Here is a 40,852-nt window from a genome sequence, read left to right on the forward strand (position 1 = left end):
TGCAATCTCTCGGATGCCTGGCGACCCGGTGCGCCTGAAGTGTTGGCATTCTACATAATATTTCCCAAAGTCAACATAGCGGTTTAGGTAAGTGTTGTTTTAGATCAAGTTTCTTCAGAGTAGTTCCGGCGGCAAGGTGATGTCCGCCAGTGTCCAGTCCCAGATGCCGTGGCGGCGCAGCAGGAACTGGCTGGCGGCCGGGCCGGCGCCCTTGCGCCGCAGCACCACTTCGTTCCACGAGCGGTAGGCCATGCCGAAGTCGTGGCGCTTGCCGTCGCTGCCCTGCTTGCCGTGCAGGATCAGCACCGTGAGGCCGGGCGGCGAGACGATGGTGTCGAGCATTTCCTTGAGTTCCTCCGCATCGGCCGCCTCGCCGCCCGCCTGCAGCTGGCGCGCCACGCTGGCGCGGATGGCGGGCAGGTCGGCGTGCTGGGCCAGGGTTTCCAGGCGCACGGATTTGGCCGCGATGCTGATGCGGTACATGGCGATGTAGGGGCTGACCCAGGTAAAGCCGATGGCGGCGACGGCAAAAATGATCGCTGTGGCGTACTTTCTTTTCATGGTCTGTATCCTGGGTTGAGCTGTGCCGCCGTGATTTTACCCGGCCAGGGGCGGCGGATGGTGTAGCATTCGTGCCGGCGCGGACCATCGCGCCGCCAGCTGTATTATTGAGGACAACCATGAATATCACTATCAATCAGGTGCTGCAGTCGTATATCGACCCGCTCACCGCCAGCGAGTACGCGGCGCTCGAGCGCAGCCTGCTGGCCGAAGGCTGCCGCGACGCGCTGGTGCTGTGGAACGACGTGCTGATCGACGGGCATAACCGCTACGCCATCTGCCGCCAGCACGGCATCGAATTCAAGACCATCCAGAACACCAGTTTCAGCTCGCTCGACGACGTCATGCTGTGGATGATCGACAATCACCTGGCGCGCCGCAGCGTGTCGGACTTCCAGCGCGGCGTGCTGGCCTTGCGCAAGAAGGAAATCGTCGCCGCGCGCAGCCCGGCGCCCGTCAGCGCGGCAGACGCTCCCGAAGGCGAAAACGCGCCCAAGCCGCCCATGAGCACGCGCGAAGAGGTGGCCAAGGCGGCGCGCCTGAGCAGCAACCAGATCAGCCAGATCGAGAAGATCCAGAAAGCGGCTTCGCCGGAGCTGGTGGAGGCCGTCCGTTCTGGCACGATTTCCATCAATGCGGCCGCCACCGTGGCGTCGCTGCCGCCGGAAGAACAGGTGGCGGCCGTCGCCGGCGGCAAAAAACTGCTGCGCCAGGCGGCCAAGGAAATCCGCGAACAGCGCGCCGCCACGCGCACGCCGCGCGAGCCGAAAGTCCACGTGTCGCAGGATACGCCGGAAACGGGCAACGAACCGTGGGCGGACAACGCGGCGCAAACGCCGTCCGAAGCGGAACGCCTGCGCGGCGAGATCGCCAGCCTGAAACAGAAGGTGGCGCAGCTGCAGGCGGAAAATGCGGAGTTGAACCAGCGGATTGCAACGCTCATCGACGCATCCTGACCATTGGAGTAGTTCATGCCAGTTCGCCATGCCTTGTTCGCCGCCATCGCCTGCGGCATCGTTGCCAGTGCTCCCGCGCTGGCGGCGCCCGCCGTTGCTGCCACGGACATGGCCCGCTGGCAGGCGCAGGCCGCCAACGTCAGCATCGCGCGCGACACCTGGGGCATCCCCCACGTGACGGGCAAGAGCGATGCCGATGCCGTCTTCGGCCTGATGTATGCGCAGGCCGAGGATGATTTTCCCCGCGTGGAATTGAACTATATCAATGCCATGGGGCGGCTGGCGGAAGTCGAGGGCGAGCGGGAGCTGTACCGCGACCTGCGCATGAAGCTCTTCATCGATCCGCTGGAACTGCAGGCGCAGTACCGCGCCAGCCCGCCGTGGCTGCAGAAACTCATGGACGCGTTTGCCGATGGCCTGAATTTTTACCTGGCCACGCATCCGCACGTCAAACCGCGGCTGATCGCGCATTTCGAACCGTGGATGGCCTTGAGTTTCAGCGAAGGCAGCATCGGCGGCGATATCGAATCGGTCAGCCTGGCGCAGCTCGAAGCGTTCTACGGCCAGCAGGCCGCGCCCGCCGCCGTGGCGCTGGCCAGCTTGGAAACCGGGTTGGCGTCAGGCCTGGAGCCGGAGCCGAACGGCTCCAACGGCTTCGCCATCGCGCCCGCCATCACGAAAAATGGCCATGCGCTCCTGATGATCAATCCGCACACCTCGTTCTACTTCCGTCCCGAGGTGCACGTCACCAGCGGCGAAGGACTGAACGCCTACGGCGCCGTCACCTGGGGCCAGTTCTTCGTCTACCAGGGCTTCAATGAACGCCTGGGCTGGATGCATACCTCGGGCGGCGGCGACGTCATCGACGAATACCTGGAAAGCATCGTCGACCAGGACGGCGCATGGTACTACCGCTATGACGGCGGTCTGCGCCCCCTGAAAGCCGTGCCGATGACCGTGCCGTACAAGCTGGCGAACGGCGGCATGGGCTCGAAAACCATCACCGTCTACTACAGCCACCACGGCCCCATCGTGCGCGCGCAGGACGGTAAATGGGTGGCAGTACGGCTGATGCATTCGCCGTTGAAGGCGTTGACGCAGTCGTACACGCGCACCAAGGCGCGCGATTATGCGGCGTTTTACAAGACGATGGAATTGCGCACCAATTCCTCGAACAACACGGTATATGCGGATGCGGACGGCAATATCGCCTATTTCCACGGCAATTTCATCCCCGTGCGCGACCCGCGCTTCAACTGGAAGCAGCCCGTCGACGGCAGCGACCCGGCCACGGAATGGAAAGGATTGCACACGGTGGCGCAGACCATCACCCTGTTCAATCCGAAGAATGGCTGGATACAGAATACGAACAACTGGCCGTATTCGGCGGCGGGCGCCGACAGCCCGCGCCAGGGCGATTACCCCGCCTACATGTCCGTGTATGGCGAAAACGCGCGCGGCCTGCATGCCGTCAAGGTTTTTCAGAATAAAACAGGGTTCACGCTCGACAGCCTGATCGCCGCCGCCTACGACAGCGAACTGACGGCCTTCGAAACGCTGCTGCCGCCGCTGTTCGCGGCCTACGATGCGCTGCCGGCTGGCGACGCGCAACAGCTGGCGCTGGCCGACAAGATCGCGCTGCTGCGGGCCTGGGACTGGCGCTATGCGCTCACGTCCACCGCCACCTCGCTGGCCGTGTTCTGGGGCCAGGAACTGGCGGAATTGACGGGCAAGCAGGCGAGGGAGCAGGGCGTGCCCGTGGTCGACTTCATGGCGACGCAGCATGTCACGGCGGTGCAGCGCCTGGCGGCATTGGCCAGTGCGGCCGATAAGCTGCAGCGCGATTTTGGCCACTGGCAAACGCCGTGGGGCGAGATCAACCGCTTCCAGCGCCTGACGGGCGATGTGGTGCAGCCGTTTGACGATGCGCAAGCGAGCCTGCCCGTGCCTTACGCATCGGGTAATTGGGGCGCGCTGGCCGCGTATGGCCAGAGCGGCAAGAGCAGCACGAAACGCATCTACGGCGAACGCGGCAACAGCTTTGTGGCGGCCGTGGAATTCGGTCCGCGCATCAGGGCCAAAAGCATCCTCGCCGGCGGCCAGAGCGGCGACCCGCAATCACCGCACTTCCGGGACCAGGCGGCCATGTATGCGCGGGGCGAGTTCAAGCAGGTGCTGTTCTACCCCGAGGACGTGGCGAAGCACCTGGAGCGCAGGTACCGGCCGGGGGAGTGAGGAAGCCCCACAGCAAAAGCCGGGGTCGTACCCTCAGGGTACGACCCCAGTAGTTCTGGTCTTGGGTTGATTTGAAATATCAGATCGCGTCGAGTGCAGTGCGCAAGTCATGCCGCAGCATGTAGGTCGGATTAGCAGCGGTACGCCGTGTAATCCGACACCTCTCCCTTCATATCGCATCAAGCGCCGTGCGCAAGTCATGGCGCAAATCCTCGATATCCTCGATCCCCACCGACAGCCGTATCAAGCCGTCGCCTATGCCCAGTTTTGCCCGCTGGTCGGCCGGAATGCTCGCATGCGTCATCAGGGCCGGGTGCTCGATCAGGCTTTCCACGCCGCCCAGGCTTTCGGCCAGGGCAAACACTTCGCAGCGTTCCAGAAAACGGCGCGCGCCCGCCAGGTCGGTAGCCAGGTCGATCGAGATGATGCCGCCGAAGCCATCCATCTGGCGCTGCGCCAGCGCGTGCTGCGGGTGCGAGGCCAGGCCCGGATAGAACACCTGTTTGACTTCCTTCTGCTGCTCCAGCCACTGCGCCAGGGCCAGTGCGCCTGCGCAATGGCGCTGCATGCGGATGGCCAGCGTCTTGATGCCGCGCAAAGCCAGAAAGCTGTCGAACGGCCCGGCAATCGCGCCCACGGAGTTCTGCAAAAAGCCCAGCTGCTCGCGCCATTCCGCCTGGCGTTCTTCCGCGCCGACGATGGCGATGCCGCCGATGATGTCCGAGTGGCCGTTCAAATACTTGGTGGTCGAATGGACGACGATGTCGAAACCGTGTGCCAAAGGGCGCTGCACCAGCGGGCTGGCAAACGTGTTGTCGGCCACGGCGATGATGCCCCGTTCGCGGCAGATGTCGGCAATCGCGCGCAAATCGGCCAGTTTCAGCATGGGGTTGGTGGGCGTCTCGACCCACACCATCTTCGTTTCCGGGCGCAGCGCGGCCAGCAGGTTCTCGGGATTGGTCAGGTCGACATAGGTGAATGCATGGCCGGCCGAGCGGCGGCGCACGCGTTCAAACAGTCGATACGTGCCGCCGTACATGTCGTCGCCGGCGACGATGTGGCTGCCCGCGTCCAGCAATTCCAGCACGGACGAGATGGCGGCCAGGCCCGAGGCGAACGCGAACGCTGCGCTGCCGCCCTCCAGGTCGGCCACGCAGCGCTCGAGCGCCCAGCGCGTGGGATTGTGCGAGCGGCCGTAATCGAGGCCCTTGTGCACGCCGGGACTGTCCTGCACGAAGGTGGAGGTGGCGTAAATGGGCGGCATGATGGCGCCTGTCGACGGGTCGGGCGACTGGCCGGCGTGGATGACGCGGGTGGCCAGATGGCGCTTGCGGGTGGTGTCTTGGCTCAAGATAAAGTCCTGCGTAAGTGGTTGAGAAGGTCGAAGCGGGTGATCAGGCCGTAGAAGGCGCTGTCGTCGGCGACGACGGCCGTCAAGCCCCGGTCCAGGGTGGCGCGCAGGGCGGGCAAGCCGCTCGATGGCGCCAGGGTTTCGATCTGCGTCGTCATGGTGGCGCCCACCAGGCCCGCGAAATGGGCGGCGTCGCCGGAAACGTGCAGCAGCAGGTCCGATTCGTCGATAATGCCGACCAGTTGACCTGCATCAATGACGGGCAGCTGGGCCAGGTCGCTGGCGCGCATGCGGTTGAAGGCCGTAAGCAGGGTGTCGCCGGGCGCCACGCTGACGACGTCGCCCTCGTCGTAGCGGCGTCCGATCAGGTCGCGCAAGTCGCCCGAGCGCGCGCGCTGCAGCAGACCCTGGTCGCGCATCCAGCCATCGTTGTAGACCTTCGACAGGTAGCGCGTCCCCGTGTCGCAGACAAACGTGACGACGCGCTTGGGTGTGGTCTGTTCGCGGCAGTATTTGAGGGCGGCGGCCAGCAAGGTGCCCGTGGACGAACCGCCGAGGATGCCTTCGGCGCGCAGCAGGGCGCGCGCGGAATCAAAACTTTCCTGGTCGCTGATGGTGTAGGCTTTGGTGACGCTGTCCATGTCGGCGATGGCCGGGATAAAATCTTCGCCGATGCCTTCCACGGCCCAGGAGCCGCTCGTGTCGCTGACCTTGCCCGATTCGACGTATTCGGTGAGGATGGAGCCTTGCGGGTCGGCCAGCACGAATTCGAGCTTCGGCTGGGCCTTGCGGAAGTAGCGGGTCAGGCCCGTCAGGGTGCCGGACGAGCCCACGCCGACGACGATGGCGTCCACGTCATGGCCGCTCTGTTCCCAGATTTCCGGTCCCGTCGTCGTTTCGTGGGCCAGCGGATTGGCCGGATTGTTGAACTGGTCGGCGAAGAAGGCGCCCGGCAGTTCGCGCGCCAGGCGCGCCGCGTAATCCTGGTAGTACTCGGGGTGGCCCTTGCCCACGTCCGAGCGCGTGGTGTGCACTTCGGCGCCCAGCGCCTTCAAATGCAGCACTTTTTCCGTCGACATCTTGTCGGGCACGACGAGAATCACGCGGTAGCCCTTGATGCGGCCCACCAGGGCCAGGCCGATGCCCGTGTTGCCGGCGGTCGCTTCGACGATGACGCCGCCCGGCTGCAGGCGGCCGTCGGCTTCGGCCGCCTCGATGATGGACAGGCCGATGCGGTCCTTGATGGAACCGCCGGGATTTTGCGATTCCAGTTTCAGGAACAGCTGGCACAGGCCCGTGTCCAGCCTGGTCACTTCGACCAGCGGGGTGTTGCCGATCAGCTTGTACAGCGCCGGCGGCCGGGAGGGGGAGGGCATTCGGTCATTCATGGTGGCTCCTGTCAGCGAAACAGCCGCCCGGGATTATGTCCCGAGCCGCTTTCCGTGCAAAAGGCCGGAGTGTAGGCTGGCGGACATGGGCTGCGAACGAATGTTTTAATGCTTGCATATGCGGCTGGCGCATATGAAAAGCGATGGAGAGCGGCTTGCATCGTTCCAGTATGCGCCGTTTTTTTGCGCCATGCCGCGCTGTCGGCACATGTATTAAGCTGCCGCAAGCTTGCCTTGGCGATTTATAATCACGCCTCGAAAAGATACGGAACAGTATCTTTGAAAAACCAGACAGACAGGGCAGGCGGCAGTGGCAAAACTTTATTTCCGGTATTCCGCGATGAACGCGGGCAAGTCGACGGCCTTGTTGCAGGTCGCGCACAACTATGAAGAGCAGGGCCAGCAGGTGCGCCTGTACACGGCCGCCATCGACAGCCGCTATGGCGTGGGGCGCGTCACCTCGCGCCTGGGGCCGCAGCGCCAGGTCGATATCTTCCATGCCGATACGAATTTCCTCACCGATATTCCGCAGGTGGCTTGTTTGCTGGTTGACGAAGCGCAATTTCTCAGCACGGCGCAAGTGCAACAATTACACCAGCTGGCGCAAGTGAAGGGCGTGCCCGTCATCTGCTACGGCTTGCGCACGGATTTCAAGGGCGAACCGTTCCCCGGCTCGGCCTATCTGCTGGCGCTGGCCGACGATATCGAGGAATTGAAGAATATTTGTACTTGCGGCAAGAAGGCCACGATGAACATCCGCGTGGACGAGCAGGGCCGCCGCATCAAGGAAGGCGAGCAGATCAGTATTGGCGGCAACGAGAGTTACCGCCAGGCCTGCGGGCGCTGTTTCTACTCCTGAGCTAATCCAGCGCTGGCGCGCCCACATCGGCATCATCGGCCAGCGCCAGATCGCCCCGCTCGAAGGCGGCCAGCACCTCATTGGCGCGCGGCAAGTCTTTTTCGCGCACCAGCACGCGGGCGCCGCCGATGGCGGGCGCCAGCAGCAAATTGGCCTGCATGTGCTGCTCATCGGCAAGAATGACGTCGATGCCGGCCGCTGCCAGGCAGCCGCGGATGACGTGCGCATCCGTGGGTATCATCAGCCGGGCAATCAAAACATAGTCGTCGTGCATGGTGTCTCCTGGCAAGGTGGATGCCTCCCCATCTTAGCACCCGGCTGGCGCCTGCAGCGTGAACACGCCCACCACCTGCGTCAGCTCCTGCGCCTGCTCCTGCAGGGCGTCGGCGGCCGCGGCCGCTTCTTCCACCAGGGCCGCATTCTGCTGGGTCACCTGGTCCATCTGGGCGATGGCCTGGTTGACCTGCTCGATGCCGCTGCGCTGCTCGTCGCTCGCCTGCGCGATTTCCGCCATGATGGTGCTCACCTGCCGCACGCTGGCCACCACCGTGTCCATGGTGGCGCTGGCCTGGCTCACTTGCGCGTGGCCCAGGTCCACCGTGCCGGCGGACGCCTGGATCAGGTCCTTGATGTCTTTCGCCGCCGCCGCGCTGCGCTGCGCCAGGGTGCGTACTTCCGTTGCCACGACGGCAAAGCCGCGGCCCTGCTCGCCGGCGCGGGCCGCTTCCACGGCCGCGTTCAGGGCCAGGATATTCGTCTGGAAGGCGATGCCGTCGATGACGCCGATGATGTCGGCGATGCGCTTCGATGAACTGCGGATGGCTTGCATGGTGTCGCTCACCTGCGTCACGGCCGCGCCGCCTTCGGCGGCCAGGGTCGACGACTCGCGCGCCAGCCGGCTGGCCTGCTGCGCGTGATCGACGTTCTGCTTGACGGTGGAGCTCAGTTCTTCCATCGAGGCGGCCGTTTCCTCCAGCGAGCTGGCTTGCTGCTCGGTGCGGCTGGACAAGTCCAGGTTGCCGCTGGCGATCTCGCCGGAGGCCGTGGCGATCTGCCCGGCGCTGCCGCGCACCTTGCCCACCACTTGCGACAGATTGTCGCTGATGCGGTTCATGGCGCGCAGCAGGCGGCCGATCTCATCTTCGCTGCTGACGTGCAGCTGCACCGTCAGGTCGCCGCCGGCGATCTGCGCGGCGGCCGCTTCGGCCTGTGCCAGCGGGCGCGAGACGAGCACGCGCACCAGCCAGTACAGCAGCAGGGCAAAGGCGAGCAGGGCGATGAAGCCGGAAAGGGCCAACTGGTTGCGCAGTTGACGCGCCTCCAGCGTGATTTCATCCGTGAAGGTGCCGCCGGCGATGATCCATTGCCAGTCCTTGAACTGGCGGTAGTGGAGCTGCTTTTCGCGCGCGGTTGCGTCCGTCTGGCCCGGCGCGGTCCAGGTGTAGCGGATGGCGCCGTTCTTCTGCGCCAGCATGTCCTGGATGAACAGGCGGCCATCGCTGGCCTTGAAGTCGAGCGCGCTCTTGCCTTCGCTGTTCGGATGCAGCACCAGCTGGCCGTAGCCGGCGCCGGGCGCCGTGTCGACGATGAAGATATAGCCGGTCTGGCCGATCTTGACCTGACGGATCTTTTCTTTCAGCATGGCCAGATTCTTGCTGATGTCCAGGCCGATGAACAGCACGCCCACCACCTTGCCGGAGGCGTCGCGCACGGGATCATACTGGGTAATATATTGCTTTCCGAACAAGGTGGCCATGCCGATGAAGCGCTGGCCCGCGCGCAGCGGCGCGTAGCTGGGGTGGTTATGGTCGAGCTGGGTGCCGATGGCGCGCGTGCCGTCCTGCTTCTTCAGCGAGGTGCTGACGCGCACGAATTCCTCGCCGTCGGCGGCGAAAATGGTGGCGATCGCGCCCGTCTGGGCCGTATAGCGGTCGACCAGGGCCGTGTCGAGGTTCAGCACCTTGCCGCCATTGCTCAGCGCCGGCGTGGCCTTGCCGGCCACGGAGACGAGGGCGCTGGTGTCGACCGTGAACGGCGCGGAAAATTCCGCCGCGAACAGGCGCGCGAAGCTCGCCGCCTCGTTGACCATGGCCGTATGGAACACTTCGGTGGTGGTCATCACGCTGTCGAGCTCGCTTATGACGGCCGCTTCGGCCCGCTGTTCCAGCACGCGCGATGTGCTGATGCTGATCAAGGCCGTCAGGCTGGCCAGGATCAGACTGACCAGGGCGAAGGTGAAGATGGTGATCTTGCCGCCGACGCTACAGCGGCGTGGATGAAAGGAGAATTTTTGCATAACGATAGTCGAATCAAGTCTCGGGTAGGCTGCGCAGCGCGCACACGCCTGGCGCATCGCCGCCGGCAAGGCAGGCAATGGGAGAAGGGCAATCTACGGAAGCTGGTGCGGCGGGAAAGGGCTTAAGGCTGGGCTGTGGCAGTATCAACAGCCGGCGAATCAGGGCGCGATGATAGCATGGAGCTTGCGTTTTGTTACTAAGTGTTTCCCGCAGGAATGATAAATATGTGAAAAAACGTCACTTTGATCAAGCCTGGCGAAGATGCTGCATTGACTTTTGCGCGCATGTCGGGAATTTTTCCGGCGCCGGCGTATGCCGCTGGCAGGCGGCAGGCCTGGATGCGGACAAGTCCTCACGAATGTTTCACTTTGTAATGAATGAAACATCGGCCTTAATCCGCGTTTAAGCTTCTGGGAAGAAACTGATATTCCATGGGAGACTGCTTGTCCGTATCCTGTAGAATAATATGCAGACCAGTCGTGTATTCCCCTTACTGTCTTGCCGGCTGGCGCGTGCCTCGATCTGCGCCGCCTGGAATTGATCTAACTAATTTTCGGAGTAGCCGATGAAGAAGCAAATGATGCTGGTCACCCTGGTGCTTGCCCTGTCCGCCCAGGCGGGCGCAGCCCAGACGGACAAGAGCGCCACTCCTCCGCCCCCCATGAAGCCGCTGGCCCAGCAGACGCAGGCCGCCCTGTGGGCGTCGCGCGTCCTGACGCGCGTCCATTACAAGGCCACGCCGCTCGACGACGCCATGTCGGAAAAGATCTTCGACCGCTATTTCAAGTCGCTGGACGCGGAAAAACTGTTCTTCGTGCAAGCCGATATCGACCGTTTCGCGCCGCTGCGCAGCAAGCTCGACGATGCCATCATCAACGAAGACCTGACCGCGCCGTTCGCCATCTACAATCTGTACCAGCAGCGTTTCGACGAGCGCATGGCGTATGCGCGGGAATTGTTGAAAACCAAATTTGACTTCACGGCCGATGAAAGCTATCAGTACGACCGCGAAAAAGCCGCCTGGCCGAAGAACGACGAGGAAGTGCGCGACCTGTGGCGCAAGCGCGTCAAGAATGACTGGCTGCGCCTGAAACTGGCGGGCAAGGAAGACAAGGCCATCCGCGAAACCCTGGACAAGCGCTATGAAAGCTACACCACGCGCTCGCGCAAGCTCAACAGCGAAGATGTGTTCCAGATCTTCATGAACGCGTATGCCATGTCGATCGAGCCGCATACCAATTACCTGGGGCCGCGCGCCTCGGATAACTTCGACATCTCCATGCGCCTGTCGCTCGAGGGCATCGGCGCCGTGCTGCAGACGCGCGACGAGTACACGGTGGTGCGCGAAGTCGTGCCGGGCAGTCCGGCCGGCCTGTCGGGCAAGCTGAAGGTGGGCGACCGCATCGTCGGCGTGGGGCAGGGAGACAAGGGCCCCATCACGGAAGTGCTGGGCTGGCGTATTGATGACGTAGTGCAATTGATTCGCGGCACCAAGGATTCCGTCGTGCGCCTCGATGTGCTGCCGGCCGATGCCGGTCCGGACGCCAAGCACGTGGTCTTGCCGCTGGTGCGCAAGAAAATCAGCATGGTGGACCAGGAAGCCAAGAAATCTGTGATCGAAGTGCGCGAAAACGGCGTCAAGCGCCGCATCGGCGTGATTTCCTTGCCGACCTTCTATCAGGACTTTGCGGCGCGCCAGCGCGGCGACAAGGATTTCAAGAGCGCCACGCGCGACGTCACCCGCCTGCTGGGCGAATTGAAGAAAGACAAGGTCGACAATGTCCTGATCGACTTGCGCAACAATGGCGGCGGTTCCCTGATCGAAGCCGTCGACTTGACGGGCCTGTTCATCGACAAGGGTCCCGTGGTGATGCAGCGCAATGCCGAAGGCAAGGTCGACATCGAAAGCGACAACAGTGCCGGCCTGGCCTGGGATGGCCCGATGGGCGTGCTGATCAATCGCGGTTCCGCTTCCGCCTCCGAAATTTTTGCCGCCGCCATCCAGGACTACGGCCGTGGCGTCATCATTGGCGAAGGCAGTTTCGGCAAGGGCACCGTGCAGACCCTGTTCAATCTCGACCGTTTCGGCGGCAGCGACAAGGCCCGCTACGGCGAGCTGAAAATGACGATTGCGCAATTTTTCCGCATCAATGGCGGCACCACGCAATTGCGCGGCGTCACGCCCGACATCAAGCTGCCGGCCATGTCGGACACGGAAAATTTCGGCGAGTCCAGCTATGACAATGCCTTGCCGTGGGTAGCCATCAAGCCGGCGCCGTACATGCCGACGGGCGACCTGAAGGAGATCGTGCCCTTGCTGGACAAGAAGCACGAGGCGCGCGTGGCCAAGGACAAGGATTTCCAGTACCTGCAGGATGACATCGCCCTGGTCGTCAAGCAGCGCAAGGAAAACCAGATTTCGCTCAACGAAACAGTGCGCCGCAAGGAGCGCGATGCCCAGGATGCGCGCGCCAAGGCCCGCGAAAAACGCCTGATCGCGCAGATTTCGAATCCTGCCGACGACCTGGTGGTGATTCCTGATCCGAAAGATGTGCTGAAGGGCGCGAAAGCGGCCAACAAGACGGCCAGGCAGATTGCCGCCGTGAAGGGCGCCCTGCGCACCGACGACGGCTTGCAGGGCGATGAGCGGACCCTGAGCGCCGAGCTCGACGCCGAGACGGCCGCCAAGAGCGCCAAGGACGTGCTGCTGAACGAAGCGGCGCGCATCCTGGCCGACGAAGTGGCGCTGATCAAGGCCGATACGCGTCTGGCGGCGAAGGTCTTGCCATACGCTGCCGATGCCAAGGCGACGCCGGTGGCGGCGGCGAAGTAAGGTTTGCCACGTAGTAAAAAACCGGTTCCTTGCGGAGCCGGTTTTTTTTCGCCCTGATCAGTTATCTGTTTTGCGTATTTCTATCATTCCAACAATCAATTGGATTGATATGCCGCGACGCAGCATAATGCATCTGTCTCCTCTATTCTCCTCCAAGAAAATAGATTCAGCCCGCTCTTTGCAGCGGGCTTTTTTTTGCCCTTGCTGGCCGTTGCGCCATGCGTTGGCGCAATGCATTCGATGCATTCCATGGCCGGCGGGCAGGTGCGACCCGTATCGGCATCGGTCTATGAACGCATCCCTAGATGCAGATCAACACTGCTTGTATTTGCCTTCCGGCCGACGGGCTTTCGACTACAGTCAAGTGATCAGGTGATCAGCGGCCATCCATTGACGGGGGAGGGGCAAGGTTGCCCGGAAACCAGCACATATCCAACCGACGGTAGCCCATCGGTGGGGAGGGGCAATGGCCGAAGACAAGGCGGAAAAGACCCACGGCGATGCAGTGCGCGCGTGGCTGGCGCTATGGGGGGAGCGTGCGGGCTCTTTGCCATCCATACTGACGTTCTGGCTCGGCACCTTCCTTCCCGAGCGCCAGGCCCGGTTCTACGCCTATCTCGGGGCGGCCGCTCTTGCTGTTGCCTATATTCTCTTTCTGCATTGGCGAAGGCGCCACCGGCCGCCGCCACTGCCGCAGGAGCCTCCGCACACGCACGATACCTCAATCCTGCGCTCCTTCCTGCCATTTGAACAGGGCGACACGCTGATCGGCCGGCGCAGCGACTGCACGGATGCCATGGCGATTCTGCAAGGCGCCGACTTTCGCTTTGGCGTGATATGGGGCGAATCCGGTTGTGGCAAGACCTCATTCTTGCGCGCGGGCCTGGTCGCGGAGTTGCGCCGGCGCGGCCATGTTCCCATCTATCTGGGGCGGCCGACTGACGATCCCGGCACGGTGATCGAACGGGCGTTCAGGCAGTACGGCGGCGCCGCGCGCTTGTTCGTCATCCTTGACCAGTTCGAGGAATACTTTCTGACGCACCCCAGTCATCATGTGAGCGGCGCCCTGGGCAGCCGCATGCGGAAACTGCTTGACGAGCACCCGCAGTGCTCGCTGGTGATTGCCATCCGGCGCGACTGTTTTGCCCGTTTGCAAAACTTCGCTCCCGACATTGCCGACCCCACGTCGCCACGGACGACGTTCGAGTTGGTTAATTTGAGAACACATTCTGCACGTCAAGTTCTGGTGCAAGCGGCTGCCGACGAAGCGGTGCAGTTCGAGGCGGCGCTTGTCGACGCCATTATCGAAGACCTGGAGAGCAACGGCGAGGTGTGGCCTGTTGAGCTCCAGCTGATCGGCACGCGTCTCAAGCGCGCACATGTCCAGGAAAAGGCCGTGTATGTCGCCCTGGGCCGCAAGGCGGGCGTGATTGGCACCTTTATTCGTGATGAGATTGCACGCCTGCCCAAGCCTGTGCTGGGCGAGATCGTGTTGCGCAAGCTCTGCGCTCCTGGCGGGATCGCAAAGTCGCCCGTCGACATTGCCCTGGACGCCATCGTCGCCGACGTCCGTGCGCGCGATGCGGCGCTTCTGGCCGGGAGCGAACTCGCAACATGCCTGAAGATGCTGCAGGAAGCACGGCTCGTCATTCAGACCGGGCCTGATACATTCAACCTAACCCATGATGCCCTGGCACCCCTGATCCAGCGAGGCACCACAGGCCGGCAAGGGGCGGCCGAGGCGGCCGAGCGTTCCATTTCCTTCTACCTTGGCGCATTTCGCCACGATAACATGGTGCGAATCCCGATCCGCACGCTTCTGCAAATCCGCCGCCACGCCACGCCCCAGACCCTCGCGGACAGTTTTGTGCGGGAACTGATCGCCCGAAGCTGGCTCAGCGGGGCTTTCGCACTGAGCTGGCCGGCCGCCATGGCAGTGCTGATATTGGTGGTGGGAGGCTATGTCTTCGCTTTCAGCAGCTGGTCGATAGGTATCACGTCCGTGGCATTTGCGTCGGTTCCGCCGTCAGTGGCCATACGTTTCAGCAATCCTTTTACGCGATTCCTGCCAGGCACGGACAAGGTGGCGGTGGAGACCTCGTTTGGTACGGACCAGCTCGATCCAGCGAGCACGACCGCTGTCACTCAGGTGCCGCGCGGCGACATATGGGGCATGGGCGGGGTGCAGGAAGCCGTGGCGCGCATCGCTGACGTCCTGAATCCGCTCGAGAAAATTCGTTTCCTGCGTATAAGTGGAAAGCCAAAAGAAGCGACGGCAGCGTTTGTCACCTTCAGTCGCGCGAAACAAAGTGAACTCAGCTTGAAGGCGGCTTCCGATGCGATAGGGCTGGCTGGCAGGGCGAATGATGAAAAGGGCACGGACGAAGTTGTGGAAGCGCTTGTCCGCATGCTGGGTGCCACAAGCTCGCCCCCTGAATTGCCAGGCCGGCTGGCTGCAACTGCCGGCCTGTTGCGCATCGCGGAGACGCGGGCCGATATTGCCTATCGAGTAACGTTAAGTTTACAGCAATCTTTGGCCATCCTCGGAAAGCAAAGCGCCCGCAAACATGCTAATGACGTGTTGAGCTTTCTTGATGCAGACACCAATCTCATTGAAGCGGCGATCAAGCAACTGCTGATGAACGGTGCATCGCAACCCATGGAGGGCGATCTTAAAACACTTGAGATAATCCTCAACAATGCAGAAAATGCCCTGTTCGTGCGGAGCCGGGCACTCGACCTGCTGGAAGGTTATGCCGCACGCAATGAAAGTCTTGCCTTGCCAGCATTGAAATATTTGCTCAAGTTTCCGATGCAGCGGGCCCTCCAGCCGCAAGGCTTGACGATTGCCTCGCTCGATCCGGAACGGGTGACGAGACGCGCAGCAGACATGATCCCGATTCTGCTTCATAGCCACCCTTACGCGGCGCAGCACGCGTCAATCACAGCGCTGCTGACGTCTGCACAGCTGGCTTCGCCGGAAGCCGGCAACCATGAGTCTTCCCTGATCGCTCTCAGTTTTTTCGGGAGTGAAAACCGGCTTGCCTTTTCCGCTAGACTGATGGAGACGCTGAATGGGCAATTTGACAATCCAGGTCCCAGCGTCCGGGTTCGTGACATCGCCTTGATCGCCTTGTCCAACCTGGCAGCGGCCAATCCTGGACTTCAAGGTGCGCAGACGGAGCGCCGGGTGGCCGCGCTGCTGCATGAAACCGCCGCAAGCGGCAGTGACCAGACCCTGGTCGGACGGTGGCCTGTTATGTATGCTGCGGCAAAGCTCGCGGCATCGGGCCAGCTTGATGCCGAGTGCGCGCAGCTTGCCTTGAACTTGTTGGCGCGCCTCCTGAATGAGGATGCTCCTGATTATACCGGTATGCCTGACTATCCTCTCGACATGGAACTGACGCATCTGCTGGGCGCCGGCGCTCAATTGACGGGGCAAACTATGGACGCCATCGCCACGGCGATCGCCTCATCCTCGCGGAAAGGGCGGCAATCCGCAGCGGCGCAGATGCTGATGGCTGTCGCCAGGAAGCAGCCGCTCAAGGTGCTGAGCCGGCAATCCACATTCGACAAGGCGGTACTCGACCGGGAGTTTGACCGCTCCGTTCGTCAGCAGGTTCTCGCCGCCTTCGGCCAGGCGGATGCGGCCAGCGGCAGCAAGGCAGAGCGATTGCTGCGGTGCAAGGCAGAGATCGCATCGGTGGATAAGGCCGATGTCTGGAAAAGAGGCGCCTTTTGCGCATTCTTCTTCGCCCTCGATGATCCGGGGGCGCAAACGGCATTGATGGCCTATCTTGGCGGCATGTCCAGAGGCGGTGCCGGCGAGCGCATGGCGGCGCGGATGGCGCTGGAGATGCTGGCCATTGCGCAGCGCGTCGCAGAGGCGAAGAGGAATCCAGCCCTGTTGGCCATGACACGGGCCAGGCTTCGCTATGACCTGGACGATCTGGAGCGGCACGTGGCAATCGCGGCGCGGGCAGGCTTGATCGCACTCGATGGCATTCCCTAGGCGGCCAGCCGTCATGGCGGATGTGAAGATCAGCGCGGGCGCAAGGCCATTGTTCTGCCAGCGATGGGGCCGGCACGCAGCGGGCTTGGTTTCATGCCCGGCCAGGCATCTGCACGTCCGCATTTTTTGCCAGCAAGCCGGCGAGCCAGCCGGCAAATGCCTGCACCTTGGGTGCGGCCAGGCGGCCTTGCGGCGTCAGCAGCGACATGGGCATGGGCGTGGGCGGGCAATCGGACAGCACGGCCACCAGTGCGCCGCTGTCGAGGTGGCTGCGCACCTGGTACAGGGCCGCCTGCGCCAGGCCCAGCCCCTGCAGCGCGCAATCGACGCTGGCGTCGGCGTCGTTGACGGCGATGGGACCGGCCATCGGCACGCGCCGCACGTCACTTCCCTGTAGAAAATCCCAGTCGAAGGCGCGTCCCGTGCGGCCCGAATAGTGCATGATGCCCTGGTGCGCGGCCAGGTCGGCCAGGGTGCGCGGCGTGCCATGCCGCGCCAGGTAGGCGGGCGCGGCGCAGGTGACGAAGCGCATCAGGCCGACCTGCTTGCCGATGAAGGCGGAATCCTGCAAGTCGCCCACGCGCAAGGCGCAATCGATGCCTTCCTGCGTCAGGTCGACCAGGCGGTCCGTCAGGCTCAGCTGCAATTGCACGTCCGGGCAGGCGGCGTGAAACTGCGCGAGCTGGGGCACCACCAGGGTACGCCCCACCGTATTGGGCAGGTTGACGCGCAACAAACCACGCGGCTTTTTCGCTTCCGGCCCCCGAAACGCCAGTTCCGCCGTCTCCACAGCCTTCAGGATGGCTATGCAGTGGCGAAAATACTCGGCCCCTTCCGGCGTCAGCGACAGACGGCGCGTGGTTCGCTGCAGCAATTGCGTGCCCAGGTAGGCTTCCAGCTTTTGCAGGGTGGCCGTCAGCGCCGCGCGCGGCAAATTCAGTGTCTCGGCCGCCTTGGAAAAGCTGTTGGCTTCGACGATGCGCACGAAGGTCTGCATGGCCTTGATCTTGTCCATGGCGATTGTTCATCTTATATGAAAAGTATAAGTGGATTATGCCCTAATTATCTTTGCCGCAGGTTTGCCTAGAATGGCAGCATCCCTATCGAACCGAGGAAACAACATGAACAAGGCCGCATCTATTACTTCCCGCGACATGTCGCCCGCCATGGTGCTGCTGCTGGCCATCGCCTCCGGCCTGATCGTCGCCAATCTGTATTACGCGCAAACCCTGGTCGGGCCCATCAGCGCCTCGACGGGCCTGTCGGCCAAGGCGGCCGGGCTGATCGTTACCCTGACGCAAGTGGGCTATACCCTGGGCCTGCTGTTTGTCGTGCCCCTGGGCGACTTGCTGGAAAACCGCCGCCTGATCGTCACGGCCTTGCTGATGACGGCCGTGGCCCTGGTGGCGGCGGCCCTCTCCACGGGCGCCGTCGTGTTTCTTGCGGCCGCGCTGGCCATTGGCCTCGGTTCCGTGGCGGCGCAGGTGATCGTGCCGTTTGCCGCCCACCTGTCGCAGGAAGCGACGCGGGGCCAGACGGTGGGCAAGGTGGTCAGCGGCTTGTTGCTGGGCATCATGCTGGCCCGTCCTGCAGCCTCGCTGGTGGCTGCGCACGCCAGCTGGCACGCGGTGTTCGGCGGCGCCGCCGTGCTGATGGTATTGCTGGCGCTGGTGCTGCGCCGCGCCTTGCCCGTGCGCCAGCCCGTGTCCAGCATGCGCTATCCGGCCCTGATGGCGTCCTTGTGGCATTTGCTGCTGGGCACGCCCGTGCTGCGCCGTCGCGCCGCCTATCACGCGGGTCTGTTTGGCGCTTTCAGCCTGTTCTGGACCGTCACGCCGCTGGTGCTGGCCAGCCCCGCGTTCGGCCTGTCGCAAACGGGCATCGCCATCTTTGCCCTGGTCGGCATGGCAGGCGCCGTCGCCTCGCCCATCGCCGGCCGTCTGGCGGACGCGGGCCACACCTTGCCGGCCACGGCCGCCGCGCTGGCGCTGGGCATCGCCGCGTTTGCCTTGCCCATGTTCGCGCCGGGATCGAAACATGTGGCGCTGGGCTTGCTGGTGCTCGCTTCCATCGTGCTCGACATGGGCGTGGCGGCGAACCTGGTGCTGGGCCAGCGCGCCATCTTCAGCCTGGGCGCGCAAGTGCGTGGCCGCCTGAACGGCCTGTATTTCGCCCTGTTCTTCGCCGGCGGCGCGGCCGGCTCGGCCATCGGCGCCTGGGTGTATGCCAGCTATGGCTGGCAGGCAACCCTGCTGGCCGGCATGGCGTTCCCGGGGCTGGCCCTGCTGGTGTGGCTGGGAGAATTTTTGCCATTGGCTGCGCGCCGCGCGGCTTGAAACCGTGATGGGGCCGCATTATCACCGCTACGAATTTCTATCATCATGAATATAAAGTGGCGTGATATGCCGCCATGCAGCATCATGCACTTGTCTCCTCTATCTCCTCCAAGGAAATAGATTCAGCCCGCTTCCATAGCGGGCTTTTTTTTGCCTCTTTATCTTACATCACCACCAGGTCCAGCGCCCGCATGAAGTTGGCCGCCTGCGCATGCGTGATGACGGCGCCTTTCAGCAGGGACGCTTCGCTCAGCTTGAAGCCGTCGATGTCGGCGCCGCGCAAGTCCGCGCCCTGGAACTTTGCCAGCTTGATGGTCGCGTTGCGCAAGCTGCCCCCTTCGAAGACGGCCTCGCGGAAGTCGCAGCCGGCCAGGTAGGCATCGGAAAAATCCAGCTGCTTCAGTATTGCCTTGCGGAACGAGAAGCCGCGCAGGTCGGCGCCCACCAGCAGGCTGTCCTCGAACGTCAAGCCCAGGTGGGCCGCTTCCTCGAACGAGGCGCCCGTCAGCTTGCAGCCGCGGAAAGTGGCCGAGGCCAGCTTGGCGCGCCGCCATTTCGTGTTGTTCAGGTCGCACCCTTCGAAACTGGCGTCGACGGCATCGACGGATTCGAAATCGGCGCTGCCGGCGCGGCAGCGGCGCCAGGTGCTGCGCGCCAGTTTGCTGGCGAACAAGCTGGTGTCGGCAAAGGTGCAGCGCTCAAAGGTGCAGCCCTGCAAATCGAGGCGCGACAGGTCTTCGCCGTCGAAGGCGCAATCGATGAAGTGGCGCACCGGCAGGGCCAGCTGCTGCTCGATGCCGGCGCGGTCCAGGGTCATGCCAGTTGCTGCGGTGTCGTGTGTTGCCATCCTTCTTATTCCTAAAGTGAAGCAGGGGAGGGATGGCGCGGCGAAGAGATGCACGAACCAGAACACCTCCCCGCCTGGTGTAACAGCCAAGGGTCAGCGCCGTGGGTCCGCGCGGGCGGGAGCATGCCGGACGGTGCCGGGCACTTACCGGGTTACCAACCGGTGCGCTCATTTTCGATCTGGGCGTATTGTAGCGTGTCCGAATCGGCCTTGCCAGTTTCCGCACGCTCGGGTTAGTATCGTCACAGGCGCAGCCATTGCGCCAACGTCGCTCGGACGGATCCGGGCGCTTACGTACAGAGATAACCATGACCGACAGCCAAGCTCCGCGCAGCTTTTCGCGCATCAATCGTCTTCCCCCCTACGTTTTCAATATCACGGCCGAACTCAAGATGGCGGCGCGCCGCCGTGGCGAGGACATCATCGACATGTCGATGGGCAACCCCGACGGCGCCACGCCGGCCCACATCGTCGACAAGCTGGTCGAGACGGTGAAGCGTCCCGACACGCACGGCTATTCCGCGTCAAAAGGCATTCCGCGCCTGCGCCGCGCGATTGCGCACTGGTACAAGAAGCGCTACGAGGTCGACATCGACCCGGACAGCGAAGCCATCGTCACCATCGGCTCGAAAGAGGGCCTGGCCCATCTGATGCTGGCGACCCTGGACCGTGGCGACACGGTGCTGGTGCCCAATCCCAGCTATCCGATCCACATCTGGGGCGCCGTCATCGCGGGCGCCGACATCCGCTCCGTGCGCATGAGCCCTGGCGTGGATTTCTTTGCGGAACTGGAACGGGCCATCCGCGAGAGTTATCCGAAGCCGAAGATGATGGTGCTGGGCTTCCCGTCCAACCCCACGGCGCAATGCGTGGAACTGGAGTTCTTCGAGCGCGTCGTCGCGCTGGCGAAGCAGCACAATATTTTGGTCGTGCATGACCTGGCCTACGCCGACATCACCTTCGACGGCTGGAAGGCGCCGTCCATCATGCAGGTGCCGGGCGCGCGCGATGTCGCCGTGGAATTTTTCACCATGTCGAAAAGCTACAACATGGCGGGCTGGCGCATCGGTTTCATGGTCGGCAACGCGGAACTGGTGGCGGCCCTGGCGCGCATCAAGAGCTACCACGACTATGGCAGTTTTACCCCAGTGCAAGTGGCGGCGATTGCCGCGCTGGAGGGCGACCAAAGCTGCGTGACGGAGATCTGCGCGCAATACCAGCGCCGCCGCGACGTGCTGGTGAAAGGCTTGCATGAAGCGGGCTGGATGGTGGAAAAACCGAAGGCGTCGATGTACATCTGGGCGCACATCCCGGAAGCTTACCGCCACCTGGGTTCGCTGGAGTTTTCCAAGCTGCTGCTGGAAAAGGCCAGGGTGTGCGTCTCGCCCGGCATCGGCTTTGGCGAATACGGCGATGAATACGTGCGTTTTGCCCTGATCGAAAACGAGGCCCGCGTGCGGCAAGCCTTGCGCGGCATCAAGAACATGTTGCGTTCAGGTGACGGAAAAGCGCAGGCGGCGGCGTAAAAAATTGCCGTATGGAATCGTTCGTTGCCCCTAATATCACTGCCGCGTATTTCTGACATCACGAATATAAAGTGGTTTTATATGCTGCGACGCGGCATCATGCATCTGTCTCCTCTATCTTCCTCCAAGGAAATAGATTCAGCCCGCTCCCGCAGCGGGCTTTTTTTTTGCCCGGCCAGAATACTAGGCATGGCGACGCGCAGAGCCGGTCATGGCGATCATGGATGGTGGCGGCGCCGCAGCACCCAGGCCATGCCCAGCAGCATGGGCGCCAGCAGCACCAGCGTGCCCGGTTCCGTGACCACCGTGATCTGCGCGGGCAATGGCGCAACGAAGGCCATGTCGGCCAGGCCGGAATCGAGCAGGATGATGTTCGACAGGCTGAGCGCCGCGATGCCGCCGGCGTTGCGCGAGCGGAACATGATGCCCGCCAGGGCGCCTGTGCCGTTCACGCCGGGCAGGCTGTCGGTGAGCGTGCCCAGCGTGAACGAAATGCGTCCACCCACATTGTCGATGGTGCCGGGGAAGAAGATGCTGGAGCCGCCGCTGGACAGCAGGCCGCCTTCGGCGACGCTGGTGGCCGATAGCAGCCTGGGATCGAACGACAGATCGAACTGAAAGGCGAACAGGTCGGCGGCGCCATGGATCGCGATATTGACGCCAAAGCTTTGCTCATGCGCGACGAACAGGGTCTCGGGCTCGATGTCGATGATCGGGGCGGCGCGGGCCTGGAGGCTACAGGCCAGCAAGGCGCCCAGGGCCCAGAGGCAAATCGATGTCAGTCGGCTGGCCATGTCGTGCTCCTCTTCAGGTTCGGGTAGGGTTTGGATCAAAACGGGCAAGCGGCGCCTGCCGGCAGCTTGTGCGCGATCAAGGCCAGGTCCCGCACATCGACCACGCCATCGTTGTTGACGTCGCCATTCAAGCGGGGGCCGCGCTGTCCCAGTCTGAGGCGGACCTGCGCCACGTCGGCACAGTTGACTTCGCCGACCGTGATGCGCAACACGTGGTTCTGCTCGGCTAACTCTCCACGCAGGATGAGTTTGCCGGGAAGCAGGGGCAGGCGCAGCACGCCCGGCACGGGCGAGATGCCACCGCCCGCACGCAGGATGTCGGTGCTGTCGCCCGGCCGGAGCGAGACGCCGGGTGCCAGCGTCACGTAGATCTCGCCCTCCAGCTCCGCGCCGGCCGCGACCTCGAGCCGCGTCGGCTTGCTGCTGGCAAAGGCGTCCGGCAGCTGGATCTGGCCGTTCAACGGCAGGAACAGGTCGCCCTTGATCTGGCGTATGCCCCGCAGCCGCAACACGCCGTTGTTGACGAACTGGGCTTGCAGTGTGCCGCCGGTATAGTCGAAGCTGCCGTTGTTGTAGATAAACAGCGCGCTCAGGGCGCCGCGCGCCAGCGTGTAGGCGCTATGGCCGCCGCCGATCGACAGCGTACCCTCGAAGCCGCTGACGATCGGTCCCTTCGCTTCGATCCGGTGGCTGCCGCCATTCTGGATGAACACGCCAGTGCCATCCATGCCCACCCATTCTTCGTTGCTGGACAGGATGCCCTGGTTCAAGGTGTAGCTGCCGACACCGCCGGCGCTGTCGCCCAGGGTCAGGCGGCGCAGCACCTCATTGCTGCCATTGTCCTGCGTAAAGCTGCCACTGCCTTTGAACCCGAGGTCCGCCACCTCGGACCTGAGCGTGGCGTCCTCGCCGTCAAGCACCCAGGTGCCGGTGCCGCCCGCTTCCGCACCGAGCAGCAGGGTCGGCGTGATCATGGTCCCGCCGGTCTGTTCCAGCCGGCCCTTGCCGCCGATGCCGACGACGGTCAGCATGGCTTCCAGGTCCGCCTGCGCGCGCAGCGTCATGGTGCCGCTGCCGCTGGCATCGATCCTGAGGTCGATCAGCTGGGCCGGCGCGGCTGCGCTGTCGCGCGTCACGGTCCGGTCGATATCGTCATGCTGCAGCAGATACACCGTACCGCTCGTCGGCTGGCCAATGCCGCCAGTGCCGTCCGGGGTTGCGGACCAGTTATCGCCGTCTTCCCAGAAACCGCTGCCATTGATCCAGTAGTGCGTATTGCTGGCGAAAAATGCCTGCAGGGCGATGAACCAGGCGGGCGCCAGCTTGTCGTAACCGTGCTGGGTGGCCGGATGGGTGCCGTCCGTGAAGTCCGCCAGCGTCAGTTGCGCGCCGGCGTCCACAAAGTGGGTATTGTCGTGCTGCATTGCCAGCGCGCGGACATTGTTGTTGTAGTCGCCAATATATTTGTTCAGGATGTATTCGCCTAGCAAGCGCAGCGCAGTCCCGTACTCGCTCGCCGTCAGGACGGCATTGCCGTCCGCATCGGCCGCTTTGAAGATGCCGCCCAGGTCAGGGTTTAATTTCTTGCGGTTCAGGAAAGCGTTCACCGCGCTGGTGAACTTCGCCTGATCGACCGCGCCGCCTTGGCCGCCGACTATGTCAAACGAGAGTTCTTGCGATTGCAGGTAAGCGAGCAGGGTATGCGTTACCGTTGGCCCGGTGCCGTCGAGGGGATAGCCGATCGGCGGGATGGACGAGACAAAAATCTCCACTTTCTCGCCGCGCTCCAGATAGTCCTGGTTGATTTTCCGGATCAGCGTGTCAAGCCCGCCGGCCAGGGCGACGAGGCCCAGGGCGCCGAGACCGGTGCGCACGTCGACTTGCCTGAAATCGTTGGTGCCGGCCATCAGCAGGATGATGGCCGGATGGAAGGTGTTCCATGCCGCCATGCCCGTGATATTGGCGACCGTGGCGCCCACGGTGCCTTGATGGGCAAGGTAGTGGGGCGGGTCGGACGGGTCATGGCCTGCGCCGACATAGTCGATTTTCTTGCCGGCCGCGAGCAGATCGGTGAGCAGCTTCAGCCGGTAGCTGCGCTCCGGCGTCAAGGGATAGCCGGCCGTCAGCGAATCGCCCAGCGGCATCACGTTGATCTGCAGCGGCGGCTCGTCCGCGCAGGCGAGCGATGCGGCGCCCAGCCACCACAGCAGGATGAAGGTGCGCAGGAGCTGCCGCGTCCATGAAAACAGGATGGTTTTGAGGGGGGAAGTGCGGGGCATAAATCCTCCGGACGGGCTGCAAGGCATCGACGTGGCGAGCAGTCCCGCGATCTGCCGGGCTGCTGCGCCAGGCCGAGCCACGCAAATCATGTGCCATACGCCGCAAGTGCTTGATTTCTCAATGTATTTATCTGGCTCAACGGACCAGTCCGGAGGGAATGTAAAAAAATCCGGCAGCGGGAACCTGGGCCAGCGTGCGCGCCGGAATGTCTGCTGCGCACTGCGCATTGGATCGATGCCTGGCCGCGCCGATCCGCGGCTGGCGCGCCGTTGCGCGTTCGCCGCCGCTGCCTGGCGGAAACGAGATATTGATAAAGCATATTTCTATCATCACAACATGCAATTGGTTTTATATGCTGCAATGCGGCATCATGCATCTGTCTCCTCTATCTTCCTCCAAGAAAATAGATTCAGCCCGCTCCCGCAGCGGGCTTTTTTTTCGCCCGCGCGGTCGCCGGCGATAGCGATGCGCCGTGCGCGCCATGGCGATGAACGATTGCAGATAGTCGATGCCCTTGTCCGTCTCGCCCACATCCGCGAACTGAAACGTTTTCTTCACATCCACATCCGTGTCAGGCCAGCGCCCGAGATGGCCGCAGGCGCAGCAGCCGCTGCTGGCCGGGCGGCCAGCCATGCCGCGCTGGATGGCCCAATGGATTCGTCCAGGCAAGAATTCGCATGAATCTTTCTCATGAATATATGAAGTTATACCATTATTATTCATGGATGAAAGTCTCTATGATGACTCCACACTTCACTGGGAGGCAATCACCATGACCGTCACGACACACAATCTGGGCTACCCGCGCATCGGCGCCCAACGCGAACTGAAATTCGCCCTGGAAGACTACTGGAAGGGTAACAGCAGCCTGGAGGCGCTGGAAGGCCAGGGCGCCGAATTGCGTCAGCGCCACTGGCAGGACCAGGGCGCGCTGGATTTCGCGCCCGTGGGCGACTTTTCCTTTTACGACCAGGTGCTGGACTTGAGTTTTACGCTGGGCAACCTGCCGCAGCGCGTGCGCGGCCTCGAAGGCGCCGCGCTCGACAACTATTTCCGCGTCGCCCGTGGCCGCTCGGCCAGCGACAGCGATTGCAGCTGCATCCATGCCGGCGAGATGACGAAATGGTTCGATACCAATTACCACTACATCGTGCCGGAATTTGCGGCCGGCACGCAATTCAAGCTCGACAGCAGCCGCCTGCTGCGGCAACTGGCGCAGGCGCGCCAGCTGAACGTAAAGGCCAAGCCCGTGCTGATCGGCCCCGTCACCTACTTGTGGCTGGGCAAGGCCAAGGACGATTCCGACAAGCTGGCGCTGCTGCAAGGCTTGCTGCCCGTCTACGTGCAATTGCTGCAGGAACTGGCCGCGCAAGGCGTGGAGTGGGTGCAGATCGACGAACCGATACTCGTCACGGAACTCGACGGCGCCTGGCGGCAGGCGCTGGTGACGGCCTATGACGCCTTGAGCAGCGTCAAGCACGTCAGACTGCTGCTGGCCACGTATTTCGGCAAGCTGCAAGACAACCTGGCGCTGGCGTGCAAGCTGCCCGTGCAAGGCCTGCACCTGGACGCCGTCAACGCCCGCGATGAGGTGGAAGAAGTCATCGCGCAATTGCCTGTCACCAGCGTGCTGTCGCTGGGCGTGGTGAATGGCCGCAATATCTGGAAGACGGATTTGACGCAAGTGCTGGCGTGGCTGGAACCGGTGCACGCCAGCCTGCAAGACCGGCTGTGGATCGCGCCGTCGTGCTCGCTGCTGCACGTGCCCGTCGACCTGGCCAGCGAACAAAAACTCGATGCCGACATCAGATCCTGGCTGGCCTTCGCGCGCCAGAAGCTTGATGAAGTGCATACCATCGCCGGCGCCCTGAACCAGGGCCGCGCTGCCGTGCAGGCTTCGCTGGACGCCAACCACGCCGCCGTGCAGGCGCGCCGCCAGTCGGGCCGCGTGCACAATCCGGCAGTGAAGGCGGCCGTGGCGCGCATCGATGCGCGCCTGGGCCAGCGCGCCAGCGGCTATGCCGAGCGTGCCGCCAGGCAAGCTGCGCTGCTGCAACTGCCGCTGTACCCGACGACGACCATCGGCTCCTTCCCGCAGACGGCGCAAATCCGCCAGGCGCGCAGCCAGTTCCGCAGCGGCCAGCTCGATGCAGCCAGCTATAAAAAGCTGATGCAGGCGGAAATCGCCCATTGCGTGCAGGAACAAGAGGCGCTGGGCCTGGATGTCTTCGTGCACGGCGAGGCGGAACGCAACGACATGGTCGAGTATTTCGGCGAACAGCTGGACGGCTACGCCTTCAGTCAGTTCGGCTGGGTGCAATCGTACGGTTCGCGCTGCGTCAAGCCGCCCATTCTGTTCGGCGACATCAGCCGCCCCCGGGCCATGACGGTCGAGTGGAGCACCTACGCCCAGTCGCTGACGGACAAGCCGATGAAGGGCATGCTGACGGGCCCCGTCACCATCCTCAACTGGTCTTTCGTGCGCGACGACCAGCCCCGCAGCGTGTCGTGCTACCAGCTGGCGCTGGCCATGCGCGCCGAAGTGCAGGACCTGGAACGGGCCGGCATCCGCGTGATCCAGATCGACGAGGCGGCCTTGCGCGAAGGCTTGCCGCTGCGCAAGTCGCAATGGGCCGACTACCTGCGCTGGGCCGTGGAATCGTTCCGCATCACGGCCAACGGCGTGGCCGACGAGACGCAGATCCACACGCATATGTGCTATTCGGAATTTAACGACATCATCGTGCAGATCGCCGGCATGGACGCGGACGTCATCACGATCGAAACCTCGCGCTCCGACATGGAATTGCTGGACGCCTTCGACGACTTTAATTACCCGAATGAAATCGGCCCCGGCGTCTATGACATCCACTCGCCCAACATTCCAAGCCAGGAGCAGATGGTGGAACTGATGCGCAAGGCGGCCAGGCGCATCCCCGCGCAGCGCCTGTGGGTCAACCCCGATTGCGGCCTGAAGACGCGCGGCTGGAAGGAAGTGATACCCGCGCTGGCGAATATGGTGGCGGCGGCAAAAACCTTGCGCGGCGACAACGTTGCATAGGCGGATGCAGGAGCAGGGGAGGCCGGCATGGCTCAGATATAGAACAATCGTATTTCTGTCATCACAACATACAATTGGAAAATGATGCTGCAATGCGGCATCATTCTCCTGTCTCCTCTACTTCCTCCAAGGAAATAGATTCAGCCCGCTCCCGCAGCGGGCTTTTTTTTGTCGTTGCGCAGCATCGTGCCGGCTTCCACGGCGCCATCCTTTGCTATACCCTTGCTTCACCATAGACAAGGAGATGCGCTGATGAAGCCTTTGTTGCGCGCCGCCGGCATGCTTGCCCTGATGGCGCTCGGCGCCTGCTCGGAGGAGCGGCACCGGCTTGACCGCCATCTGGCCCAGCTGCGTCCGGGCGCGGTCGCGGCGCTGCCTGATATGGGGTGGCCGGCCGGCACGCTGCTGTGCCCGCTGGCGCTGTATCAGAGCGAGCTGGCCGGCCCGGCGCCTCCGGCGGACAGGGTCAACGCCTTCCTGAAGCAACAGCAATTTCGGGGTGACGAGAGCTGGTCGCTCATCGTCGTCAAGCCGCAGCCGGCAGGAAACGCCGCTGCCCGTATCGAGCAACTGTTTTTCAAGCGTGCAGAGTATGACGTGATCAATGATCCGCAAGGCATCGCGCGCGACGCGGAAACGGCGGCCAAGGGGTTTGCGCCGCACGCTTGCGTGAGCGTGGAGCAAGCCCGCGTGCTGGCGATCCGCCCGCAAGGAAGCCATCGCACGCTGATCATATTTGGAACAGCCTGACGAGATATTGATAAAACATATTTCTATCATCACAACATACAATTGGATAGCTATGTTGCAATGCGGCATCATTGCACCTGTCTCCTCTACTTCCTCACAGGAATTAGCTTCAGCCCGCTCCCGCAGCGGGCTTTTTTTTGCCCTTTTTATGCCGCAAACCGGCGCACGCTTGATTGTCCTTGCATCATTGTGTTGCTTTTGTGCATGCTAAACTGGGCCTTCCCCAGACCAAGGTTCCTGATGCTTCAATTATTTCGCCACACGCTGGAGTCCACGCCCATCCTGGCCCTGTTTCTCGTCATCGGCGCCGGTTATGCGCTGGGGCGCATCAGCGTGTTCGGTTTTTCGCTGGGCGTGGGCGGCGTGCTGTTCGCCGGGCTGGCGCTGGGCGCGTTCGCCCCCGGCGCCGTGCCGCCGCCGCTGGTCGGTTCCATCGGCCTGCTGCTGTTCTTATATGGCATCGGCGTGCAGTACGGCACGCAGTTTTTCGCCGGCTTGCGCGGCGCGGGGCAGAAACACAACCTGGTCGCCTTCGCCGCCGTCATGGGCGGCCTGGCCGTCTGCGTCTGGGGCGGGCAGTGGATCGATATCTCGCTGCGCATGGCCAGCGGCGTGTTTGCCGGCGCCATGACCAGCACGGCCGCCTTGCAGGCGGCGCTGGAAGCGTCGCACGGCAATGGCGACGCGGCCGTCGGCTATGCCGTCGCGTATCCGTTCGGCGTCGTCGCCCCCATGCTGGGCCTGTACCTGGCCGGGCGGATATTAAAACCCGTGCTGACGCCGCCGCCGGCGCCCATCATCGTGTCGGAAATCACCATCGATGCAGCAACACTGGCCGGCGCGGCCCTGTCCGAGCTGGCCGACGGCCCGCTGGCGGGCGTGCAGGTGATCGGCGTGCGCCAGGGCCACCAGAACCGCTTGCCCGATCCCTCGCTGGTGCTCGGCGTGGGCGATGCGCTGATGGTGTCGGGCACGGTGGCGGGCGTGGAGGCGGCGCGCGCGGCCCTGGGCCACCTGGACCCGGGCCGGCTGATGAAGGACCGCCGCGCGTTCGACGGCACGGAAGTGTTCGTGTCGGACGCGGAAATCGTCGGCGTGCCCCTGGGCGAACTGAACCTGGCGAAAGACTTCCCCCTGCAGATCGCCTTCATCCGCCGCGGCGACGCCATGATCCTGCCGCACCCGTTCCTGACGCTGGAATTCGGCGACCGCGTGATGGTCATTGCGCCAGCGAAACATGCGGCCGACGTGCGCAAGCTGTTCGGCAATTCCATCACGGCCACGGCCGAGTTCAGCTATGTGTCGCTGGGCATGGGCATGGTGCTGGGTGTGCTGCTGGGCCTGGTGCCGATACCGTTGCCATGGATAGGCTCGTTCAGCCTGGGCCTGGCGGGCGGCCCGCTGGTGATGGCGCTGATCCTGGGACGCCTGGGCCGTGTCGGCAAGATCAGCTGGCGTTTGCCCCTGTCGGCCAACCTGGTCATGCGCAACTACGGCTTGACCATATTCCTCGCCGCCGTCGGCATGGCCTCCGGCCTGCCTTTCGTGCAGCAGGTGGGCGCCGACGGCCTGCCCATGCTGGCGCTCGGCTTTGTTTCGGTGCTGGTGGTGGTGGCCCTCGTGGTGATCCTGGGCAAGGTCTTCCTGCGCCTGCCGTTTCCCGAGCTGCTGGGCATCGCGGCCGGCGCCACGGGCAACCCGGCCGTACTGGTGTTCGCCAACCGCCTGGCCAGGTCGGACCGCCCGAATCTGGGCTACGCGATGATTTTCCCCAGCATGACCATTGTCAAGATCGTGGCCGTGCAGGTGCTGCTGCATTTGTATGGCTGATGGCGCCCACGGTCAATCCCTTGCCGTGCCACGCTGCTTGTGGGCTTCCATAAAGCCGATGCCAACAGACAGCAGCAAGGCAGCAGCGGCGAATCCTGCGGCAAGCCAGAGGTTGGCGCTGAAGCCCAGCCTGTCCACGGCTTGGCCACCGGCCCACGCCCCGAGCGCGATGCCGATATTGAAGACGCCCACATACAGCGCGGCAACGATCTCCACGGCCCCGGGCGCCGTCTTCATCATCAAGGTCATCAGGCCGACCGAAACGCCGCCGTAGGCCAGTCCCCAGGCCAGCAACACCACGCCGCCGCCGATGCCGGAATCGCCGACAGCCAGGAACAGCAGTGGCGTGAGCAGCAGGCCGCCCGAGATGGCGATAATGGCCGGCGCCGTGCGCCGCGCTGCAACGACACCCGCCAGGAAGTTTCCAATGATGCCCGCGCAGCCATAGAAAAACAGCAGTGCGCCCAGCCATTGCGTATCCAATCCCGACACCGACAGCAGAAGCGGACGCACGAAGGTAAAGGCCATGAAATGGCTGGTCACCAGCAACAAGGTCAGAAGCAGCCCCGCTTGCAATTGCCTGTTGCGCAGCTGTTTGCCGAATTGGCGCCAGGTCGTCGAACCGGCAGCGGGCAGGGCGGGAATGACAGCCAGATGCAGCGCCAGTAACAGACTGCTGAACAGCGCCATGACGCCGAAGGCCCAGCGCCATCCTGCAACGTCGCCGATTTGTGCGCCAAGCGGCACACCCAGCACGGAAGCGGCCGCCACTCCACCGAAGATAAGCGACGTTGCCAGTCCAGTCGAGCGGGCGGGAACAAGCCGGGAAGCGAGGCCGCCGGCGATGGCCCAGATGCCGCCCATGCAAAAACCGACGAGCACACGGGCCGCCAGCATCCACGCCATGTTCTGCGCCAAGGCCGAGGCAATGTTCGCGATTACCAACAGACTCAGCAAACCACACAGAATGCTGCGCCGGTCCAGACTTCCCGATGCGACCACGACCAGCGGCGCGAACAAGGCCGCCAGCAATGCTGGCAGCGAGATCATCAGGCCGGCGGTTCCCGTGGAAGTGTCCAGGGTGTCGGCAATCGGTGTCAGCAGGCCGACCGGAAGCATCTCCGTCGTCACGACCGAAAAGGTGGCCATGCCGACGGCGCTGACCGCCAGCCACGGATGGCGGACAACGGCTTCTGTGGCAACGTTGGGAGACGTACTCATGATTCATATCCTTCATCTGATCATTTGATAAACGGCGCATGCCTACTTGCAACGGAGCCAGGTGGCAGTGATAATACATACAGTGCGTATGAATAGTATATATTCATACGCTGTGAATGTAAATAATCATACGCTACGTATGTAAGGAGGAAGCAATGGTCCGCCGCACCCGTGTGGAAATGGAAGAAACCCGCGCATTGTTGCTGGCTACCGCCCGCCAAGTGTTCAGCGAACGCGGCTATGCTGATACCTCAATGGACGACCTCACCGCGCAGGCAGGTCTGACGCGTGGTGCGCTGTATCATCATTTCGGCGACAAGAAGGGCTTGCTGCTGGCCGTGGTGGAGCAAATCGACGCGGAAATGGATGGCCGCCTGCAAGCCATCTCCGACAGCGCCGAAGACCTGTGGGAAGGCTTTCGCAGCCGCTGCCGTGCCTATCTGGAGATGGCGTTGGAACCGGAGATTCAGCGCATCGTTTTACGCGATGCCAGGGCGGTTTTGGGCGGCGCTTCACCGGACTCGCAGCGCCATTGCCTCGAGTCGATGCAGGGGCTTATCCAGCAGCTGATTCGGCAAGGCATCGTGGCCGATGCTTGCCCACAGGCACTGGCTGCGCTGATCTACGGCAGCCTGGCAGAAGGGGCATTCTGGATCGCAGACGGCGACGAAGGCAATGCGCGCTTGATAACAGGAGTGGCCGCATTGGAATTGCTGCTACGCGGGATGTTGCTCAATAGGTAATCGCGTAAAGTGGCAATCTCGTCAGAAGCGGACATGTCCGCAGACGTGGATGACGATTTTGAGCAGGATTGGGAAATGGAGATCGAAGCTTCTATTGACATGGAGGAAAAATATGCAAGTCAAGCGTATCGTTGCAAATTTCCCGGCGTCGGATCCGCGCCTGGCGCGCACTTTTTACGAGGACGTGCTGGGCCTGAGCCTGTTGATGGACCATGGCTGGATCGTGACGTATGGTTCGCAAAGCGAGATGAGCGTTCAAGTGAGCTTCGCGACGCAAGGCGGCTCGAACACCGCTGTGCCCGACCTTTCCATCGAAGTCGATGACGTCGATGCCGCATTGGCACGCATGCGTGGGGCGGGGTTCCCTATTGAATATGGTCCTGCCGATGAACCCTGGGGCGTCAGGCGGTTTTTCGTGCGCGACCCTTTCGGCAAGCTCGTCAATATTCTGTCGCACACATAGACGAGAGGCCAACGGCGGCTTCGGGCCGCCAGCCGGCCCGTTCCACCCGGCGCCGGCCTGTGTAAAAGCCCTGGCGCGCCTCCCAATCTGTTGTACAATCATTGAGAACGGTCGTGCTTTTTTGTGCGCTGAGCTTCCTTGCGTGCAGTCATCACGGCAACTCATAAGAACAAGGAGACAGACATGGACCTGCATTACACGGCCGGGGAGACGGCGTTCCGCGACACGGTGCGCGCCTTCCTCGACACCCATCTGCCGGCGGACTTGCAGCGCAAGGTGCGCCAGCATTTGCGCCTGAACCGCGACGACTACGTGCGCTGGCACAAGATTGTTGCGAAGCAAGGCTGGGCCGCGCCGGCCTGGCCCGTCGAGTACGGCGGCACGGGCTGGACGGCCGTGCAGCGCCACATCTGGGAAGACGAGTGCGCGCGCGCCGCCACGCCGCCCATTTTGCCGTTCGGCGTCAACATGGTGGCGCCCGTCATCATGGCCTTCGCCAGCGCCGAACAAAAAGCATATTATTTGCCGCGCATCTTGAACTGCGACGACTGGTGGTGCCAGGGCTATTCCGAACCCGGTGCCGGTTCCGACCTCGCCTCGCTGAAAACCACGGCCGAGCGCGACGGCGACCATTACATCGTCAATGGCCAGAAAACCTGGACCACCCTGGGCCAGCACGCGGACATGATCTTTTGCCTGGTGCGCACGGACAGCACGGTGCGCAAGCAGGAAGGCATCAGTTTCTTGCTGATCGACATGAAAACGCCGGGCATCACCGTGCGCCCCATCATCATGCTCGATGAAGAGCACGAAGTGAACGAAGTCTTTTTTGACAACGTGCGCGTGCCCGTCAGCAATCTGGTCGGCCAGGAAAACAAGGGCTGGACCTATGCCAAATACCTGCTGGGCCACGAGCGCACGGGCATCGCCGCCGTCGGCCGCTCGAAGCGCGAGCTGACCTTCCTCAAGCAGCTGGCCATGCAGCAGAGCAAGCGCGGCGCGCCGCTGCTGCACGACCCCGCGTTTGCGGCCAAGGTCGCCACCCTGGAAATCGAATTGATGGCGCTGGAAATGACGGTCTTGCGCGTCATCAGCGAAGAGGGCAAGGGGCCGGGACCGCAGGCGTCGATGCTGAAGGTGCGCGGCTCGGAACTGCAGCAGCAGCTGACGGAGCTGATGCTCGAAGCCATCGGCCCGCAAGCCTTGCCATTCGATCCGGCATTTCTTGACGGCGGCGCGCCCCACAGTAGCGCTGGCGACGACCTGGCCGCGCCGCTGGCCGCGTATTACTTCAATTACCGCAAGACATCGATCTATGGCGGCTCGAATGAAATCCAGAAAAACATCATCACGCAGATGATCCTGGGCCTGTAAGGCAGAAGGAAACGACATGGACTTCCAATTCAATCAGGAACAGCAGCAGTTTGCCGACGCGCTCAGGCGCTGGGTCGACAAGGATTACCCGTTTGAAACGCGGCATACCATCATGCATTCCGACACGGGCACGTCCGATGCCGCCTGGGCCACCCTGGCCGAGCTGGGCATGACGGCCCTGCCGCTGCCGGCCAGCGCGGGAGGCTTCGACGGCACGGCCGTCGACATGCTGCTGGTGATGCAGGAACTGGGGCGCGGCCTGGTGGTCGAACCATACCTGGCCACCGTGCTTGGGGCGCGCTTTCTGACCCTGGCGGGCGGCCACGACGCCGTGCTGGAACAGGTCGCCAGCGGCAGCCTGAAACTCGCTTGCGCGCTGGGCGAGCGCCAGGCGCGCCACGACATGCACGATATCGCCACCACGGCCATCGCCAGCGGCGACGGTTTCGTGCTGGACGGCGAGAAAACCGTCGTCATCCATGGCGCCCAGGCCGGCGCGCTGGTCGTCTCGGCGCGCAGCGGCGGCGGCCAGGATGACACGGACGGCATTTCGCTGTTCCTCGTGCCCGTGGACGCGCCCGGCGTTTCCGTGCGCGACTACCGCACCATCGACGGCCAGCGCGCCGCCACCGTCACCCTCGTGCAAGTGGTGCTGGGCCACGATGCCCTCGTCGGCCAGGCGGGGCAGGGCTGGACCATCCTAGACGCGGCGCTCGACTATGGCGCGGCCTTGCTGTGCGCGGAAGCCGTGGGCGCCATGGACGCCATCTTTGCCGCCACGCTCGACTATTTGAAGACGCGCCAGCAGTTCGGCGCACCGATCGGCAAGTTCCAGGCCTTGCAGCACCGCATGGCCGACATGTTCATCCACCTGGAGCAAGCCCGGTCGATGGCCATGCTGGCCGCCGCCAAGGCCGGCAGCGAGGACGCGGCGGAGCGCCGCCGCACCGTGTCCGCCGCCAAGGCGCGCGTGGGCCTGGCCGCCACCTTTGTCGGCCAGCAAGCCGTGCAATTGCATGGTGGCATGGGCGTCACCGATGAATTGCCCGCTGCCCACCATTTCAAGCGCCTCTCCATGATCGCCCTGACCCTGGGCGACGTGGAGCACCACATCGAGCGCTTTATCGCCCAGCCGGGCTTCTTGCCGACGGAGACCGCATGACCGCATTGACCGACATCAAACCCAAGCATTGGTATTTCGAAGACTTTACGCAAGGCCTGGAAATCGACCTGGGCCAGCGCCACGTGACAGAAAAGGAAATCATCGCCTTCGCCACGGATTTCGATCCGCAGCCATTCCACGTCGACCATGCGGCCGCCGAAAAAACCATCTTCAAGGGCGTCATCGCCAGCGGCTGGCACACCTGCGGCATGATGATGCGCCTGGTGGTGGACAATCTGCTCAGGCATTCGTCCAGCATGGGTTCGCCCGGCCTGGACAGCATCCGCTGGCTCAAACCCGTGCGCGCGGGCGACACCCTGCACCTGACCTACCAGGTCAAGGAAGTGCGCCCGTCCACGTCGAAGCCGGACCGCGGCATCGTCATTTCCGTGTGGAGCGTGCGCAACCAGCACGGCGAGGTGGTGACCACCGTCGAGGGCATGGGCATGTTCGGCCGCCGCCCGGCGGGAGAGCACCATGCGTGACGTCGCCGGCATCGCCGGTTTCCAGGCGCTGGCGGGGCAGCACGTGGCCGTGTCCGACTGGCTCGCCATCACCCAGCAGCGCATCGACACCTTTGCCGACGCCACGGACGATCACCAGTGGATCCACGTGGACGCCGAGCGCTGCGCGCGCGAGTCGCCGTACGGCTGCACCGTGGCGCACGGTTTTCTGACTTTGTCGCTGCTGCCCGCCATGCTGCAGGGGGCGCTGCACATGGCCGGCATCCGCATGGCCATCAATTACGGCCTGAACAAGGTGCGCTTTCCCGCCCCCGTGCCCGTGGGCAGCCGATTGCGCGCGCGGCTCGACATCCTGTCCGTCGAGGACGTGCCGGAAGGGGCGCAGGTGAACTGGGCCGTCACCATGGAGAGGGAAGGCGACACGAAACCCGTGTGCGTGGCGGAGTTCCTGATGCGTTGCTATCCGTAAATAAGAAATCTTACTCGCCCTCCGACGCGCAATACTTGTCCCGTCCCGTCTGCTTGGCGCGGTACAGCAGGGCGTCGGCGGCGCGGATCAGGGCGCTGGGGTCCATGCCTTCCGTGGGCATGACGCTGGCCATGCCCAGGCTGACGGTCACGTGCGGGCCGACGCTCGATCTGGCGTGCGCGATGTGCAGCGCGCGCACTTCCTCGAGGATGCGCTGGGCCACCACTTCGGCGCCGTCGCGCGTTTCCTGCGGCAGCAGGATGATGAATTCCTCGCCGCCGTAGCGCGCCAGCAGGTCGGGCGGGCGCACGGCGCAGCGGCGCAGGGCGGCGCTCACCTGCTGCAGGCACAGGTCGCCCGCCTGGTGGCCATAGGTGTCGTTGTAATCCTTGAAGTGGTCGATGTCGGCCATGATGATGGCCATCGGCACGCCGTCGCGCGCGCAGCGCCGCCATTCGCTGTCCATGGCGTCGTTGAAGCTGCGCCGGTTGGCCACGCCCGTCAGCGAGTCCGTCAGCGACAGTTCGCGCATGGCGTCGGCCTGCCGCTTGATGGTCAGCTGGCTGCGCACGCGGGCGCGCACGACGGCTGCGTTGAACGGCTTCGTGATGAAATCGACGGCGCCCGCCTCCAGCGCCCGCGTTTCGTCCTCGGGCTGGTTCAGGGCCGTGACGAAAATGACGGGGATGGCGCTCAGGATGGCCGACTCGCGCAGCGCGTTGCAGACGGCGTAGCCGTCCATGCCGGGCATGACGGCGTCGAGCAGGATCAGGTCCGGCAGTTGATTATGCGCAATCTCCAGCGCCTTCTCCCCGCTCAGGGCAAACAGCACCTCGTGCTCCTCGCGCAGCAGCTGGTGCAGGATTTGGATATTTTCCATGGCGTCATCGACGACGAGGATGCGCCCGTTCATGGCAAGGTTGGTCCAGCTCACTTGTTTTCCTCTCGTTTCAGCTGATCGAGCACGAGTCTTTCCGCTTCGGAAAAATTCAGCGTCTCGATCGCATTGGCCATCGCCAGGGCCGTCTCCCGGTCTGACTGCCGGATGGCGGGGTGCAGGGCGTGAAAGCGGGCCAGCGCCTTCAGATTGTTGTTGCGGATCAATACGAGCAGGTCGGCCAGGCCGGCGCGCAAGTCGGTCTGCCCGTCGCCGGGCGCGGCCGCCAAAGGCTGGCTGCGCGGCAGGGGCAGGGTGCGCGCCGTTTCGATGACTTCGGCCATCGCGTGTTCCAGCTGGTGCAGCAGGCTTGCCGTGGCCTGCGGCGGTGCCGCTTTCAGCGCCTTTTCCGCGTCGCCGGCCAGGCTGGCGATGTGCGTGGCGCCCAGGTTGGCCGCCACGCCGCACACGCGGTGCAGCAGCTGCGCGGCCTGCCGCGCCTGGCCGGCGGCCAGCAGGCGCCGCGTTTCCTCGACGGCGTCGCCCTGCGAATTCTCGAAGCGCTTGAGCAGGGCCAGGAAGGCGGCGTAGTCGCCGCCGAAGCGGTGCAGGGCCGCCGCCAGGTCGATGCCGGGCAGGCTGGCGGGCACTTCCGGCGTGTCGGCGGCGGGAGCGCCGGACGGGGCGGCGCCGTTGCGGGCCGCGCCCGCCTCAGACGGCACCAGGCGCGTCAGGGTCGCGATCATGTCGTCGACGTCGATGGGCTTGGCCACATGCGCATTCATGCCGCTGGCGATGGCGCGCAGGCGGTCCTCGTCCATGGCGTTGGCCGTCATGGCGACGATGGGCAGGTCCGGCAGGCCCAGCGCGCGGATGGCCCGCGTGGCCTCATAGCCGTTCATGACGGGCATCTGCAAGTCCATCAGCACCACGTCCCAGGCGTGCGGCGTGTGCGCGAGCAGGTCGACGGCCAGCCGCCCATTGGCGGCCACGGCCACGCGCGCGCCCGAGTGCAGCAAGATGTATTGCGCCACTTCCTGGTTGATTTCATTGTCTTCCACCAGCAGCACGCGCATGCCGGCCAGCAAGCCCGACAGGGGCGTGGAGACGGGCAGCACGGACGGCGCGCCGCTGCCATGGCGCCCATCGCGCACGGCCGCCACGGCCGCCAGCAGGCGCGCCGGCGTGGCCGGTTTCGAGACGATGCCGGCGAGCATCAGGCTGTCGGCCAGGTGTTCGAGGTTTTCGCTGTCCTGGTCGGCCACCAGCATGATCACGGGCGGCAGCGCCAGCTGTGCGTCGGCGCGCGCTTCGGTCAGCATGGAAATGCCGTCCATGCCCGGCATAGCCGCGTCGAGCAGCACCAGGTCCGCCGCCTGCGCGCCGTCGGCGTGGGCGCGCAGCAGGGCCAGGCCGGCCGCGCCGCCGTCGGCGCTGCGGCTGTGCCAGCCCTGCGCCGCGCACCAGTCTTCCAGCATGGCGCGCACGCTGGCGTTGTCGTCAATGATCAGCAGCGACAGCGCTTGCGGCGCGTCCCTGGCGGGCGCATCGGCCGCCGTCCCGGCCAGTTCCGCCACGCGCTCGAAGCGGCAGTGGAAACGGAAGTCCGACCCTGCGCCCAGGGTGCTGCTCACGCTGATCTTGCCCCCCATCAAGTCCACCATGCGGCGGCAGATGGCCAGCCCCAGCCCCGTGCCGCCGTATTTGCGGCTGGTGCTGCTGTCGCCCTGGGAAAACGCGTCGAAGATGTGTTCCTGCTCGGCCGCGCCGATGCCGATGCCCGTGTCGCGCACGGAAAACTCCAGGGTCACGCTGGCCGCATCCTCGGCCAGGCTGCGGATGGACAGCACCACCTCGCCCTGCGTGGTGAACTTGACGGCGTTGCCCACCAGGTTGATCAGGATCTGTTCCACGCGCAGGGCGTCGCCGACCAGCTCTGCCGGCACGCGGGGATCGAGCACGAAGACGGGCTCGACGCCGCGCGCCCAGGCGCTGTTGCCCAGCAGCACGCCGACGCTGCCCAGCATGCGTTCGAGCTGGAAGCGGCGCTGTTCCAGCACCATCTGGCCCGCCTCGATCTTGGAAAAGTCCAGCACGTCATTGACGATGTTGAGCAGCGACTGGGTCGCCATCTGGATCTTGCCCACGTAGCTGCGCTCGCGCCGCTCCAGCGGCGACTCTTCCAGCAGCCGCGCCAGGCCGATGATGGCGTTCATCGGCGTGCGGATTTCATGGCTCATGTTGGCGACGAACTCGCTCTTCGCCACGCTGGCCGCCTCGGCCTTGTCGCGCGCGCGCACCATCTGCTCGTTGAGCTCGTGCAGGCGCAATTCCGTGCGCTTGAGTTCGGACACGTCCGAGGCCAGCACGAAAAAGCCCCGCACGCCGCCGTTGTCGTCGAAATCGGGGATGTAGTTGGTCCACGTGTGGCGCACCTGGCCGGCGGGATCGAGCAAGTCGCGCTCGAAGCTTTGCGGCCGGCCCGCCAGCACGCCTTCGACGTGGGGCGCATACACGTCGAACAGTTCCTGCCCCAGCAATTCGCTCATGTGGATGCCCTGCAGTTCGGCGCTGCTGCGGCCAAACCACTCGTTGTAGAATTTATTTGCAAATTGGCAACGCAAATCGTGGCCCCAGTACGACACCATGCCGGGCAGGTTGTCGGTGACGGTGCGGATGAAGCGCTCGCTCTGCTCCAGGCGCCAGGTGGTGGCGTGCAGCACTTCGCTGGCCCGCTTGCGCTCGCTGACATCGATGGACACGCCCAGCACGTGGCTGGCGCGTCCCGCGTCGTCGCGCAGGACCACCTTGCGCGTGGTGAAATGGCGCGTCGTGCCGTCGGCCGTGTTGATCGCCTCCTGTTCGATTTCCACCATCTGGCCCGTGGCCAGCAGCTTGCGGTCGGCGCTGACGAAGGCGGTCGCCTGCTGCGGCGGAAAGAAATCATGGTCGGTCTTGCCCAGCAGTTGCTCGCGCGAACGGCCCAGTGTCAGCTCCGTATGGCGGTTGACCATTTCAAAGCTCAGCTTGTCGGCGCGCTTGACGAAGACCATGGCCGGGATGTTTTCGATGATGGTGGCGAACAGGTGCTTGGAGCGGCGAAATTCCGCTTCCGCGCGCTTGCGCTCGCTAATGTCCAGCCACAGGCAGGAGACGCCCAGCAATTGCTGTTCCGGCCCGAAGATCGGGTGGCAGGAAACGACCCAGTGGCTGATCTGCTCGCGCTGCTGCCCGCTATGGCCCTTCAACTCCATGTCGACGATGGGCGCGCCCGTTTCCAGCACCTGGCGCAGGCAGCGCTCCACTTCCGCGCGCACGGCCTCGTCGTACAGCATGGCGCCCACGGCACGGCCCAGGTGCTGCGTCACGCTGGCCCCGTTGATGGCGGCCAGGTACTGGTTGATCATGACGATGTGCAGCTCGCGGTCGACGAACAGCATGCCGATGGGCGCTGTCGCGTACACGGTTTCCAGCAGGCGCGTGGATTTCTCCAGGGCCAGCGTGCGTTCGGCCACCAGGCTTTCGAGCTGGGTGCGGTGGCGCCGCAGGTCGCGCTCCAGCGCACCCAGGGCGTCGGCCATGTCGGCCGATTCGCGGTCCGAGTGTTTGCTCAATATCAAAGGCTTGCCCTGCGCCAGCGCCTGGATCTGCTGCGTCAGTTCGTGCTGGGTGCGCGCCAGGCGCCCGCCCACGCGCCAGGCCAGCGCGTAGGCGGCGCCCAGCAGCAGGGCCAGGATCAGGGAACCCGTGACGACCGAGCGCAGCAGGGCGTCGGCCACCGTGCTCGTGCGTATCGTGACGGCCACCGTCCAGCCGTCGCCGCGCGCCCGGTGAAAGCCCGTGTAGACGTCGATGCCTTCCAGCGAGGCGTGGCGCAGCACGCCTTCGCGCGCCTGGCGCATCGCCTCGAGCAGGGGCGCCGCGCTGCGCTGGCCCACGTAGCGCTGCGGCGCCAGGGTGCGCGCCACGTTGATGCCGTCCGCGTTGATGATGACCGCGCCCAGGTAGGGCGGCATGTTCAGGTCGCGCATCAGCATGGGCAGGTAATCGGCCGGATACAGCGCCGTGAGTACCCAGGCGCCGCCCGCGCCGCCGGGCTGGCGCGGCAGCGGCAGGTTCAGGGCCAGCTGCGGCGCGCCGTCGGCCGTCGTGAGCAGGCTGGT

Annotated in this window: 29 protein-coding genes; 16 read left to right on the forward strand and 13 right to left on the reverse strand. The window is 63.9% G+C overall.

Annotated elements, in window-relative coordinates; genetic code table 11:
* Positions 1–114: 114 nt before the first annotated feature.
* Positions 115–561, reverse strand: a complete 447-nt coding sequence (locus CBW50_RS06870; RefSeq protein WP_086144841.1) for a DUF2939 domain-containing protein — start codon at positions 559–561, stop codon at positions 115–117.
* A 119-nt stretch (positions 562–680) separates the two neighbouring features.
* On the opposite strand from CBW50_RS06870, the gene CBW50_RS06875 reads away from it, so the two are divergent.
* Both CBW50_RS06875 and CBW50_RS06880 read left to right on the forward strand, forming a co-directional pair.
* Positions 681–1,517, forward strand: a complete 837-nt coding sequence (locus tag CBW50_RS06875) for a hypothetical protein (RefSeq protein ID WP_086144842.1) — start codon at positions 681–683, stop codon at positions 1,515–1,517.
* A 15-nt stretch (positions 1,518–1,532) separates the two neighbouring features.
* Positions 1,533–3,752, forward strand: a complete 2,220-nt coding sequence (locus CBW50_RS06880; protein WP_086144843.1) for an acylase — start codon at positions 1,533–1,535, stop codon at positions 3,750–3,752.
* A 169-nt stretch (positions 3,753–3,921) separates the two neighbouring features.
* Here CBW50_RS06880 and CBW50_RS06885 read toward each other — a convergent pair whose 3' ends face one another.
* Both CBW50_RS06885 and CBW50_RS06890 read right to left on the reverse strand, forming a co-directional pair.
* Entirely contained in the window at positions 3,922–5,103 is a 1,182-nt protein-coding gene (locus CBW50_RS06885) for a PLP-dependent aspartate aminotransferase family protein (protein ID WP_086144844.1), read from the reverse strand.
* On the reverse strand, positions 5,100–6,479 hold the full coding sequence (locus tag CBW50_RS06890; protein ID WP_086144845.1) for a cystathionine beta-synthase: 1,380 nt from the start codon (positions 6,477–6,479) through the stop codon (positions 5,100–5,102). Before CBW50_RS06890 ends, CBW50_RS06885 begins: the two co-directional genes overlap by 4 nt.
* Positions 6,480–6,801: 322 nt before the next feature.
* Here CBW50_RS06890 and CBW50_RS06895 point away from each other — a divergent pair, with 322 nt between their 5' ends.
* A complete protein-coding gene (locus CBW50_RS06895) occupies positions 6,802–7,350 on the forward strand; it encodes a thymidine kinase (protein WP_086144846.1) in 549 nt (182 codons plus the stop codon).
* Position 7,351: 1 nt separating this feature from the next.
* Here CBW50_RS06895 and CBW50_RS06900 read toward each other — a convergent pair whose 3' ends face one another.
* Together CBW50_RS06900 and CBW50_RS06905 are read right to left on the reverse strand one after the other, a co-directional pair.
* The gene (locus tag CBW50_RS06900; protein ID WP_086144847.1) at positions 7,352–7,624 is read right to left on the reverse strand and encodes a DUF2007 domain-containing protein; all 273 of its coding nucleotides are present in this window, start codon (positions 7,622–7,624) and stop codon (positions 7,352–7,354) included.
* 33 nt (positions 7,625–7,657) lie between these two features.
* On the reverse strand, positions 7,658–9,646 hold the full coding sequence (locus tag CBW50_RS06905) for a methyl-accepting chemotaxis protein (protein WP_172404697.1): 1,989 nt from the start codon (positions 9,644–9,646) through the stop codon (positions 7,658–7,660).
* A 566-nt stretch (positions 9,647–10,212) separates the two neighbouring features.
* Here CBW50_RS06905 and CBW50_RS06910 point away from each other — a divergent pair.
* Complete coding sequence (locus tag CBW50_RS06910; RefSeq protein WP_086144848.1) at positions 10,213–12,480, forward strand: carboxy terminal-processing peptidase; 2,268 nt, start codon at positions 10,213–10,215, stop codon at positions 12,478–12,480.
* Between the two features lie 466 nt (positions 12,481–12,946).
* Complete coding sequence (locus CBW50_RS06915; RefSeq protein WP_086144849.1) at positions 12,947–16,492, forward strand: hypothetical protein; 3,546 nt, start codon at positions 12,947–12,949, stop codon at positions 16,490–16,492.
* A 91-nt stretch (positions 16,493–16,583) separates the two neighbouring features.
* On the opposite strand, the gene CBW50_RS06920 is transcribed toward CBW50_RS06915, so the two are convergent.
* Entirely contained in the window at positions 16,584–17,507 is a 924-nt protein-coding gene (locus CBW50_RS06920; protein WP_086144850.1) for a LysR family transcriptional regulator, read from the reverse strand.
* A gap of 106 nt (positions 17,508–17,613) precedes the next feature.
* Between CBW50_RS06920 and CBW50_RS06925 the strand changes: the two genes are divergently transcribed.
* Positions 17,614–18,828, forward strand: coding sequence for an MFS transporter (locus CBW50_RS06925; protein ID WP_086144851.1), 1,215 nt, complete (start codon positions 17,614–17,616; stop codon positions 18,826–18,828).
* A gap of 163 nt (positions 18,829–18,991) precedes the next feature.
* Here CBW50_RS06925 and CBW50_RS06930 read toward each other — a convergent pair whose 3' ends face one another.
* On the reverse strand, positions 18,992–19,645 hold the full coding sequence (locus CBW50_RS06930) for a pentapeptide repeat-containing protein (RefSeq protein WP_086144852.1): 654 nt from the start codon (positions 19,643–19,645) through the stop codon (positions 18,992–18,994).
* 338 nt (positions 19,646–19,983) lie between these two features.
* On the opposite strand from CBW50_RS06930, the gene alaC reads away from it, so the two are divergent.
* Complete coding sequence (alaC, locus tag CBW50_RS06935) at positions 19,984–21,201, forward strand: alanine transaminase (protein WP_086144853.1); 1,218 nt, start codon at positions 19,984–19,986, stop codon at positions 21,199–21,201.
* A 218-nt stretch (positions 21,202–21,419) separates the two neighbouring features.
* Here the strand turns inward: alaC and CBW50_RS06940 are convergent, their stop codons facing one another.
* From CBW50_RS06940 to CBW50_RS06950, 3 genes are all read right to left on the reverse strand, one after another.
* Positions 21,420–21,995 carry a cohesin domain-containing protein gene (locus tag CBW50_RS06940; RefSeq protein WP_086144854.1) on the reverse strand — a complete coding sequence of 192 codons (576 nt, stop codon included), beginning with the start codon at positions 21,993–21,995 and terminating at the stop codon, positions 21,420–21,422.
* 35 nt (positions 21,996–22,030) lie between these two features.
* Positions 22,031–24,274: an SGNH/GDSL hydrolase family protein gene (locus tag CBW50_RS06945; protein WP_086144855.1), complete on the reverse strand. Its 2,244-nt coding sequence runs from the start codon at positions 24,272–24,274 to the stop codon at positions 22,031–22,033.
* A 349-nt stretch (positions 24,275–24,623) separates the two neighbouring features.
* A complete protein-coding gene (locus CBW50_RS06950; RefSeq protein WP_139842431.1) occupies positions 24,624–24,998 on the reverse strand; it encodes a hypothetical protein in 375 nt (124 codons plus the stop codon).
* Between the two features lie 49 nt (positions 24,999–25,047).
* On the opposite strand from CBW50_RS06950, the gene metE reads away from it, so the two are divergent.
* The 3 genes from metE to CBW50_RS06965 all read left to right on the forward strand — a co-directional run bounded on the left by metE (position 25,048) and on the right by CBW50_RS06965 (position 29,916).
* A complete protein-coding gene (gene metE, locus CBW50_RS06955; protein ID WP_086144857.1) occupies positions 25,048–27,336 on the forward strand; it encodes a 5-methyltetrahydropteroyltriglutamate--homocysteine S-methyltransferase in 2,289 nt (762 codons plus the stop codon).
* Positions 27,337–27,588: 252 nt separating this feature from the next.
* Positions 27,589–28,086, forward strand: a complete 498-nt coding sequence (locus CBW50_RS06960) for a hypothetical protein (RefSeq protein ID WP_086144858.1) — start codon at positions 27,589–27,591, stop codon at positions 28,084–28,086.
* Between the two features lie 240 nt (positions 28,087–28,326).
* Entirely contained in the window at positions 28,327–29,916 is a 1,590-nt protein-coding gene (locus tag CBW50_RS06965) for an aspartate:alanine exchanger family transporter (protein WP_086144859.1), read from the forward strand.
* 12 nt (positions 29,917–29,928) lie between these two features.
* Here the strand turns inward: CBW50_RS06965 and CBW50_RS06970 are convergent, their stop codons facing one another.
* Positions 29,929–31,137, reverse strand: a complete 1,209-nt coding sequence (locus tag CBW50_RS06970; RefSeq protein ID WP_086144860.1) for an MFS transporter — start codon at positions 31,135–31,137, stop codon at positions 29,929–29,931.
* A gap of 155 nt (positions 31,138–31,292) precedes the next feature.
* On the opposite strand from CBW50_RS06970, the gene CBW50_RS06975 reads away from it, so the two are divergent.
* The 6 genes from CBW50_RS06975 to CBW50_RS07000 all read left to right on the forward strand — a co-directional run bounded on the left by CBW50_RS06975 (position 31,293) and on the right by CBW50_RS07000 (position 35,812).
* Positions 31,293–31,880: a TetR/AcrR family transcriptional regulator gene (locus CBW50_RS06975; protein WP_086144861.1), complete on the forward strand. Its 588-nt coding sequence runs from the start codon at positions 31,293–31,295 to the stop codon at positions 31,878–31,880.
* A 112-nt stretch (positions 31,881–31,992) separates the two neighbouring features.
* Positions 31,993–32,343, forward strand: coding sequence for a VOC family protein (locus CBW50_RS06980; RefSeq protein WP_086144862.1), 351 nt, complete (start codon positions 31,993–31,995; stop codon positions 32,341–32,343).
* A gap of 183 nt (positions 32,344–32,526) precedes the next feature.
* A complete protein-coding gene (locus CBW50_RS06985; RefSeq protein WP_086144863.1) occupies positions 32,527–33,717 on the forward strand; it encodes an acyl-CoA dehydrogenase family protein in 1,191 nt (396 codons plus the stop codon).
* Between the two features lie 16 nt (positions 33,718–33,733).
* Positions 33,734–34,879, forward strand: a complete 1,146-nt coding sequence (locus tag CBW50_RS06990) for an acyl-CoA dehydrogenase family protein (protein ID WP_086144864.1) — start codon at positions 33,734–33,736, stop codon at positions 34,877–34,879.
* The gene (locus tag CBW50_RS06995; protein ID WP_086144865.1) at positions 34,876–35,364 is read left to right on the forward strand and encodes a MaoC family dehydratase; all 489 of its coding nucleotides are present in this window, start codon (positions 34,876–34,878) and stop codon (positions 35,362–35,364) included. The genes CBW50_RS06990 and CBW50_RS06995 overlap by 4 nt, the downstream gene beginning before the upstream one ends.
* Entirely contained in the window at positions 35,357–35,812 is a 456-nt protein-coding gene (locus CBW50_RS07000) for a MaoC family dehydratase (RefSeq protein WP_086144866.1), read from the forward strand. Before CBW50_RS06995 ends, CBW50_RS07000 begins: the two co-directional genes overlap by 8 nt.
* A 10-nt stretch (positions 35,813–35,822) precedes the next feature.
* On the opposite strand, the gene CBW50_RS07005 is transcribed toward CBW50_RS07000, so the two are convergent.
* Together CBW50_RS07005 and CBW50_RS07010 are read right to left on the reverse strand one after the other, a co-directional pair.
* Positions 35,823–36,746: a diguanylate cyclase gene (locus tag CBW50_RS07005; RefSeq protein WP_086144867.1), complete on the reverse strand. Its 924-nt coding sequence runs from the start codon at positions 36,744–36,746 to the stop codon at positions 35,823–35,825.
* Positions 36,743–40,852 (reverse strand): PAS domain-containing protein (locus CBW50_RS07010; protein ID WP_086144868.1); only part of this gene is annotated, 4,110 nt, incomplete at its 5' end. The genes CBW50_RS07005 and CBW50_RS07010, both read right to left, overlap by 4 nt.

It is taken from the genome of Janthinobacterium sp. GW458P, from assembly GCF_002127585.1.
Lineage (GTDB): Bacteria > Pseudomonadota > Gammaproteobacteria > Burkholderiales > Burkholderiaceae_D > Janthinobacterium.

Excerpts from the sequence above, each read along its gene's own strand:
- CBW50_RS07000 (WP_086144866.1), top strand. The coding sequence starts at position 35,357 with ATGCGTGACGTCGCCGGCATCGCCGGTTTCCAGGCGCTGGCGGGGCAG.
- CBW50_RS06980 (WP_086144862.1), top strand. The coding sequence starts at position 31,993 with ATGCAAGTCAAGCGTATCGTTGCAAATTTCCCGGCGTCGGATCCGCGC.
- CBW50_RS06950 (WP_139842431.1), bottom strand. The coding sequence starts at position 24,998 with ATGAATAATAATGGTATAACTTCATATATTCATGAGAAAGATTCATGC.
- CBW50_RS06930 (WP_086144852.1), bottom strand. The coding sequence starts at position 19,645 with ATGACCCTGGACCGCGCCGGCATCGAGCAGCAGCTGGCCCTGCCGGTG.
- CBW50_RS06920 (WP_086144850.1), bottom strand. The coding sequence starts at position 17,507 with ATGGACAAGATCAAGGCCATGCAGACCTTCGTGCGCATCGTCGAAGCC.
- CBW50_RS06960 (WP_086144858.1), top strand. The coding sequence starts at position 27,589 with ATGAAGCCTTTGTTGCGCGCCGCCGGCATGCTTGCCCTGATGGCGCTC.
- CBW50_RS06940 (WP_086144854.1), bottom strand. The coding sequence starts at position 21,995 with ATGGCCAGCCGACTGACATCGATTTGCCTCTGGGCCCTGGGCGCCTTG.
- CBW50_RS06915 (WP_086144849.1), top strand. The coding sequence starts at position 12,947 with ATGGCCGAAGACAAGGCGGAAAAGACCCACGGCGATGCAGTGCGCGCG.
- CBW50_RS06870 (WP_086144841.1), bottom strand. The coding sequence starts at position 561 with ATGAAAAGAAAGTACGCCACAGCGATCATTTTTGCCGTCGCCGCCATC.
- CBW50_RS06985 (WP_086144863.1), top strand. The coding sequence starts at position 32,527 with ATGGACCTGCATTACACGGCCGGGGAGACGGCGTTCCGCGACACGGTG.
- CBW50_RS06890 (WP_086144845.1), bottom strand. The coding sequence starts at position 6,479 with ATGCCCTCCCCCTCCCGGCCGCCGGCGCTGTACAAGCTGATCGGCAAC.
- metE (WP_086144857.1), top strand. The coding sequence starts at position 25,048 with ATGACCGTCACGACACACAATCTGGGCTACCCGCGCATCGGCGCCCAA.
- alaC (WP_086144853.1), top strand. The coding sequence starts at position 19,984 with ATGACCGACAGCCAAGCTCCGCGCAGCTTTTCGCGCATCAATCGTCTT.
- CBW50_RS06880 (WP_086144843.1), top strand. The coding sequence starts at position 1,533 with ATGCCAGTTCGCCATGCCTTGTTCGCCGCCATCGCCTGCGGCATCGTT.
- CBW50_RS06905 (WP_172404697.1), bottom strand. The coding sequence starts at position 9,646 with ATGCAAAAATTCTCCTTTCATCCACGCCGCTGTAGCGTCGGCGGCAAG.
- CBW50_RS06970 (WP_086144860.1), bottom strand. The coding sequence starts at position 31,137 with ATGAGTACGTCTCCCAACGTTGCCACAGAAGCCGTTGTCCGCCATCCG.
- CBW50_RS06900 (WP_086144847.1), bottom strand. The coding sequence starts at position 7,624 with ATGCACGACGACTATGTTTTGATTGCCCGGCTGATGATACCCACGGAT.
- CBW50_RS06875 (WP_086144842.1), top strand. The coding sequence starts at position 681 with ATGAATATCACTATCAATCAGGTGCTGCAGTCGTATATCGACCCGCTC.
- CBW50_RS06925 (WP_086144851.1), top strand. The coding sequence starts at position 17,614 with ATGAACAAGGCCGCATCTATTACTTCCCGCGACATGTCGCCCGCCATG.
- CBW50_RS06995 (WP_086144865.1), top strand. The coding sequence starts at position 34,876 with ATGACCGCATTGACCGACATCAAACCCAAGCATTGGTATTTCGAAGAC.
- CBW50_RS06910 (WP_086144848.1), top strand. The coding sequence starts at position 10,213 with ATGAAGAAGCAAATGATGCTGGTCACCCTGGTGCTTGCCCTGTCCGCC.
- CBW50_RS06975 (WP_086144861.1), top strand. The coding sequence starts at position 31,293 with ATGGTCCGCCGCACCCGTGTGGAAATGGAAGAAACCCGCGCATTGTTG.
- CBW50_RS06990 (WP_086144864.1), top strand. The coding sequence starts at position 33,734 with ATGGACTTCCAATTCAATCAGGAACAGCAGCAGTTTGCCGACGCGCTC.
- CBW50_RS06945 (WP_086144855.1), bottom strand. The coding sequence starts at position 24,274 with ATGCCCCGCACTTCCCCCCTCAAAACCATCCTGTTTTCATGGACGCGG.
- CBW50_RS06965 (WP_086144859.1), top strand. The coding sequence starts at position 28,327 with ATGCTTCAATTATTTCGCCACACGCTGGAGTCCACGCCCATCCTGGCC.